Source organism: Moritella sp. F3, from assembly GCF_015082335.1.
Lineage (GTDB): Bacteria > Pseudomonadota > Gammaproteobacteria > Enterobacterales > Moritellaceae > Moritella.
In genome coordinates this window covers 115343-173013 of the sequence record NZ_BLRL01000004.1, presented here as the reverse complement: position 1 = coordinate 173013, position 57671 = coordinate 115343, and the positions used below count along the sequence as shown (strand labels likewise).

54 protein-coding genes (2 of these 54 running past the window's edge) are annotated in these 57671 nt (G+C 40.3%); 28 read left to right on the top strand and 26 right to left on the bottom strand.

Annotation, left to right across the window (positions count from 1 at the left end):
* The 7 genes from gltB to JFU56_RS09295 form a co-directional block, all read left to right on the top strand.
* On the top strand, nucleotides 1-233 hold the 3' portion of the coding sequence (gltB, locus tag JFU56_RS09325; RefSeq protein ID WP_198437019.1) for a glutamate synthase large subunit. 4231 nt of this gene lie to the left of the window's left edge; only the last 233 of its 4464 coding nucleotides appear in the window; the start codon falls outside the window, past its left edge; it ends in the stop codon at nucleotides 231-233.
* 8 nt (nucleotides 234-241) lie between these two features.
* A complete protein-coding gene (locus tag JFU56_RS09320; RefSeq protein ID WP_198437018.1) occupies nucleotides 242-1654 on the top strand; it encodes an FAD-dependent oxidoreductase in 1413 nt (470 codons plus the stop codon).
* 168 nt (nucleotides 1655-1822) lie between these two features.
* Complete coding sequence (locus JFU56_RS09315) at nucleotides 1823-3058, top strand: YdiY family protein (protein WP_198437017.1); 1236 nt, start codon at nucleotides 1823-1825, stop codon at nucleotides 3056-3058.
* A 67-nt stretch (nucleotides 3059-3125) separates the two neighbouring features.
* Nucleotides 3126-3821 (top strand): 5'-methylthioadenosine/S-adenosylhomocysteine nucleosidase, encoded by a 696-nt coding sequence (gene mtnN, locus JFU56_RS09310; RefSeq protein WP_198437016.1) that lies wholly within the window; start codon nucleotides 3126-3128, stop codon nucleotides 3819-3821.
* Nucleotides 3822-3849: 28 nt separating this feature from the next.
* Nucleotides 3850-4761: a cobalamin biosynthesis protein gene (locus tag JFU56_RS09305; RefSeq protein WP_242065926.1), complete on the top strand. Its 912-nt coding sequence runs from the start codon at nucleotides 3850-3852 to the stop codon at nucleotides 4759-4761.
* 70 nt (nucleotides 4762-4831) lie between these two features.
* Nucleotides 4832-5755, top strand: coding sequence for a cobalamin-binding protein (locus JFU56_RS09300; protein WP_198437014.1), 924 nt, complete (start codon nucleotides 4832-4834; stop codon nucleotides 5753-5755).
* A 129-nt stretch (nucleotides 5756-5884) separates the two neighbouring features.
* Nucleotides 5885-7324: a polysaccharide export protein gene (locus tag JFU56_RS09295; RefSeq protein WP_198437013.1), complete on the top strand. Its 1440-nt coding sequence runs from the start codon at nucleotides 5885-5887 to the stop codon at nucleotides 7322-7324.
* Here JFU56_RS09295 and JFU56_RS09290 read toward each other — a convergent pair.
* From JFU56_RS09290 to JFU56_RS09260, 7 genes are all read right to left on the bottom strand, one after another.
* Complete coding sequence (locus JFU56_RS09290; RefSeq protein WP_198437012.1) at nucleotides 7261-8256, bottom strand: hypothetical protein; 996 nt, start codon at nucleotides 8254-8256, stop codon at nucleotides 7261-7263. The two genes, JFU56_RS09295 and JFU56_RS09290, sit on opposite strands and share 64 nt — an antisense overlap.
* Nucleotides 8257-8726: 470 nt before the next feature.
* Nucleotides 8727-10175: a methyl-accepting chemotaxis protein gene (locus JFU56_RS09285; protein WP_198437011.1), complete on the bottom strand. Its 1449-nt coding sequence runs from the start codon at nucleotides 10173-10175 to the stop codon at nucleotides 8727-8729.
* 185 nt (nucleotides 10176-10360) lie between these two features.
* The gene (locus JFU56_RS09280) at nucleotides 10361-11938 is read right to left on the bottom strand and encodes an ABC transporter ATP-binding protein (RefSeq protein ID WP_198437010.1); all 1578 of its coding nucleotides are present in this window, start codon (nucleotides 11936-11938) and stop codon (nucleotides 10361-10363) included.
* Complete coding sequence (locus JFU56_RS09275) at nucleotides 11935-12960, bottom strand: ABC transporter permease (RefSeq protein WP_206759245.1); 1026 nt, start codon at nucleotides 12958-12960, stop codon at nucleotides 11935-11937. Before JFU56_RS09275 ends, JFU56_RS09280 begins: the two co-directional genes overlap by 4 nt.
* 26 nt (nucleotides 12961-12986) lie before the next feature.
* The gene (locus JFU56_RS09270; protein WP_198437008.1) at nucleotides 12987-14078 is read right to left on the bottom strand and encodes a microcin C ABC transporter permease YejB; all 1092 of its coding nucleotides are present in this window, start codon (nucleotides 14076-14078) and stop codon (nucleotides 12987-12989) included.
* A gap of 5 nt (nucleotides 14079-14083) precedes the next feature.
* Complete coding sequence (locus tag JFU56_RS09265; RefSeq protein ID WP_198437007.1) at nucleotides 14084-15955, bottom strand: extracellular solute-binding protein; 1872 nt, start codon at nucleotides 15953-15955, stop codon at nucleotides 14084-14086.
* Nucleotides 15956-16129: 174 nt separating this feature from the next.
* Nucleotides 16130-17992, bottom strand: coding sequence for a bifunctional diguanylate cyclase/phosphodiesterase (locus tag JFU56_RS09260; RefSeq protein WP_198437006.1), 1863 nt, complete (start codon nucleotides 17990-17992; stop codon nucleotides 16130-16132).
* Nucleotides 17993-18226: 234 nt separating this feature from the next.
* On the opposite strand from JFU56_RS09260, the gene hpf reads away from it, so the two are divergent.
* The 4 genes from hpf to JFU56_RS09240 all read left to right on the top strand — a co-directional run bounded on the left by hpf (nucleotide 18227) and on the right by JFU56_RS09240 (nucleotide 20873).
* Nucleotides 18227-18613, top strand: a complete 387-nt coding sequence (gene hpf / locus JFU56_RS09255) for a ribosome hibernation-promoting factor, HPF/YfiA family (RefSeq protein ID WP_198437005.1) — start codon at nucleotides 18227-18229, stop codon at nucleotides 18611-18613.
* A 239-nt stretch (nucleotides 18614-18852) separates the two neighbouring features.
* Nucleotides 18853-20019, top strand: coding sequence for a chorismate mutase (locus JFU56_RS09250; RefSeq protein ID WP_198437004.1), 1167 nt, complete (start codon nucleotides 18853-18855; stop codon nucleotides 20017-20019).
* 180 nt (nucleotides 20020-20199) lie between these two features.
* On the top strand, nucleotides 20200-20532 hold the full coding sequence (locus JFU56_RS09245; protein ID WP_198437003.1) for a hypothetical protein: 333 nt from the start codon (nucleotides 20200-20202) through the stop codon (nucleotides 20530-20532).
* A gap of 20 nt (nucleotides 20533-20552) precedes the next feature.
* Nucleotides 20553-20873 (top strand): hypothetical protein, encoded by a 321-nt coding sequence (locus JFU56_RS09240; protein WP_198437002.1) that lies wholly within the window; start codon nucleotides 20553-20555, stop codon nucleotides 20871-20873.
* A 115-nt stretch (nucleotides 20874-20988) separates the two neighbouring features.
* Here JFU56_RS09240 and tyrA read toward each other — a convergent pair whose 3' ends face one another.
* Both tyrA and JFU56_RS09230 read right to left on the bottom strand, forming a co-directional pair.
* Complete coding sequence (tyrA, locus tag JFU56_RS09235; RefSeq protein WP_198437001.1) at nucleotides 20989-22131, bottom strand: bifunctional chorismate mutase/prephenate dehydrogenase; 1143 nt, start codon at nucleotides 22129-22131, stop codon at nucleotides 20989-20991.
* A 78-nt stretch (nucleotides 22132-22209) separates the two neighbouring features.
* Nucleotides 22210-23277, bottom strand: coding sequence for a 3-deoxy-7-phosphoheptulonate synthase (locus tag JFU56_RS09230; protein ID WP_198437165.1), 1068 nt, complete (start codon nucleotides 23275-23277; stop codon nucleotides 22210-22212).
* A 296-nt stretch (nucleotides 23278-23573) separates the two neighbouring features.
* Between JFU56_RS09230 and tal the strand changes: the two genes are divergently transcribed.
* On the top strand, nucleotides 23574-24521 hold the full coding sequence (tal, locus tag JFU56_RS09225) for a transaldolase (protein ID WP_198437000.1): 948 nt from the start codon (nucleotides 23574-23576) through the stop codon (nucleotides 24519-24521).
* Nucleotides 24522-24671: 150 nt separating this feature from the next.
* Here the strand turns inward: tal and JFU56_RS09220 are convergent, their stop codons facing one another.
* Entirely contained in the window at nucleotides 24672-25352 is a 681-nt protein-coding gene (locus tag JFU56_RS09220) for a TIGR01621 family pseudouridine synthase (protein ID WP_198436999.1), read from the bottom strand.
* Nucleotides 25353-25483: 131 nt separating this feature from the next.
* On the opposite strand from JFU56_RS09220, the gene JFU56_RS09215 reads away from it, so the two are divergent.
* From JFU56_RS09215 to JFU56_RS09205, 3 genes are read left to right on the top strand one after another with little or no spacing between them, the layout of a single operon-like run.
* Complete coding sequence (locus JFU56_RS09215; RefSeq protein WP_198436998.1) at nucleotides 25484-25786, top strand: SelT/SelW/SelH family protein; 303 nt, start codon at nucleotides 25484-25486, stop codon at nucleotides 25784-25786.
* Nucleotides 25776-26513, top strand: a complete 738-nt coding sequence (locus tag JFU56_RS09210) for a M15 family metallopeptidase (protein WP_198436997.1) — start codon at nucleotides 25776-25778, stop codon at nucleotides 26511-26513. The genes JFU56_RS09215 and JFU56_RS09210 overlap by 11 nt, the downstream gene beginning before the upstream one ends.
* A gap of 30 nt (nucleotides 26514-26543) precedes the next feature.
* On the top strand, nucleotides 26544-26810 hold the full coding sequence (locus JFU56_RS09205; RefSeq protein WP_198436996.1) for a DUF2897 family protein: 267 nt from the start codon (nucleotides 26544-26546) through the stop codon (nucleotides 26808-26810).
* Nucleotides 26811-26986: 176 nt separating this feature from the next.
* Here JFU56_RS09205 and bamC read toward each other — a convergent pair whose 3' ends face one another.
* Both bamC and dapA read right to left on the bottom strand, forming a co-directional pair.
* Nucleotides 26987-28117, bottom strand: a complete 1131-nt coding sequence (gene bamC / locus JFU56_RS09200; RefSeq protein ID WP_198436995.1) for an outer membrane protein assembly factor BamC — start codon at nucleotides 28115-28117, stop codon at nucleotides 26987-26989.
* A 27-nt stretch (nucleotides 28118-28144) separates the two neighbouring features.
* Entirely contained in the window at nucleotides 28145-29023 is an 879-nt protein-coding gene (gene dapA, locus JFU56_RS09195; RefSeq protein ID WP_198436994.1) for a 4-hydroxy-tetrahydrodipicolinate synthase, read from the bottom strand.
* Between the two features lie 236 nt (nucleotides 29024-29259).
* On the opposite strand from dapA, the gene JFU56_RS09190 reads away from it, so the two are divergent.
* Nucleotides 29260-29799, top strand: coding sequence for an ACT domain-containing protein (locus tag JFU56_RS09190; RefSeq protein ID WP_198436993.1), 540 nt, complete (start codon nucleotides 29260-29262; stop codon nucleotides 29797-29799).
* A 381-nt stretch (nucleotides 29800-30180) separates the two neighbouring features.
* On the opposite strand, the gene JFU56_RS09185 is transcribed toward JFU56_RS09190, so the two are convergent.
* A complete protein-coding gene (locus JFU56_RS09185; RefSeq protein ID WP_198436992.1) occupies nucleotides 30181-30747 on the bottom strand; it encodes a PepSY-associated TM helix domain-containing protein in 567 nt (188 codons plus the stop codon).
* Nucleotides 30748-31291: 544 nt separating this feature from the next.
* Nucleotides 31292-31840 (bottom strand): DUF6314 family protein, encoded by a 549-nt coding sequence (locus JFU56_RS09180; RefSeq protein WP_242065925.1) that lies wholly within the window; start codon nucleotides 31838-31840, stop codon nucleotides 31292-31294.
* Nucleotides 31841-31984: 144 nt separating this feature from the next.
* Here JFU56_RS09180 and bcp point away from each other — a divergent pair, with 144 nt between their 5' ends.
* From bcp to JFU56_RS09155, 5 genes are all read left to right on the top strand, one after another.
* Complete coding sequence (bcp, locus tag JFU56_RS09175) at nucleotides 31985-32494, top strand: thioredoxin-dependent thiol peroxidase (protein ID WP_198436991.1); 510 nt, start codon at nucleotides 31985-31987, stop codon at nucleotides 32492-32494.
* A 432-nt stretch (nucleotides 32495-32926) separates the two neighbouring features.
* On the top strand, nucleotides 32927-33556 hold the full coding sequence (locus JFU56_RS09170; RefSeq protein WP_198436990.1) for an HNH endonuclease: 630 nt from the start codon (nucleotides 32927-32929) through the stop codon (nucleotides 33554-33556).
* A 48-nt stretch (nucleotides 33557-33604) separates the two neighbouring features.
* Nucleotides 33605-33754, top strand: a complete 150-nt coding sequence (locus JFU56_RS09165; protein ID WP_198436989.1) for a hypothetical protein — start codon at nucleotides 33605-33607, stop codon at nucleotides 33752-33754.
* A gap of 73 nt (nucleotides 33755-33827) precedes the next feature.
* A complete protein-coding gene (locus JFU56_RS09160; RefSeq protein ID WP_198436988.1) occupies nucleotides 33828-34646 on the top strand; it encodes an HNH endonuclease in 819 nt (272 codons plus the stop codon).
* A gap of 76 nt (nucleotides 34647-34722) precedes the next feature.
* Nucleotides 34723-35331 carry an HTH domain-containing protein gene (locus JFU56_RS09155; RefSeq protein ID WP_198436987.1) on the top strand — a complete coding sequence of 203 codons (609 nt, stop codon included), beginning with the start codon at nucleotides 34723-34725 and terminating at the stop codon, nucleotides 35329-35331.
* Nucleotides 35332-35442: 111 nt separating this feature from the next.
* Here JFU56_RS09155 and JFU56_RS09150 read toward each other — a convergent pair whose 3' ends face one another.
* Both JFU56_RS09150 and JFU56_RS09145 read right to left on the bottom strand, forming a co-directional pair.
* On the bottom strand, nucleotides 35443-36237 hold the full coding sequence (locus JFU56_RS09150; protein WP_198436986.1) for a hypothetical protein: 795 nt from the start codon (nucleotides 36235-36237) through the stop codon (nucleotides 35443-35445).
* Between the two features lie 432 nt (nucleotides 36238-36669).
* Nucleotides 36670-37521 carry a hypothetical protein gene (locus JFU56_RS09145; RefSeq protein ID WP_198436985.1) on the bottom strand — a complete coding sequence of 284 codons (852 nt, stop codon included), beginning with the start codon at nucleotides 37519-37521 and terminating at the stop codon, nucleotides 36670-36672.
* A 428-nt stretch (nucleotides 37522-37949) separates the two neighbouring features.
* On the opposite strand from JFU56_RS09145, the gene JFU56_RS09140 reads away from it, so the two are divergent.
* Together JFU56_RS09140 and JFU56_RS09135 are read left to right on the top strand one after the other, a co-directional pair.
* Entirely contained in the window at nucleotides 37950-38687 is a 738-nt protein-coding gene (locus JFU56_RS09140) for a hypothetical protein (RefSeq protein WP_198437174.1), read from the top strand.
* A 255-nt stretch (nucleotides 38688-38942) separates the two neighbouring features.
* Nucleotides 38943-39530, top strand: a complete 588-nt coding sequence (locus JFU56_RS09135; RefSeq protein WP_305798240.1) for a type II secretion system protein — start codon at nucleotides 38943-38945, stop codon at nucleotides 39528-39530.
* 2 nt (nucleotides 39531-39532) lie between these two features.
* Here JFU56_RS09135 and JFU56_RS09130 read toward each other — a convergent pair whose 3' ends face one another.
* Nucleotides 39533-39805 carry a hypothetical protein gene (locus JFU56_RS09130; RefSeq protein WP_198436984.1) on the bottom strand — a complete coding sequence of 91 codons (273 nt, stop codon included), beginning with the start codon at nucleotides 39803-39805 and terminating at the stop codon, nucleotides 39533-39535.
* Nucleotides 39806-39999: 194 nt separating this feature from the next.
* Nucleotides 40000-41436 carry a PLP-dependent aminotransferase family protein gene (locus JFU56_RS09125; protein WP_198436983.1) on the bottom strand — a complete coding sequence of 479 codons (1437 nt, stop codon included), beginning with the start codon at nucleotides 41434-41436 and terminating at the stop codon, nucleotides 40000-40002.
* Between the two features lie 205 nt (nucleotides 41437-41641).
* Here JFU56_RS09125 and phhA point away from each other — a divergent pair, with 205 nt between their 5' ends.
* Both phhA and JFU56_RS09115 read left to right on the top strand, forming a co-directional pair.
* The gene (phhA, locus tag JFU56_RS09120; protein WP_198436982.1) at nucleotides 41642-42460 is read left to right on the top strand and encodes a phenylalanine 4-monooxygenase; all 819 of its coding nucleotides are present in this window, start codon (nucleotides 41642-41644) and stop codon (nucleotides 42458-42460) included.
* 98 nt (nucleotides 42461-42558) lie between these two features.
* On the top strand, nucleotides 42559-42903 hold the full coding sequence (locus JFU56_RS09115; protein WP_198436981.1) for a 4a-hydroxytetrahydrobiopterin dehydratase: 345 nt from the start codon (nucleotides 42559-42561) through the stop codon (nucleotides 42901-42903).
* Between the two features lie 139 nt (nucleotides 42904-43042).
* On the opposite strand, the gene JFU56_RS09110 is transcribed toward JFU56_RS09115, so the two are convergent.
* The 3 genes from JFU56_RS09110 to JFU56_RS09100 all read right to left on the bottom strand — a co-directional run bounded on the left by JFU56_RS09110 (nucleotide 43043) and on the right by JFU56_RS09100 (nucleotide 45683).
* A complete protein-coding gene (locus JFU56_RS09110) occupies nucleotides 43043-44110 on the bottom strand; it encodes an AI-2E family transporter (RefSeq protein WP_198436980.1) in 1068 nt (355 codons plus the stop codon).
* Between the two features lie 38 nt (nucleotides 44111-44148).
* On the bottom strand, nucleotides 44149-44400 hold the full coding sequence (locus JFU56_RS09105) for a sulfurtransferase TusA family protein (protein WP_198436979.1): 252 nt from the start codon (nucleotides 44398-44400) through the stop codon (nucleotides 44149-44151).
* Nucleotides 44401-44696: 296 nt separating this feature from the next.
* Nucleotides 44697-45683 (bottom strand): porin, encoded by a 987-nt coding sequence (locus JFU56_RS09100; RefSeq protein ID WP_198436978.1) that lies wholly within the window; start codon nucleotides 45681-45683, stop codon nucleotides 44697-44699.
* Nucleotides 45684-45945: 262 nt separating this feature from the next.
* On the opposite strand from JFU56_RS09100, the gene JFU56_RS09095 reads away from it, so the two are divergent.
* Nucleotides 45946-46371 (top strand): DUF423 domain-containing protein, encoded by a 426-nt coding sequence (locus JFU56_RS09095; RefSeq protein ID WP_242065924.1) that lies wholly within the window; start codon nucleotides 45946-45948, stop codon nucleotides 46369-46371.
* 133 nt (nucleotides 46372-46504) lie between these two features.
* Here the strand turns inward: JFU56_RS09095 and JFU56_RS09090 are convergent, their stop codons facing one another.
* From JFU56_RS09090 to JFU56_RS09075, 4 genes are all read right to left on the bottom strand, one after another.
* Nucleotides 46505-49747: an efflux RND transporter permease subunit gene (locus tag JFU56_RS09090; protein WP_198436977.1), complete on the bottom strand. Its 3243-nt coding sequence runs from the start codon at nucleotides 49745-49747 to the stop codon at nucleotides 46505-46507.
* Nucleotides 49747-50856 carry an efflux RND transporter periplasmic adaptor subunit gene (locus JFU56_RS09085; RefSeq protein WP_198436976.1) on the bottom strand — a complete coding sequence of 370 codons (1110 nt, stop codon included), beginning with the start codon at nucleotides 50854-50856 and terminating at the stop codon, nucleotides 49747-49749. Before JFU56_RS09085 ends, JFU56_RS09090 begins: the two co-directional genes overlap by 1 nt.
* A gap of 243 nt (nucleotides 50857-51099) precedes the next feature.
* On the bottom strand, nucleotides 51100-51432 hold the full coding sequence (gene erpA / locus JFU56_RS09080; protein ID WP_036336781.1) for an iron-sulfur cluster insertion protein ErpA: 333 nt from the start codon (nucleotides 51430-51432) through the stop codon (nucleotides 51100-51102).
* 206 nt (nucleotides 51433-51638) lie between these two features.
* A complete protein-coding gene (locus JFU56_RS09075) occupies nucleotides 51639-52337 on the bottom strand; it encodes a DUF6776 family protein (protein WP_198436975.1) in 699 nt (232 codons plus the stop codon).
* A 189-nt stretch (nucleotides 52338-52526) separates the two neighbouring features.
* On the opposite strand from JFU56_RS09075, the gene hemL reads away from it, so the two are divergent.
* A complete protein-coding gene (hemL, locus tag JFU56_RS09070; RefSeq protein ID WP_198436974.1) occupies nucleotides 52527-53810 on the top strand; it encodes a glutamate-1-semialdehyde 2,1-aminomutase in 1284 nt (427 codons plus the stop codon).
* 377 nt (nucleotides 53811-54187) lie between these two features.
* Nucleotides 54188-54865, top strand: coding sequence for a TIGR04219 family outer membrane beta-barrel protein (locus JFU56_RS09065; protein WP_198436973.1), 678 nt, complete (start codon nucleotides 54188-54190; stop codon nucleotides 54863-54865).
* A 149-nt stretch (nucleotides 54866-55014) separates the two neighbouring features.
* On the opposite strand, the gene JFU56_RS09060 is transcribed toward JFU56_RS09065, so the two are convergent.
* Nucleotides 55015-57671, bottom strand: partial view of a chitodextrinase precursor gene (locus JFU56_RS09060; protein ID WP_198436972.1) — the 3' portion only. The gene runs 247 nt beyond the window's last position; only the last 2657 of its 2904 coding nucleotides appear in the window; the start codon falls outside the window, past its right edge; its stop codon occupies nucleotides 55015-55017.

The following is a 57671-nucleotide window of genomic DNA, read 5'->3' as shown; positions in this document are numbered from 1 at the left end:
AACTTGTTGAAAAGCATGCTGTAACGGATTACCCAATGCATGTTGAACATCTCCGCGGTATTATTATTGAACACCTTGCACACACATGCAGTCAGCATGCGCAAGACCTGCTTAATGTATTCGATACTGTGGTAAATAAATTCTTTATTATCAAGCCTAAATCAGCTGATATTAACGCATTACTTGGCCACAAATCACGCTCTGCTGCAGAGTTACGTGTCCAGGCTCAATAGGAGGGATCATGAGTAATAATGTATTTCAATTTGTCGATGTACAACGCATTGATCCAGTAAAAAAACCGTTAAAGATCCGTAAAGTCGACTTTATCGAGATTTATAAGCCATTTACGTCGAACCAAGCAAAAATGCAAGCGGGTCGCTGTTTAGAATGTGGTAACCCGTACTGTGAATGGAAGTGTCCAGTACACAACTACATTCCTAACTGGCTAAAACTCGTTGAAGAAGGCCGTATTATCGAAGCGGCAGAGCTTTGTCATGAAACGAACAGCTTGCCTGAAGTTTGTGGGCGAGTTTGTCCACAAGATCGCTTATGCGAAGGCTCTTGTACCCTAAATGATGACTTCGGTGCCGTCACAATTGGTAATGTCGAAAAATATATTACCGATGAAGCCTTTAAACTCGGCTGGCGTCCTGACATGTCAAAAGTAATTCGCAACGATAAAAGAGTCGCGATTATTGGCGCTGGTCCAGCAGGTCTTGCCGCTGCAGATATCTTAGTCCGTAATGGTGTTACGCCAGTAGTATACGATCGTAACCCTGAAATTGGCGGTCTGTTAACATTTGGTATTCCGGCATTTAAACTAGATAAAAGCGTGATGACCCATCGCCGTGAAGTATTCACTGAAATGGGCATTGAATTTTGCCTCAACACTGAGATTGGTAGAGATATTCAATTCAGTGACTTAGTATCAGAATACGATGCGGTATTTGTTGGTGTTGGTACGTATAAATACATCAACGGTGGCTTTAACAATGGTGCTGCGCAAGGTGTTTATGATGCCCTGCCTTACCTGATTGCGAACACCAATCATGAGCTCGGTTTTGAAAAGAGTGTTGATGAGTTTATCAATCTAAAAGGTAAAACCGTTGTTGTCCTTGGTGGTGGTGATACTGCGATGGACTGTGTACGTACCGCGATCCGTCAAGGTGCAAAAACGGTATCTTGTGCTTACCGCCGTGATGAAATCAGCATGCCAGGTTCTAAGCGTGAAGTTAAAAACGCCAAAGAAGAAGGCGTGAAATTCTTATGGAATTTACAGCCACTTGATGTCGAAGTCGTTGGCGATAAAGCCGTTGGCGTAAAAATGGTTAAAACCCATTTAGGTAAGCCTGATGCAAATGGTCGTCGTCGTGCCGAGCAAGTGATTGGTTCTGAACACGTACTCAAAGCCGATGCCGTTATTCAAGCGTTTGGTTTCCAACCAGATCCGGCACAGTGGTTATTGGATGAAGGTGTTACTACAAATAGCTGGAATGGGATTATTGCCCCAGCTGAAAGTGACTTCCCATTCCAAACAGCAAACCCTAAAATATTTGCTGGCGGTGATGCGGTTCGAGGTTCAGATCTTGTGGTAACAGCAATTGATGAAGGTCGACGTGCAGCTGAAGCTATGCTGGATTATTTAGACGTTTAAATAATTCGTGCTTCTACTATCTAACTAAAAACGCTAGCATAATTATGCTAGCGTTTTTTTTATATGTAAATTAGCGTCAGAAAAACGATAATATATTTAATTACGTGCTTTTTTTTTGTATCATGTCCGTCAATTTAACGGTCTTGATGGCCCCAATACTTGGTGATAATGAATTCGTTTAATCTCTCCATAACTGCCCTACACCGATTGGTAGTCACCAGCATAACGCTCATTTTTATCAGTGCCCTATCTAGCGCACCGAGTTTTGCTGCGCAAGAGATAATCCTAGGCGACTATATCAACACCGATACGCCTAGCCCCGAGAGTGAGCCAACCAAAGTCAGTACCAATATCGCCGAAAATAGCGATGCTGTGACGACGACAGAAAACAGCCAAGAAGTCATACTTGCAGATAGTTTAGGTGTAGACGAAGATTGGCTCTGGCTTAAATCAGGTGAATTCTTAATTGGTAACATCGAAGATTTGTATAATGATAAATTAGCTTTTGATAGCGACGACCTTGGCGATTTAAAAATTAGCTGGAGTGATATCAGCCGTATTAACAGCCGTCAGCTATTTACCGTTAGAACCATTAATGGCGAGATAATTACCGGTACGATTGCGCTTGAAGACGGTATATTAATTGTCAGTAATAACCGCCAACATGAAGTTATCCAAGACGAGCTAATGACGCTGATCGCCGGTCTCGAAACTGGTGCCAATATTTGGCAAGGTAAGATTACTTTTGGCGCTAACCTTAGCTCAGGTAATACCAATAAGCTTGAGTATAATACCAATGCAGAGCTGTCTAGACACACGACAGCATCACGTATTAAGGCGTCATATGTCGCTATTATTGGTGAAACAAATAACGTGCAAACAGATGAAAACCATCGTTTTACAACGACCTACGATGTTTACAGCGACAAAGATTTATTTTTCCGACCGCTTGATTTAAGCCTTTTCCGTGATCCACTGCAAAATGTAAACAGCCGAGTCAATGTCGGTATGGGTATCGGTTATCAATTTATTGATGATGGCGATCAAGAGCTCGAAATGAACTTAGGTCCCTCGTATCTGTACACCAGGTATGAATATACTGACACCCAATTGAATAGTAGCGACTCCAGTCTCGCGGTATCCCTGACCGTCGATTATGAACGTGAAATCCATGACCAAATTGATTTTGAATTAAGTTATAAAATAACAGCCACAGAGTCTGAACTTGGTGGTTATTTACAAAATACCAAGATGAACTTTGATATTGAATTAACCGATGTATTGGATTTTGAGATTACTTTTTTCTGGGACAGGGTCAATAACCCGTTATTAGATGTGGATGGTATGCAACTAGATAAAAATGATTTTCGACTTGCATTTGGCTTAGGCGTTTCTTTTAATTAATACGGCCATTAATTCCACTCCCAAATTGTGCTAGCATAGCATTTTTCGAAATAGATTAGAGACAACGATGAAAATAGGTATTATTGGCGCAATGGAGCAGGAAGTTGAGATCCTGCGTGAGCAACTAGACAACGTAACAACATTTACTCAAGCTGGTTGTGAGTATTATAGTGGCACGCTTGCTGGTCATGATGTTATTTTAAGTAAGTCAGGCATTGGTAAAGTAGCGGCAACAGTAGCGACAACGTTACTACTTGAACATTACAAGCCTGATTACATCATCAATACAGGCTCTGCTGGCGGTTATGATAAAGCCCTTAAAGTTGGCGATGTAGTGATCTCAAGTGAAGTACGTCATCACGATGTAGACTTAACTGTATTTGGTTACGAAATTGGTCAATGTGCACAGAAACCTGCAGCATTCATTCCTGACACTCGCCTTGTTGAAGCAGCGAAGAAAGCCATTACAGCAGACAGCGAAATCAACACTATCGAAGGTCTAATTTGTACTGGCGATAGCTTTATGTGTGATCCGAAAAAAGTAGAAGAAGCACGTGTAAACTTCCCTACAATGGCCGCAGTAGAAATGGAAGCGGCAGCAATTGCACAAACATGTCACCAGTTTGACGTGCCATTTGTAGTGATCCGCTCTCTATCTGATATCGCTGGTAAAGAATCACCAACATCATTTGAAGAATACCTGGTTGTTGCAGCGAAAAACTCTTCAGCTATGGTACTAAACATGCTTAAAGAATTAAAATAGCATGAATTTGGCCATGGATTGGACCAGTATGCAGTCAGTATTTATCTTACTGACTGCTATCATTATTGCTCGATTACCGCTCTGTTCAGCGCGCTATCACCCTACGCAACTGATAAACAACCTATTTAGTGCTATTGCAAATAAAGTCAATAACGCCCAGCGTAGCGACCAGCAACAAGTCATCGCAGGCAGCCTTGCCACGATCATCATGCTCGGCTTTATATTAGCCATCGCCGTGGTCATTGAATTTATTGTGATTGAAAGTATTCTCTTTGAATTACTATTGTTACTGTGTTTATTACAGTGGGAAAAAATCAGTTTACCTACAGTTGATTTAGGCACTCTCGAGAAACAAACCATCATCACGCAAATACAGCCACGCATATTACGTGATTTAGACCAGCTATCCTTGCTTGGCTTACATAAAGCCAGTATCGAAAGCCTGTGTTTACGTAATAGCTACCAATGGTTTGCCGTTATTTTTTGGTATAGCTGCTTAGGTATCTGGCCAGCCATCATTTATCGTGTCATTCAATTAATGGCTCATAACTGGAATTGCAAACTAACAGGTAACCATCACTTTGGTCGTCCTGCAGCGGCCATATTGCAGTTATTAGCATTACCATCTCATCTTATACTCGCATGCACATTACGCAGCTTACAGCGCGCGACAAGCCCATTATCGAATTTAACTGAACAAGCAAAGAAATGGCATCACTTTGGCAGCGGTTTTTTATTATCGAGTTTTGCTTATAGCCTCGCGATCCAACTTGGTGGTCCACGTAAATACCAAGGCGCAATGCAGCGCTTTAGTCAACTTGGTCACAATCAACCTGCACAGCGCGAGGATATTCAGCGCGCACAGCAAAAATTGACTTTGGCAATGGCGGTTTGGCTATGCTTTATCACCGCGATCTATGTGCTCATTGCAATTAAATAAGCACTAGGTGTATATAAAAATAAAACCCTAACATGCTGTTTCAACGTTTCCTTTACCACAATGAGTTCTTATGTCTGTTCACGCGCGTTTCGTTAACCTATGTACCATGTCGCTATTCATCATGGCGGTATCATCAGTACTATCATTGCCAGTACAGGCTCAACCATCAGTAGAGCAAATAAACTCCCCCAAAAACCATCTACAGGGCGATCTACAGCACTATCCACAGCGTATTATCTCGCTGTCACCGCACACTACAGAGTTGGTTTTTGCCGCTGGCGGGGGTGATAGACTTATCGGCGTCAGCGCTTATTCAGATTACCCTGATGCCGCGAAAGCATTACCTATCGTCGCAAGCTCACAGCAGATCAACATCGAAACCATACTGGCGTTAGAACCAGACATGATTATTTATTGGCAGCAAGGCAATTCAGCCGCAGACATCAAGCAACTGAAAAAATTTGGGATCCCGGTTTATGCCTCAAAAACGGGTGGATTAGATGATATCGGTATTCAAATACAGCGACTTGGTAGAATGCTTGGCACTGAATCAATTGCCGAACCTGTGAGCGAAAAATACCGTCAAGCCTTAGCCGCGCTACGCACTAAATATAAACAGAATCCGCAACAGGACTTATTCTATCAAGTCTGGCCAACCCCGTTAATGACTGTGGCTAACGATCCTTGGTTACAGCAACAATTTCAATTATGTGGCTTTAATAATGTGTTTAATGACAGTCCAGTGCCCTACCCTGTTATTAACGTAGAGCAAGTACTAGTGAAACAACCCGCCGTAATAATAGCGGGTTCAGTGAATGATGCAGAGTTAGCACAGTGGCAAACCTGGGAAAGTATTCCAGCCGTTAAGAATGGTAATATATTCAGGGTTAATCCCGATGTCTCACACCGTTTTTCACCACGTGTAGTACAAGGTATAGAAACCCTCTGTAAGATTGCTCTACAAGCTCAAAAGAACATAAATAAACACCTGTAAAGCGCTATTATCAGCGCAATGATAATGACGAGTGTAAAGCGCTTATAAGAATAAATATGGTCATAATTCAAACTGCTAGCTACCTTTAGTAGAGGTTCCTTACGCGCGTTAACTTTATGGCAATGACTTATGGCTTTATGGATTAAGCTTTATCAGCTTTGTGCTATCTTTTGGCGAAAACGTTTTTATTTACTGATCCCAATCATCACGATGCCAATCATAGGTTACTTTGTGGGGCGCAGCATTCCTGAAAGTTACCATTCGCATACCACGATATTATTACAAGAAAGCACGGTATTAAATCCATTTTTATCTGAGCTATCACTCCCCTTCAATATCCAATCTCGCTTTAAAGCGATCAATATTCTGGTTAAGCGTAAACCGGTATTACTTGAAGTCGCGAAACAAGTCGGGTTAATAGCGCCAGATGATTCAGCTTGGCAACAGCAACAGGTTATTAATAAAATTAAACGCGCTTTAAACTTGTCATTAACGGGATCAGAGCTGATCAAAATCGAAATGGAATGGCCAGAACCACAGCAGCTAAGTGTGATCTTATCCGTGGTCACTGAACAGTTTATCTTGCGCTTAACCAAGCCTAATCAAGATCTTGAATTAAGCAGTAAAGCCTTTCTTGCAGATCAGCTAAATCAGCAGCATAAAATATTACGACAGGCCGAACAGTCTCTGTTAAATTACACGAAAAAACATGTCGATATCATTCCTGAATTATTTGAAGCGAGGGAGTTCGCACTAACGGATATGAATACGAATCTAAAAAATAAAACTCAGGAATTAGCGTTATACCAAGCTAAATTCACATCACTCACCAAAAAACTCATTCTAACCAATCCTGCGGCTCAATTCCTTGATAACAAAATTACGCAACTCGAAGCACTAAAAGTCCAACAACTGCTGCATTACACCGAGCAGCACTCACAAGTAAAATTAACCAATCAACAGTTAGCTAATTTACAGCAACAAAGGCGCGAATTGCTGACTTATATCCAAACTCAGCAATCCCTCGAACAATTGCTCAGCCGTATCGCACGACTTACACAGCAAGCATTCGCGACCCAACTAACGCCTCTACTGCTGAGACAACTTAAAAATTATGAGCTTTTCAAAAATAACATCGAAAAAATAACGCAAGAACTAATAAAACTGGAAGAGCAGCATCAAAAATTCCAAAATAATCAAAGTAAATATGTCACCATTGAATTGGAATTACAGCGATTAAAACGAGATTACCTCGCTAAAAATAACTTATATTTAGACTTATTAACACGTCATGAAATGATCATAATAAGTAACGCGCTTGGCGAGCATGAATTAACAACCAACATTAAAATAGTTACCCGCCCCTTCATTCCAGAGCAAACCATTAATTTACCTATTATTAATTACATTCTACTGGGATTATTATTAGGCATAATACAAGGAGTAGCCGTCAGCTTAGCGCTCTCAACAACCCAAGATATGCTCTGGGATGAAAGTAAAATAATTCATGTCACAGGCTTAAAGGTCATCGCACGGCTCCCCTTAATACCAACGATACCTGGCCGATAAATGATTTGTAATATCGTATTACCTTTGCCAAGCGGATCTGCCGAGATCACGATATGCGGGATCGCCATGTACTCAGGACTATATCCCTCAAACGGCTGCTTATATTCGACCAACACAACAAAATTATCAAACTTAATGCGAGCATAATCTGGGTACAAGGATTGGTAGAAATCAAGTACTGTTCTCGCACTTGCGTCAACGCTATAACTAGCTAATGGTAAGCTTGCGATGCGGTTAAGATCTAAACCTTCAGGAATGAAATTCTTCAACTCAGCGCCTTGATACACAGGTAGAAAGTGATGGGGTAACAGCACCGAGAGATCTTGTTCTTGCAGTTGACGAAGCCAGTGAGGTTCACCTACGTCCACTTTTTGCACATCCATGACGACAGGTAGCTTATCCACCTTTTGCTCGATAACTTGCTGTGGATCTCTGTCTAATTTATAGAGGTTTAATAACGTCTGCTGAAATTGTTGCTTGATCACATCAAGCATAATAACTTGCGGACGTTTAGCAATAATAGCATCCATCTTTGCAGCAACAGCTTGGACATAGGCTGAATTAATAAACTGATCATAATGCTCAAGGTCATGACATTGACGGCAAAAGTTAGTCAGTAAATCTGCAGTGGTAATGGTCACCACTTCACGTTGGATATATTCAGGAAAAATAAGTAAGGCATCGAGGCTGATACCTTGATCTGAAAATAACTCCAAATAATAAGGGTCAGTGTTATGCGCAATATCGCTGCTAAGGCACAGCTGATTATTCACCACCGGCTGAGATAAAATCTCATCAAGGTAAATGATTTTATTCTGTAAATAAGCTGACTCTAGTTTTACTACGATGGCACAATTATTCGCTATCGCGACTGTCGGCCACAATGTTGATAACAACGCCGCCATCATCACGATTATTTTAAGTAACTGCATTTGATATCCTTATCTAGCAATTATGTCTATGTCATTAAATTAGTGCAAAGGCTCCGCCCTAGACACTATTAATACCTTTGTGAGGTAAGGCTTAATTTAACAGTTATTTACACGTATCGTAACGATCTATGTCACTAAGTTAACAATCATCAAAAATAAACCACCAAAAATAAGATATCAGCAGTTGCATATTAAAAGTAATGCGCTATATTTAAATCAGAAACCGAAACAGCCGACCACTTTATTGGTCAAACAGATGTAACTACATCGTATTTGGACTTTTAATGCCGGCGTGCTTGGTTATCTCACTCTAACTTCGGGTTAGCGCTTTGGAACAATACAGCATTCAGATTTACAAAAAAGCTCACTATTATAAGTGAGCTTTTTTGTGCCCGCCATATTTTTCAGCGGTACCTGACGATGTCAATATACGAACTCTAATTCAGGAGGAGAATAGGGCTCACGCCCAACTAAGCATGCTTATTTACCATCGTCATCAAACGGCTCGACATATCGCCTAGATCATGGCTCACTTGTAATAGCTCAGTGATACTTTGAGTCATCGCTTGGACATTAAGTTCGTTACTCTTCGTCACCGAGGTAACTTGTTCACTAGCAGAGAGCACACCGCTAATATTCTTATCCGTATTGACAACATTATCCGTCACACTGCTTATCTGGCCACTCATATTCGTCACGGCATCAATAATTTCAGCAAAGGTTTCAGCGTTAGTCTCAACAGCTTCATAACCATTATTTACATCAGAAGAGCTCTTTTCGATAAGTAACTTAATTTCATTGGCTGATTCTGTACTGCGTTTTGAAAGGTTACGTACTTCGTCCGCGACTACCGCAAAGCCACGGCCCATTTCACCCGCTCTTGCTGCTTCAATCGCCGCATTTAATGCTAATAAGTTTGTTTGGTTGGCAATATCGGTAATCACCATAATGGCTTTTTCAATCGCATCATTACTGGCTTTAATATCCGACATTGACGTAATTGTTGCCGTCATCGCAATAGAGCTGTTATCCGCTTGCTCTTCAGCACGCTGAGAGTCATTACTGACCGTTTGGATGATATCGCTAGACTGGCTAACTAACGTCGCCGTATTCTGCAATAGTTCATTAATATGATTGGTCGCAAAAACCTGCTCACCAACACCATCATTGATATCTTGGGCATATTTTGACATCACCGATAAGTGAGTCGTCAGATCACTCGATGTTTTCATCAACTGCGTGACCGTATCACCGACTTGATTAAATAACAGCTGTAATTCTTCACGACTTTCCACCGCCGCCTGTGACGCAGATTCCGCAGCCAATAGTGCAGCTTGATTACTGGCTATCGCTTTACTGCGTAATGTATTGTTGTAATGATTTGAAAACCAAATAGCGAGAGGAGGTAGCAATAACGCGGAATAATGCTCAACTTTGGCATCTTTTGCAGACAACATCAGTTGCGGTAGTTCATAACCACTGTAGTCCATGAAGATCATCGCAACATAAATAATCACCATCACCACAGACCAAAAAAAACCAGATCGCGCATTCATTAGTATATAAGCAAAGACGGTCATTGCTGCGATCCACATAATCGAATGTGAACTGGCACCACCGGTCTGAAACATTAAATTAGTGAGGTGGATCATGCCACCAAGTTGCATGACGTTACCGGCAATAATCGGATGCACAGCAAGCTTGATCAACACAATACTACAAATAAATCCCATAAGCATAATCATAGAACTATTGACTAACGCTGTGACGTCGAGGTTATTCCATTTTAATGCGCTATAACCACCAATAATAATACCGACCAGTGCAAAGGTAATAATACCTCTACCTTTAATTTTATCATCGTCACTTTTTTGTGCGCTTAACAGATACTGATAAAAGTCGTTTCCAAGTGATGACATCCATAATCCTTTATTTTAATAAAATCGCATAAACCTTGTGATTAGAATCTAACATGCTTCCAGTATCAACACTATAACAGTATCTCTAAAGTATTAACTCCAAGTACTAAACCAGTAAATAATTAAGCCGCACTTAATAAATAGCCCCCACTAGATAGCTTTAACTAAATCAAACTCAATAGACACTAACTAAAGCACATAGCAGCGGATAACAATGCTTGAGTATAAGGCTGCAGGGGCTGATTAAACACTGATTCTGTTTCGCCCTCTTCAACCACTTTACCTGCTTTAAGCACTAACACACGGTGGCTTACCGCTCTAACAACACTCAAGTCGTGGGTAATAAAAATATAGCTAAGCTGATGCTGTTGCTGTAGTTGGCACAATAAATCTAATATTTGCTTTTGGACGGTGCGATCCAATGCTGATGTCGGTTCATCTAAAATCAAGATCTTCGGTTTTAATACTAACGCCCGCGCGATAGCAATACGCTGGCGCTGACCACCCGAAAATTGATGTGGGTAGCGATCTAAAGAAGACGTAGGTAAAGCAACATCCACTAAAGCTTGTTGAATGGCAGTTTCAATTTCAGCATCGCTATGTTGACCTTGCACCTCTAAACCTTCACTGATGATCTGCCGTACAGACATACGCGGACTTAAGCTACCAAACGGATCTTGAAATACGATTTGTAGTGACTGACGGTATACCCGCATAGCTGTTAAATCTAGCCCCTGCAAATTAGTACCGTTATAATAAATATCACCTTCGCTATTAATTAACCGCAGTAACCCTCGTACTAAGGTGCTTTTACCTGAACCACTTTCACCGACAATCCCCAAGGTCTCCCCTTGATGTAATTGCAGTGATACCCCATCAACCGCTTTAACATGGTCATAAGTACGCTGTAGCAAGCCTTTTTTTAACGGGAACCATACCTTAAAGTCATTGACCTTTAATAACGGTTCCGAGCTTATCAACGCAGGTATGTCACGTTGTGGTTCTGCATCTAACAAGGTCTTAGTATAGTCATGCTGCGGGTCCGTAAAAATACGCTCGACGCTCCCCGATTCAACAATTTCACAGTGCTGCATAACCGCCACATCATCCGCTAAATGTCGCACAATATTAAGATCATGAGTGATCATTAGTATCGCCATACCGAGCTTAGCTTGTAATGATTTTAGCAATTCCAAAATTTGTAATTGCACCGTCACATCCAGGGCAGTGGTGGGTTCATCGGCGATTAATAAGTCCGGTTCATTGGCTAACGCCATCGCAATCATCACACGTTGACGTTGACCACCAGATAATTCATGCGGATAAGAGTTTAAGCGGTTTTCAGGTTGGGGAATTGCCACTAATGCTAACAATTCCAAACAACGAGAATGTGCTGCCTTTTTATTTAACCCCTGATGTAGGAAAAGTATTTCAGATATTTGTTTTTCAATGGTATGCAGCGGGTTTAACGACGTCATCGGTTCTTGAAATATCATACTGGCACTATTACCACGTAACGATTGCATGACGGCATGGTTTTTGCCAATCACTTCTTTATCCATTAACTTAATACAGCCTGATGGATAGTGCGCGGCCGGAAACGGCAGTAATTGTAAAATAGATAATGCGGTGACTGATTTACCCGAACCACTTTCACCAACGAGGGCGAATGTTTTACCTTTTTCAATCGAAAAAGACACATGCTTAACAACCTCATGCGGGCCAAAGCTCACCGATAAATCATTTATGTCCAATACCTTCATGACGCTCCTTTACGCGGATCAAACGCATCGCGTGCCGCCTCACCAATAAACACCAGTAATACCAAAATCACGCCCATGGACACAAACGCCGTAATACCTAACCAAGGCGCTTGCAGGTTATTTTTACCCTGCTTAATTAATTCACCTAACGACGGAGAGCCCACTTCGAGACCAAAACCAAGAAAGTCCAGCGAGGTTAACGTGGTCAATGCTCCGGTAAAAATAAATGGCATAAAGGTCATCGTCGCCACCATGGCATTAGGCAGAATATGCTTAAACATAATTGCGCGATGGGATTGACCTAAAGCTTTCGCTGCAATGACATACTCTAAATGACGTCCACGTAAAAACTCAGCGCGTACCACATCGACCAGAGCCATCCAGCTAAATAACAACATGATACCCAATAACCACCAAAAATTAGGTTGCACTAAGCTGGCTAAAATAATTAACAAAAATAGCATAGGTAAGCCTGACCATATCTCGATAAAACGTTGCCCATACAGATCGACTCGACCACCAAAATAGCCTTGCGTCGCGCCAACAATAACCCCGATGATAGAGCTAAATATCGTCAAGGTTAACGCAAACAATACCGAGATACGAAAACCATAAATAAGCCGCGCGAGCACATCACGACTTTGATCGTCCGTGCCTAATAAGTTGTTTACATCGGGTGCCGAAGGCGCTGGGACAGTTAAGTCATAATTAAAAGTATCATAACTAAACGGGATCAACGGCCACCATATATCCCCCTGCTCGAGAATAATTTCTTGGATATATTCATCACGGTAATCTGCGAGAATGTCCAGCTCACCACCGAATTCCAGTTCGCTATAATCATATAAAATGGGTAAGTAATAACTGTCGTTGTAACGCACTAACAACGGCTTATCATTGGCAATAAACTCTGCGCATAAACTAAATAAAAATAATCCGCTAAACAGCCATAACGACCAATAACCACGTTTATTATATTTAAAGGTCTGCCAACGATTTAGGTTCATCGGATTTTGTTTTATCCGCTGCCAAGTAGTGATCCAACCCATTATGATTGCGCCTCAAAATTAATCCTTGGATCAATCAACATATAGGTGACATCACTGATTAACTTAATAATCAGCCCCATTAACGTAAAGATATACAAGGTGCCAAACACCACAGGATAATCACGATTAATCACCGATTCAAAGCCTAATAAGCCTAAACCATCGAGTGAGAAGATAATTTCAATCATCAAGGAGCCAGTAAAGAAAATACTGATCAGAGCTGCCGGTAACCCAGCAATCACCAATAACATCGCATTACGAAATACATGCCCATATAACACTTGGTTTTCGCTCAATCCTTTAGCTCTAGCTGTGGTCACATATTGCTTATTAATTTCATCTAAAAAGGTATTTTTAGTCAGTAAGGTTAAAGTGGCAAAACTGCTGATCACAGACGCTAAAACAGGTAATGCCAAATGCCAAAAATAATCTTTAATTTGCTCGAAAGTCGATAATTCATCGAAGTTCGCCGACGTTAACCCACGTAATGGAAACCAATCAAAATAACTGCCTCCGGCAAACAACACGATGAGTAATAACGCGAATAAAAAATTAGGGATCGCGAAACCAATCACCACGGCACTGGAACTCCAAACATCAAACGCTGAACCATGGGAAATGGCTTTTTTAATGCCCAACGGTATCGAAATAAGATACACCAAGAGCGTCGTCCACAGCCCTAATGAAATAGAAACGGGCAACTTATCCAACACTAAATCAATAACCGAACTGTCACGAAAAAAGCTATCGCCAAAATCAAATAGCACATAGCTCTTTAGCATTTTCCAATAACGTTCACGCAAAGGTTTATCAAAGCCATATAAACGCTCTAACTCTTTAATATATTCAGGGTCAACACCTTGTGCACCGCGGTACTGCCCTGCATCACCGCTATTTAAATTCACTTTGACTTCGCCCTGACCATTACCGTCAACACGACTTGTCGCTGAAGATTCAATCCCCTGTAATTTAGCTAATGACTGCTCAACAGGGCCACCAGGCGCCGCTTGAATAATAATAAAATTAAGCGTGATGATACCCAACAAGGTCGGGATCATTAACAAACAGCGACGTAAAATATAACTCCACATGTAATTTAATTGTCCTGTCTGCTAGTACTCAATCCTCGAGTACTGCTCTGCCTGCTAGCCCCTTGCCCATTAATAGTATCAGTCTCTTGCCACCAACTATCGATGGCTAAGCCGTACTTAGGTAATTTTTCGGGACGTTGTATCTGCTGCCAATAAGCAACCCGATAACTGCTGATATGCCATTGCGGGATCACAAGGTTTTTCCATAGCAATACACGGTCAAGCGCTCTCGCGGCAGTCACTAAGTTTTCACGGTCCGTGGCATTAATCACCTCTGTCACCAGCGCATCCACCACGGGATCTTCTAAACCGATACGATTAAGTGTGCCTGGTACATTGGCAAATTCACTGCCCCACATACTCAACTGTTCATTACCCGGCGATAAACTTTGCGCTTGAATCAAGGTGTAGATATCAAAATCAAAACTATTTAAACGATTGATATACTGTGATACATCGACAATACGGATCTCAGACGCCACACCAATACGCTGTAAATTTTTACGAAATGGTTGAATAACACGTTCAAATGACGGGCTATACACCAAGAATTCCAAACTTAATTGTTTTCCATTCGCGTCGACCATCTTGCCTGATTTTAATGTCCAACCCGCTTGCTTCAATAAACGGATAGCTTGGCGCTGCTGTTTCCGTACGCGGCCATTACCTTTGGTTTTATCTAATGTATATGCTTGGGTGAATAGCGCTGGAGGTAATTGTGCTTTAAACGGCGTAAGCAGGGCTAATTCATCGCCTTCAGGAATACCCCTTGCCGCCAATTCGGAATTACTAAAGAAACTCTCTGAACGCTTATAAGCACCATAAAATAATGTTTTATTCGTCCACTCAAAATCAAACATTAACCCCAATGCTTTACGCACATTGGGATCTTTAAACTTATCTTTACGCAGATTAAACCAAAATGCCTGCATGCCTTGTGGGTTCTGATGCTGGATCTCTTCTTTGATAATGTTACCCGAGGTAAATTGCTTCCCCTGATAACCCGTCGCCCATTGTTTGGAGATATTTTCGGCTCTAAAATCAACTTCTCCGGCTTTAAATGCTTCAAAAGCAATGCTGCCATCTTTGTAATAATCAAAAATAACATGCTTGAAATTATAACGTCCACGATTGACCGGTAAGTCCTTCGCCCAGTAATTTTCATTGCGTTGATAATCAATACTACGCCCAGCATCAAATGATTTTATGGTGTATGGCCCAGAGCCAAGAGGGACATTTAACGTGGCCTTAGCAAAATCTTTACCTTGCCAATCTTTCTCTGAAAATACCGGCAACTGTGCCAAAATCAAAGCCAGTTCTTTATTCTTGTTGTCTTTAAAACTAAATTTAATAACAGATTTACTTTCGACTTCGACCTTAGTAACTTCTTTGTATTGCGCACGCAATTGCGGTACGCCTTTTTCCATCAATACATCAAAAGTGAACTTCACATCAGCTGCAGTTAACGCACTGCCATCAGAAAAACGAGCGTTGGGGTTTAAGTGAAAGCGCACCCAACTGCGATCGTCCGGTACTTCAATAAATTCAGCGACTAAAGCATATAAAGTAAACGCTTCATCACTACTTTGTTGCATCAAGGTATCAAACAGATAGCTAGTGCCATCAGCAGCAACGCCTTTAACGATATAAGCATTAAAATTATCAAAGCTACCCATTGCTGCTCGGCGTAAAGATCCTGCACGAGAGGCATTTAAATTAACATAATTAAAATGAGTAAAATGGGGCCCATAGACAGGTTCGCCATGCATAGAAATTGCACGTCGTAGTGGTTCACTCGTGTTCGGTGCCGCGAAGACTGGTTGCGTAAATAACAATGAACTGAGAGATAGTAATGCGATTCGGAGCAGTTTATTCATGGCGAGGTTCCTTTAGCCGATGAAGAACGTGATTTAATGAGTTACTAAAATGATAGCATTTAACTCTTGTTTCACTCTTATTTAACACCCTTTAACAAGGATATAGATACTAAAGTGACAAAAATGTTCAGTAAATTTCGAAATTTATAACCTTAGGGTTATAACCAACGCCAACTATCCTTGCAGACGTTTGATGTAGAGAGCGAGGTGTTCTGCCGACAACGGTTTACTTGCATAAAACCCTTGATAAAAACTGCATTCCTGACGCTGTAAAAACTCCAACTGCTGGCGACTTTCAACACCTTCAGCGGTCACATTAAAGCCCATGTGTTTTGCCATCGCCAAAACAGCTTCAACAATCGCCATATCAGAGACATTAAGCGGAATGTTCTGAATAAACGAGCGATCTATTTTTAATTCATTGGCCGGTAAACGTTTTAAATAACTCAGCGATGAATAACCCGCGCCAAAGTCATCAATAGCAAAACTAACACCGACATTCTTTAAATCTGTCATTGTACGAATTGCTTCTTCGGCATGCTCAATCACGACAGACTCTGTGATCTCTAAGTTCAATTGCATCGGGTCCATGCCTGTTTCATCTAATACCATGAGTATTGAATCAACAAAGTTTTGATCATGAAACTGACGGGTACTCACATTGACCGATAATTGCGGTACATCAATCCCTTGCGATCGCCACTCGACAAATTGACGGCATGCGGCTTGTAACACCCAAATACCAATATCAATAATCAGATCGGTCTCTTCAGCAATGGGAATAAATTCTGCTGGTGAAATCAGTTTTTTACCGTCTAAATGCCAACGAACTAATGCTTCAACGCCAATGATCTCACCACTTTGCACCATGTGCTGAGGTTGGTAATGCAAAAATAACTCATTCTTAGCAATCGCACTTTTCAGACAATTATAAATATGTAAGCGTTTATCGGCTTTACGCTGCATGGTGATATCAAAAAATGATACTTTTTTACGACCATTTGATTTAGCTTGATACATGGCGGTATCAGCTTGCTGCAATAAATCATCAGCTTGCTGACCCTTACTTGGAAACAAAGTTACACCAATACTTGCGCCAATATACAAAGATTGGCCCTTGTATAAATACGGTTCAGAAATACGGTCAATTAATTGCTCAGCCAGTAAATTAGCATGTTGCTCTGCATGCATTGGGTTTTCCGACAAACCGGGCAATAAGATCACAAATTCATCGCCACCAAGGCGCGCTATAAAGTCTTCAGCCCTTGGGATCTCTTTTAAGCGTTCAGCAACCTCAACCAAGATGCCATCACCGACCGCATGCCCCAAAGAATCGTTAATCGCTTTAAAAAAATCCAGGTCGATAAACAACAACGCACCAACCACATCATTATTTTTCGCTAACAGGTACTCCGCTTCAATGGTTTGATTTAACAAACGGCGATTAGCCAGTCCGGTTAACGAATCAAAAAATGCTAAACGATGAAATTCATCTTGCGATTGGCTCGCGCTAAGCATAGAAAGGCCATAACGTAACTCATTATCCATCAAGCGAAAATTACGCTGAATTAACGCCGCAATAGCTCGACAAAAAGATAAAGTATGAGGTGCTGGTACATCACTTTCGATGATGCCATTAAAATACATCACGCCAATACAAATATTATTATTGAACAGTGGTACGACCAAGTTAAGCGTCTTTAAAAAGTCGTCTTTAGCAATAATCCGTACAACATCATGATCTGAATGTAGCTGTGATAATTCCGACACATCAAAATTATTGTTTTGATGTGTCTGGGTAAGATGTTGTGGTAATAGCGAAGTAAGTTCAGCGAACGTGTCGCCAAAAATATGGATCTCAACACTTTTAAGCGTTAATGATTTTATTGTGGCCTTGACGACATCGTCAATAAAGCCAACAAATTCATCACTACCGCACCAATCAATGACCGTTAATTGTAATAACACCTGGTTAAGGCCTGCTGCTTCAACAACAGATTCGGCATGTGGACTGGTTATATTACATTTATCAGACATATTATTGGGTTCAGTAATTATTTAAATTTATCGACTACGGGACTAGGCATAATGCCTAAGCAACCGCTATAAAACAACGCATTTAAGATAAACACCTATAAATGATTAGCTGATCACACTTTTTGGGCATTTTAAATACCAAGTTTAAAAACGTGATGCAGATCACTTTTTTTTAGCCTAAAAGTCGTATTCTGAAGTTGTACCAAATCAGGTCATTACCCCAAGGAGATGTCTATGACATTTGAAATAACCAGTAAAGAAATCAAAGTTACGGCTCCTATGCACGAAAAACTTGCGATGAAATATGCGAAGCTAGAACGCTTTAATATTCCAATGATTAACCCGCACGTAACGATCAGTAAAGACAAGAATAACATTAAAAAAATTGAGGCTAGCATTCATCTTCCTCAAGGCCAACTACTCGCAGTTTCTGAAGGAGAAGATCTTTACGCTGCAATTACGATTTTAGGCCAAAAGCTAGAGCGTCAATTAAATAAATACAGCGAAAAACACTCAGCGCATAAAAGCGGTAAAGAGCAGTGTCGTGCAGGTGTCATCAGCGGTGAAGAACTACCTGTTGAAAAGATTTCTGACGACGAGTTAGAACTCGCAGAATATTAATAAACAATACTAATCAAAAATATTAGTAGAAAGACCTAATAATTTCTGCATCTCCACTGATTAGAGGTGCAACAAATAAGCGCAGCATAGGACTGCGCTTTTTTATTTCCGCAGTTTGCCTCAGACACCTTGACTTTGCCTCGCTAGATAAATAAATTAAACAATCAATTATAAATAAATGTGCACCATTAGGCATATATATACCCTAACTTAGAAAGTACGCACAAGGATCCTATTGCATGGCAGACCTCAACGATATTAGAACTCGTATTACGACACTTGATAGCAACTTATTAGCATTACTATCCGAACGCAGAGAATTAGCCATCGAAGTGGCAAAGAGCAAGCAATCGACGAGTAAACCAGTACGTGACCAAGACCGTGAACAGCAATTATTAGTGCGTTTAATTAACCAAGGTCGTGAACTTGGCCTTGATAGCAACTACATCATGAACATTTATCACACAGTGCTTGAAGACTCAGTATTATTACAGCAAGCATTTTTACAACAAATCAAAAACCCTAACGCGGCGGTATCAGTTGCGCGAGTGGCATTCTTAGGTGATAAAGGTTCTTACTCTAACCTTGCATGTAAGAAATATTTTGCACGTCAAGACGACAGCTTAGTGGAATTAGGTTTCCCGACTTTCCAGAAAATCATCTCTGCAGTTGAAAAAGGCCAAGCTGATTACGGTATGCTACCAATCGAAAATACATCTTCGGGTAGTATTAATGATGTTTACGACTTATTACAGCACACAAGTTTATCGATTGTTGGTGAGCTAACTCAACCAATTGAGCATAGTTTAATCACCACTTGTGATACTGACTTATCGAAAATTAAAACGATCTACGCGCATCCACAACCATTTGCACAGTGTTCACTGTTTTTAAGTGCCCACCCACACATTAAAATTGAATTTGTGGATAGCTCATCAGCTGCAATGGCGAAAGTAAAAGAGTTAAACAACGATACAGTCGCAGCTATTGGTAGCATCACAGGTGGTGAATTGTACGGTCTGGTTCCAATTCGTACAGGCTTAGCAAATCAAACAGAAAACTACAGCCGCTTTATTGTCGTTGCACGTAAGCCTGTTGATGTTGCCGTACAAATTCCAGCTAAAACGACGTTTACAATGTCGACAGGTCAACAAGCTGGTTGTCTAGTAGAAGCATTATTAGTATTACGCGAACAAGGCGTAAACATGACTAAATTAGAATCACGCCCTATTCAAGGTAATCCTTGGGAAGAGATGTTCTATATTGATGTGGCGGCTAACTTACAATCAGAAAACATGCAGACGGTGATTAAACAACTAACACGCATAACCAACCAACTGAAAGTATTAGGTTGTTACCCAAGTGAAGACGTGGCTGCAACGGACGTACCAGAAGATTTGCTATAAACACTGACTATAACATTACAATAATTTAAGTCGGATCCGATGTTGACTCAACATCGGATTTTTTATATCTATCAGCATTGCCACTTACTTTATTTACTTTATAAACCTTATTAACTTAAAACTACATACTTTAATTTTGGTGATACATTTATATCATATTTCACTAAAAGAGCTGAATGTATGCAGTTATTTAGCAGTATTACTTATGATAGCAACAACCATTTACGTAAGTTTTTTTCTAAGCATGCGCAATTCAAAACCACAATAGAACAAGATATTGAAGAAAGGCTCCCCACTTTACTAAACACCAATAGCTACAAAATTAAATTTGCTCACAAGCTAACGCATCAAGGCAACAAAATAGAAGAGTATAAGATTGTTCTGACTCCACAATTAAGTTGTCGTGTGGCATTTGTCCATCACAATAACGTGATTAAAATTATTTATATCAGCGATAACATCACCAAAAAAATATATTGCAGCTTATTAGAAAAAACAGATCTAGTTGATTAATAATCGAGGGATATAATGAAATGAAACGAATTGATTTTAAGACACTATTAAAAGAAATAGATCGTTATCTGAAATATTTACATGCCGATGAATCCGTTATCTTTAAAACCTATAAACGAGACAGATACATCCTGATTCGAGCAACAGTAAATAATACATTTGAAGTCATCGAGCATGGGTTTAATAATCAAACTTATCAAGGCAGCTACGCTGAAGTAAAAAAATTATTACACGCGTCAGTACAAGTAGAATTCCCTCGAAGTAACATGGCTTGGATGCAGTATTATAAAAATACGGTGAAAAATAAATCGAATGAAGGGCGGCAGAAATCGCTTTTCTAAAAAAGACAGTTAATACTATCTGTGACAATTACAAAAATAAAAATACCTACCAACTTTTGATTGGTAGGTATGCCATCATCTCGATACCAAAGTTCTTAACTTTCAACACTGAGGTTTAGCTTTCAACACCAAAGAATTGGCGATTATCATTAGCTTGTAGCAACAAGTTGCGGCTTTCTTGCAAGAACTGCGTTGAATAGTCACCAAACCAATCAGATACCGTTTCAAACGAACGGATAAAACCATCTTTATCCTTACGCTCTAACATGTCAGCGGCTTGCATAAAGCGTTCTGCATAACGACGGATCATGGCAATATTATTGTCTGACGCTAAAATAATATCTGCATACAAGGTTGGATCCTGTGCAAAAAGACGCCCGACCATCGCTAATTCTAAGCGATAAATCGGAGAGCTCAGATCCAGTAACTGCTGAATATCTGGGTTCTCTTCCGCGAGATGCGCCCCATAAACAAACGTCGTAAAGTGACGTAATGCTTGGATCAGCGTCATCGCTTCATCATGTTGCTTAGCGTCAACGTCATATATACGCGCGCCCCAGATCTGCATTTGCTCTAACAACCATTGGTATTGATCTTTACCACGGCCATCACAGCAAACTATAACCTGCTTAGCTAAATTCCCTACATCAGGACCAAACATTGGATGTAAACCAACAACAGGACCTTGATGGGCGTTAAGCATCGCTTGCAACGGTTTACTCTTAATACTGGTAATATCGGCCAATACACAATCTTTTGGTAAACGGCTTAACTTAGCAATAATAGTTTCGGTTAGATTAATCGGTACAGAGACAACCACCAGCCCAGCATTAGCAAATAACGCATCCGCCTTATCCCAGTCGCCCTGCTCAAGAATATCAACCTGATAACCAGACAAACGGAACATGCGTACAAACAACATACCCAATTTACCCGCACCACCGATCACCACAACACGACCCAATTCCGGTTTCACGGTTTTGAAACCGGAATCTTTTTCAGACGCATACGACTCGCGCATGACACGGCGTAATACATCTTCAATCAGGTCACCAGGAACGCCTTTGCTTTCGGCTTCCTCGCGTCGTTTTTCTAACATCGCAGTTTCACGTTCAGGGACATAAATAGGTAAGCCATGCTCACTTTTTATCTCTCCGACTTCCGCCACTAATGCGATGCGCTGTGCGAGTAAGTCAACCAACTGCTGGTCAACATCATCGATTTTATCTCTTAATTTACCTAACGGATCCAGTTTCACTGACCATTCACCTTATAACGTCCTTGATAGACTATATTACCCAGTCCAACCTAAGGACTGTGTATTACAACCTAAAACCTATGTTCTTTTAGTTAGACAACCGCTTAATTCAATGGCTGTTTCACGTAATAATGTATCAGTCGTTGCCCAATCGATACATGCATCAGTCACAGACACACCATAAGCCATATCCGCAATCGGTTGTTCTGACGACTGATTACCACCATTAAGGTGACTTTCAATCATCACGCCGATAATTGAGTTATTACCCTCCTGGATCTGGTGAATAACATTTTTCGCGACTAATGGCTGTAGTTCATGGTTTTTATTTGAATTAGCGTGGCTACAATCAACCATCAAGCTTGGACGTAAGCCCGCTTTAACCATGTCTTTCTCTGCTAATGCTACCGCAACTGAATCGTAGTTAGGTTGCTTACCGCCACGTAAAATAACGTGACCGTCTGGATTACCTTGAGTTTGCAGTAATGCCACCTGACCTTCTTGGTTAATACCCATGAAGCGATGTGAATGCGACGCAGATTTCATAGCATTGATTGCCGTTGATAGGCTACCGTCAGTACCATTTTTAAAGCCTACAGGCATAGACAAGCCAGATGCCATCTCACGGTGAGTTTGAGACTCTGTAGTACGTGCGCCAATTGCAGACCACGCAAATAACTCAGCAAGGTATTGTGGGCTAATTGGATCCAGGGCTTCCGTTGCTGTTGGTATTTCCATTTCAGCAAGGGTGATTAATAATTTACGTGCATTGATTAAACCCGTTTCAACATCAAATGAACCATCCATATGCGGGTCATTAATTGCGCCTTTCCAGCCAACTGTTGTACGTGGTTTTTCAAAGTACACACGCATCACGATATAAAGGCTATCACCTAGTTCGTCATGCAGTGATTTTAATTTGTGGGCATATTCTAACGCCGCTTTGTCATCATGAATTGAGCAAGGACCGCACACGACTAACAAGCGCTTATCTGTACCAGCGATAATATTAGCAATCGTTTCACGTGCAGAGTGTATATAACCAAGTGCATGCTCTGAAATAGGTAATTTTGATTTTAATTCGGCAGGTGTCATCAATACTTGTTCAGAACAAATATGTACATTATTTAAGGTATCTTTTTCCATTACGTTGCTCATATATCCTATTTATTATATATAAACAACATACCGCAGCAGAATGTGATTGCAAGTACTATTTTATCACTCAAGTTTGTCCAAAAAACGTGATGAAAGCCTACATACTTTCGAATGAAACATATGCTAAGATATGATCCAGAAATTACCGCATTTCAATAAAACTCAGATTCAAACCTGTCTGGTTTGAAACAGTCTAGTTTATAGTATTGACATTATAATCAATATTAATGATAGTGACGGTAAGCCCTTACACCGATCAATAATATAATTGTGGAAATAAAATAATGAGTAATCAGTTAGAACAGCTAAGTAAATTAACCACTATTGTTGCAGATACAGGCGATGTGGATGCAATTAAATTATACCAGCCTCAAGATGCGACGACGAATCCATCACTTATCCTAAAGGCAGCTGCATTACCGACTTATCAACCATTAGTAGCACAAGCAATTGCTTACGCTAAAGAAAATGCAGCACCAGAAGCACAAGTTGCACTAGCATGTGACAAACTGGCTGTATTAATTGGTAAAGAGATCTTAACGACAATTCCAGGTCGCATCTCTACTGAAGTTGACGCCCGTCTTTCTTACAACACTGAAGCAAGTGTTAAACAAGCATTACTACTAATCGAACTTTATAAAGAAGTGGGTATTGAGAAAGAAAACATTCTGATCAAACTGGCTTCTACTTGGGAAGGTATCCGCGCAGCAGAACAGCTTGAAGCAATGGGCATCAACTGTAACCTAACGCTTTTATTCTCTTTCGCTCAAGCGCAAGCATGTGCAGAAGCAGGTGTATACCTGATCTCTCCTTTCGTTGGCCGTATCATGGATTGGCATAAAGCGAAAACAGGCGAAACTTATGAAGGCGCTAACGATCCAGGCGTTATCTCGGTAAGCACTATCTACAACTACTACAAAGCATCGGGTTATAACACTGTTGTAATGGGCGCAAGCTTCCGTAACACTGGTGAAATTCTAGCGCTTGCTGGTTGTGACCGTCTAACGATTGCACCTCAGCTATTAGAAGAACTACAAAACTCTTCAGAGCCTGTTGTACAAACGTTATTCTCAGAAGCTGACGCTGTTGCACCAAAAGCGAAACTAACTGAAGCTGCATTCCGTTGGGATCACAGCCAAGATCCAATGGCTGTTGAAAAACTAGCTGAAGGTATCCGTAACTTCGCTATCGACCAAAATAAACTAGAAGCGATGATTGCTGACTTATTCTAAGCTGAATAAAGCAATACTTTTGTTCTGATTGAATAAAAAGTATCGTCGTTAACAAAAACGCCCAACGCATTACTCGAGAGAGTCCTACGTTGGGCGTTTTTTATCCATTATTTAACCACGCTACCTCGCTGTAACTTGGTTATATAACAATTATACTTTTGGCCAAGCCAAAGTCTCAGGCTGTGCATAAGCAACTAATGCTTCTTTACATGCAGCAGTCTCAAACTCTTTACCGCTTAACTCGTCAGCCACAAAGCTAAAGTCTTCGCCATCTAACGTAAACTGTAGGCAATATGCGTGTAAGTAAGCACGATCATATTTCCAAGCATCTGCACTTTGATACAGCGGATCACCACAGATAGGGCTACCTAGGCTGTTTAGTGCTACGCGTAACTGGTGTGTCTTACCTGTGTGTGGTTTTAATACCACTAGACGCTTGCCATCACCGATACTTTGCGTGAAGAACTGCGTAACAGCAGGGTTAGTTAACGTTTTTGTTAAACGCCACATGCTGCGACGTGAACGTTCCATATCGCCTTTTACTAAACCTTGTTTTTTCTTTGGCTTGCTATCGATAACACCCAAGTAATATTTTTGGATCTCGTGCAATTCAAATAACTTCGCTAATTTAGCAGCCGCTTCTGATGATTTAGCTAATAACAACAATCCTGATGTCACTTTGTCTAAACGGTGTACTGGAAAAACTAATCTGCCAATATCCTTTCTGACAATAGAACAAATACCATCAACGCCGTCTTCATCATGAAAACCAATGCCCGCTGCCTTGTTGATAACCAAGAAATCATTATTTTGAAATAGAATGCTATACATTTAAAAAACCGATGCTGAAAATGAGGCCGAAGTGTACCCTAAATAAGCGACAAAATCATATACCCAAGTCAATAATAACGCTAGGATAAGTAATCGTACGTTAGAATAAGTCATAAAAAGAGGACCTTGACGTGTCAGAGATCAAAGCTGAAATTGATATTTACTATTGCAGACAGTGTAACTGGATGTTGCGCTCAACCTGGCTAACGCAAGAACTCCTGCATACCTTTGCTGAAGATATCAGTAAAATCAGTCTGCACCCAGACACAGGTGGCCGCTTTGAGATCCATTGCAACCAACAACTGATTTGGGAACGCAAACAAGACGGCGGCTTTCCAGAAGCCAAAGTATTAAAGCAACGCGTCCGTGACATCATCGCCCCAGCGCGCGATCTTGGCCACTGCGATCGCACGGTATCACCTGATGCTAGCTAACACATTACTCACAACCGACGCGTTAACAGGGCAAGCACAAAGCCATGTAACAGCCCTACCAATGTCCTCAGTGATGTCCTCAGCGATTGCATCACTTGCGCATAAACCGCAGCATCTGATTCATCAACAAACATTACCCGCATTTCAACAGCTGCAAACACGTGCTAAACAAGCAGGGTTTAATCTTGATGTGGTGTCATGTTTTCGCTCTTTTGAACAACAGCTACTTATTTGGAATAATAAGTTTAATGGCCTCAGACCAATTTTGGATCATGACAGCCAGCCGCTAGATACCGCTATACTTAGTGAAGAGCAAAAGGTATTCGCCATATTACGCTGGTCAATGCTACCCGGTGCTAGCCGCCATCATTGGGGCACGGAAATTGATGTCTGTGATTACAGCGCATTACCAGCAGGTTATCAGTTACAACTGATCCCACAAGAGTATGATGAAGGGGGTTATTTAGCCGCACTATCCACTTGGTTAGATAATAATATTGCCGATTGTGGTTTTTATCGGCCTTACCGTCAAGACCTTGGTGGTGTATCACGTGAACCTTGGCACTTAAGTTATCTACCAATGGCAACGCAGGCTCAACAGGCGCACACGCTGGCCGTCATCACTGATACTATCCGCAATGCCGACATTCAAGGTAAAGCGACTATTTTGGCCAACATAGAACAAATTTACAGGCAGTATATCTGCAACGTGGCAGCAGCCGATTAACGAAAACATTAACGATTAACAGGAGTATTTATGGTTTGGCTTATTATTCTAGTCGCATTAGGCTTTATTCTAGGGTCTATAATGACATTGAAATACACCGCAAACATGAAAATGAAAGCACCTAAAGAAATTGAAAACCAATACAATAAGGCATTTAATCTAGATGCAGGTGAGCACGCTAAAGCACTAGCGGATGATGACAACGAACAGCAAGAATATAGCAATGAATACAAGAACGAATATGACAAGAACCCAATGCCTGATGACGTTAAAAAAGACCAAGAGCAAAATAAATAGGTAGCGAGTCAGCCCTATAAAATGGCTATCGATGAAAGCCAACAGCTATAACGTACAGCCTATAAAAGTACTGTCTATAAAGTAACGTTCTATAAAAATAAAAAGGCCTATGTATCACTACATAGGCCTTTTTCATATGCTTCACACCGTTGGTGTATCACATCGTTATCTCAATGTTACTTTTCAGCTTCAGCTTTCTCTGCACGTAATGCAGTAGCAGCGTCTTTCAAACTAATAAACAACTCACTCATCATTTCTGCTGATAGAGGTTGTTTATCTTCACCAAAGAAGGCAATTGAAGTATTGCCGTTAATTTCACCAACTTGGATACGATAATCATCTTCAGCTAGCGTCACTGGTGTTACTTTATTCTCAGTCCAGTATTCATCAGATTGTTCATCAAAACTCACTAACATAGTCGCAGCCAGTTTATCTTCGTCTTCAACCGTAATGCCGACTTTATCGAATACCATAGGCATTAACTTCCACGCATCATCAAACGGAATATTTAACGTGATGACAGGATGTTTCTGATCAACAAAATCAATCTTCAGTTTCGACGCTTTTTGTTCAGCCGTTTCTTTGTTGTTACCTTCGATACGGTCAATTTCGTAATAAATATTAAGTAGGTTTAGCATTTGCACAGCAAAACGACGGCTATCGCCTTTACTTAAATCATTATCAACTTTAGTACCGTCTAGACGTTCTTCATGGTCGATCAAATCAACTTGTAGGCCGACAGTACGTTTACTTGCAACCGTTAATAACGTGAATTTATAACGTTGTTTTAATTCGTAGTCTGATACTTCTTTAAATTCCTCGAAAGTATCATTGTTGATTAGCCAATCCGTTTCTAGCGTATGATTAACTTCATCTAATTGCGCAATAGCCACTTTTTTATCGGCTAAGAAATTAGCTAACAAAGACCACACCTGCGCAGAAATATCATCTTGTGAACTACGGCTGTTAAACCAAACCGTCACGTTCTCGCTACCTTCTTCAACACGAACTAAAGGCGATAACGCTAAAATTTGTACTGGTGAACGCACATCAACAGCAGCGCCGACAGGGTAATCTTCAGTCCCTTCGACTAATTCAGGTACGTCATAACGTTTTGTGTATAACGGTGTATCAAGTCCTTCTGCAATCACCAATTCTGGTTTGACTGTTTGATTCAAATATTCAAAGTCTTGATTTGCCTGACGTCTTGTATCTGTTCCTGAACAAGCACTGACTAAAATAGCGCACGCTAATACGCTATAGCGTTTCACGTTAGTCAAGCGGTGACCTGTTGATGACATAGTCATAGTATTAATATTCCCTAATTCAAAAATTTATGCATCCACTGCAAGTGCGAGTGCCGCACTCACTTGAGCATGATATTGCTGATCTAATGCAATTAATGGTAACCGTAAATTCGCCGTTGCAGTTAAAGATAACTGTTTGCATGCCCACTTTACTGGGATTGGGTTTGCTTCGACAAATAAATCTTGGTGTAAACGCATTAATTTGTTATTGATTTCAGTCGCCTCTTGACGCTGACCTGCTAATGCAAATGCGCACATACGGCTCATTGCATCGGCGGCGACATTACTGGTAACAGAAATAACCCCATTACCACCTTGCAACATAAACTCACAGCCTGTTGCATCATCACCACTATATAATAAAAAATCATCCGGTAGGAAGGGTTTAAGTCGAGTTAAACGCGTTAAATCACCGGTAGCATCTTTGATGCCTATGATAGCATTAAGTTCCGCTAATCTAACTACGATCTCATCGCTAATGTCACAACCTGTACGACTGGGGACATTATACAAAATCTGAGGTAAATCACAGGCTTCTGTAATGGCTTTATAATGCTGATATAAGCCTTCTTGCGTTGGTTTATTATAATAAGGCGTAACACACAGTCCGGCAGCGACACCTAACTTGTGTAATTCTTGACTCATTTGAATCGCGTGACGAGTACTGTTTGATCCTGTCCCCGCGATAATCGCGATACGACCTTGTGCCATTTCCAACACTTTTTTGATGACGTCAACATGCTCATCTTGATTGAAGGTACAAGATTCACCAGTGGTGCCTAATACCGCTAATGCAGTGGTATTACTCTGGATATGATATTCAACTAAACCTTGTAAAGAGCAAAGATCGACGTCTCCGTTGTCGAGCATAGGAGTGATAAGTGCGACGATATTACCTGTTAACATATTGGCCTTGTTATTACTGACTTATAAAACACGTGGCATAGTAATAGTAGGAGTCTGTTGTCGCAAGCATATTCTGGCTATATACCTACCAACATCAATATGCTGGTTGATAAGCTGGCGGATTGTTGCATCTTGAAGTTGCTTGGGTATATGATGCTCTATTGTTTGTTTACTTTAATTTACACGGAATAGTTTACTTACTTTAATTGACCCGGAATAAAAGGACCTGGAACAAAATGACGCAGAATTTAGTTATCACCGCCCTGGGCAGTAACAGCCCAGGTATCGTTCACAAGCTTATTGGTCACGTCAGTAACTGCGGTTGTAATATCGTAGATAGTAAACTGGCTATTTTTGGTAATGAATTTACCTTGATCATGCTGTTGTCTGGCGAATGGAATGCGATGATCCAACTCGAATCTAGCTTGCCATTAAAAAGTCAAGAACTCGACTTAATCACGATGATGAAACGTACCGAACGTCATGAGCCTATCAGTTATGATCATACCATTGAAGTGGAAATAACAATTCCTGATGCAACCGGTATTATCGAGAAATTCACGCTATTCTTTACCAACAATAATCTTAATTTAGCCGGCCTACGTTCAGAAATTATCGTTGACGCGGGCAGCCCCGATATACTCAAAGCAAATTTCACCTTAAACACCACATTTGATTGTGACTTAGCTATCTTAGAATCAGAGCTTTGCGGACTTTGCACCATTCTGCATGCTGACTATCAATTCATGGTTGATAACAAAGTGCTAACGGCCTAACCTTATATAGCCTCAAGCATCGCGGTTAAAACCATGATTAAACCGCGATGAGCTCTCCTGTCCCACTGCTTAATTTCTGCTAATCACACCACTAAATATTATATATTCACGATTCTACTATACTCAAAACTGATCAGTGATATCGCTTGTAACAATGCCCAAAATATAACGCCACATTCAATCACTTTTCAAACATAGCCAAATACAGAGTCCATTACCCGATTCTGATATTGGCTTCCACCTGTCAGTATTGAAGAAGGACTTAACATGTCGAATATATTCGGCTATCATCTGTGATACCTTAGGCTTAAATTTAGCCTAAGGCATCCACATTAACTGCAATACTAACCACGCGCAATCTGCACACTTACTGATGATTACCTATGGATTAAGCGATTGAGATAATGAATCACCAGCTTCTCTTAATTCGGTTTTCTTACGATTCTGACGTCTTAATATATAAGGCATTAAGAACATGTAAATCCCCGTGATCCACAACATAAGTAAAATGACTGAAGCCGGTAAAAATAGCCATAATTTAGCATGTTCATGAAAGAACGAACCATCATGCAATGATTCAATCAGATCTGAACGACGATAGGCGACTTGCAAGATCTTACCAGTGGCATTATCAATTTGAACTTCGACTTTGTTTTTAGCTCTGACTTTCACAATACCTTTCGAAGGCCTAACATCCATACGGCTGACATTTTTCCAGCTCTGGATCTCAGCTTCGGGCACAGTGCTAGCAATGTCGAGTATCTGTTGGAATGATAGTTGCGGGATTTTAGTTTCACCTTTCATACTCGCAGGTTGCACCCAAGTAACTTCTTTTTTTACTTGCAGTAATAATCCACTAATAAGAACAACGATTATCGGTAGTGCTATGATCGCAGCCCCCCAATAATGGCTTTTACGGTTGACTCGTTTCCAATTTACTTTTTTCATACAACTACCTTGTTACCTAGTCTAGATTCTAAATAACGCGAGTGTAGTGATAATGATTTCCATTTGCAATCAAGCTGAAGTATGATTTTTTTTCAAATTAACCCGACATAAAGTCGTATATTTCAAATTACTATATAATGATAAATAAAAGTACCATTTATAGAGTAAATAATTTGCACATTCACCACTATAAACAGTGAGTGTAAGATTTGTCATCTTTTCACTTTATCTACCCAAAACGCAACTTTTTATACCGCTATACCCTTCAATACCCGATTTATCACTCGCGCAACTCAAGGTATTTAAATAGTGTTGACCTGAATTCACGGTATTTTTATGACCAGTGGCCCCTATAAATACAAAACTTACCAATAATAACGAAAATAACATCTGTTTTTGTTCTAACATAAGCTAGTCCTCATATCCGTATGTCGTTAATTTAATATTGTACATATCGATAGAAAACAAAGCCTAAAAGATAAAAAAGTGGCCACAACAAACAATGCATAATAATACATAAAATATATCAACTTTTACGTGTTAATTATGTCCAATATATATAATCCAATACTTCACATTTTTTGGGTCCTTGAATACGCCATTGCATTTCAAGACTCTCTGAATTTAGTACAAACGAAGCATCGTAATTGTCTGCTGCACATTGATGTGACTGCCGCGTGACTAATTTCCCTTGCTCATTTTCGATAATATCAAACAAGAATACCGGTTTATCCCAGCCAAAGCGTAAGTGCGTTAAGCGAATATAGTCGCCCTGGAACTGCCATAAATATTGATTATGCATAGGGACTTTACGATCGACAGATACGTGATAATCACCACGTTCAATCGTTTCAACAATCACGCCAAATTCAGGATCGACAGATTCATCCGTGACGCTGCCACGACGTTTAATTAAGCCCTGCCCTTCACCTTGCCAACCTGTCACAGATTCATTGTCGCTATTCACTTTAAAACTAAATCTGTTTAACCGGTTAAGCAGAAACCATAATTGCGTTAATGTTTGCACTGTCATCTCCTTCGCTACGATTAAAATCGCAGCAACATAGTCGTTATCACTATTTTGTTCAGGCATTATGCCGCGTTACATCAATTCGTCATATGTATAAAAAGTCGGTTATAAAAAGCCCCTTGTCGACAGACAAAAACTCCCGCACAATAGCTACATACGATTTATTCATCATTTATTAGACATCTATTAACAGTTAGGACGATATCCATGCAAACTTTAAAATCTGGTGATAAAGCACCATCGTTTACCCTGCTCAACCAACATAATGAAAGCGTTTCGCTTGATTCATTCGCTGGTAAAAAAGTCTTAGCTTATTTCTACCCAAAAGCAATGACTCCGGGTTGTACGACACAAGCACAACAGCTACGTGATAATATCACAGCGTTAGCTGAGCTAAATGTAGAAGTACTTGGCCTTAGCCCAGATGAAGTTGTTCGCCTAACTAAGTTTGCTGACCGTGATGAATTAAATTTTAGCCTACTTTCAGACCCAGATCATGCTGTCGCAGATGCTTTCGGTATCTGGGGCCTTAAAAAATTCATGGGTAAGGAATATGATGGTATCCACCGCCTTTCTTTCTTAATCGACGAGCAAGGTGTAATTGAGCACGTATTTACTTCTGCATCGCTAAAAGCTGTGCCACTAGAAGGCGAATACAGCAAGTTTAAGACTAAAGACCACCACCAAGTAGTATTGGATTATTTAGCCGCTAAATAATCGTGTCTTATGAATTTAAGAACAAAACAAGCCAACATGACTGTTGGCTTTTTTGATCTTATGAAAGAGTTATTAGGGTCAGGGGGAGTTGAAGCCCAAATCGATACTGTATGTAATTACAGTGTTATTTTTTTGTAATCGGTAGCCCTATCCATATGCACCCAATACGACCCATCCTATGCCGCCAAAGTGCCGCCTTTTGAAATAATAAATTATGATTCTATAAGATATTATTTGTTTCTAGCATTAAGTCTCAGTTTGTCAGGTAAAAGTCCTGAACTTCTTCCATGAAAACTTAAAATCGAATAAAATCAGTTGTATACAAGTATTTTTTAATTGTTGACTAGAGAGTATGTATTTGGGACGTCGAAATGTCCTACTACGAAAACGTTAGTCAAACTGGGAACCTACAATGAAAATTAGAGAGGCAAAATGTCAATATCGAATGAGTTAATCCTTAGCCTTTTGAAAGGTAACCCGAATAAAAAATATGATCGTAATTCAATTCTTAATGAACTGATATTGAATTACCCTGAAGCTTATCAACAGAAAAAGGATAGTCACAACAATCCTAAAAGAACTGTTGATGAACAGATAAAAAACCAAGCCTATCGATTTGTTCTAGAAAACGAAAGTGAGTACAAAGAGCTAACAATCAATAGAAATTGTAAGCCAATACAGTTCCATTGGGATTCCGAGAATACAAGTATTTTGACCTTACAAGATATGAATAACGAGCTGGTAAATTTAGCCGCTTTATCGTTGAAAGGGTGTGATGAAAAAAGACGTGAAAGGCTAAGAAAAGCTGATAAAAAACCTAGAAAGCTGACGGTAACTGTAACGGTTTATGATAGAAACCCTGATGTTGTTGCTGAGGTATTACTCCGAGCAGAAGGTGTATGTGAGTGTTGTGATTCAAATGCTCCATTTTTACGGAAATCAAATAAGAGCCACTATTTGGAGGTTCATCATATTACACCTCTATCAGAGTGTGGCGAAGATTCTGTGGAGAACTCAGAAGCATTATGTCCTAACTGTCATCGTGAAAAACATTTTGGATAAACCTGAAAACATATAAAACGAATTGCTATCAAGTATGAAGGAAGAATTATGAGAACATTTAAAGGTCGAATTCAATTCCCCAATGGGGTATCACAAGACGTAGTGGTACAAGCTGATAATCAATACAAAGCTACGATTTTAGTTAAAGCGCAATATCAGGGCGCTCGGATTAGTCGTTCTTTAACTGAAGTTAAGTGACCGTATAGTGGTCTTGTTAATTAGGGATACTATCGGAGTTTTTTGATTTCTAAATAAAATAGTGAGTTATTGTATGAAGAAGTGCTGGGTTATATATGTTGGAGAGAAGGCTGAAGGCAACTTTAATATAGGTTTTGAAAAAGGCATTTGGGGACATAAACGTATCTTCAATGGAGTTGGAATAAAAAATATCCAAAAAGGAGATATAGTTTTTTTTGTCCAACACTTACAAAAATTGAAAGGTGCTATCGGCAATAACGAAAAAAATGGATTTCCGAGAGTTCCTGCTGAAGAACTGTTTGGGGTAATTAAGTCTCTTTCTAAATGTGAAGTCACAAGCAATTATTATGAAAGTACTGATGAAGTCTGGAGTGATGACATTTATCCACATCGATATGATTTCAAAGTATTAGAGCAACATAAAAATATAAATTTTGGTTTAGAATTTTTTGAACGTTGTTTTGTTGAATCGGTTCGTAGTTCTCTTCTTAAGAAAGGCTCTCCAATCGAAGCAAATATGCTAGATGATTCCAATATATTTAATCAAACTGAAATTGCTGATATGGAGGTTGAAGAAGGGCAGCTTGTATATAAAACACACTTACGAAGAGAAAGAAATTCTGACATCGTTATCCGAAAAAAAGAGCTAGCGTTAGATTTATATGGGTCATTATCTTGCGAGGTTTGTCATTTCAATTTTACTGATGTATATGGTATTAGAGGAAAAGATTATATCGAATGCCATCATAAAAATCCGCTTTCAGATACTAAGGTGGGAGTTAAAACTAAGCTAGATGATTTAGCTCTTTTGTGTGCAAATTGTCATAGAGTTATTCATCGTTATAAGCCATGGATAACCATAGATAAATTGCGTAGTTTAATTTCCGCGTGAACTACATCTTTGGTATGACATTTTGAAAGGTGTTATTTGGAATGTGTAGTATGGGGTTTAATATTAAGGTGACATCGTGACTTTTAGGGAAGCCATTTTATTAGTAATGCAAGAGTTACAGAAGCCTGTTCATTACAAGCATTTAACTAAAACTATTCTAACTAGGGGGTTGTGTACTACCGCAGGAAAAACCCCTGAGTTGACAATAAATGCGATTATAACAAAATCAATAAATAAAGAAGGCGTATCATCACCCTTTTTAAAAGTAGAAGCAGGTACATATAAGTTAAAGAATGCTCTCGGTTTCATTGAATTACACCCTGACGAAGTTGAGCCTTCTTTTCACAAAGAAGGGATGGTAAAACAAGTGCTTGTTAATGTTTATGAGCGTAACTCAAATGCAAGGGATGACAGTATTCTGCACCATGGTATTCAGTGCTATGTATGCTCGTTTGATTTTGCTGATTTCTATGGATCTGAATTAGGGAAAGGATTTATTCATGTGCATCATGTGTATGACATCTCATTAATAAACGATGAGTATCAGGTTGACCCTATAAAAGATTTGATACCATTATGTCCGAATTGTCATGCTATGGTACATAGGCATAGACCTGCAATGCACCCTGATAAGCTTAAAAAGGAAGTATTCAAAAATAAGAAAGAAGCTAAAAGCAGTTTATAATAAATTTAAAAATGTGGTTGCGATATGGGAGTCGCAACACTGCAGGTAGCTTAACTTTGATACCAGCTTATCTAATAATTTATAGTTGTTGGTGGTCGATTAATGCGTGATCTATATTTCACTGTGATCTATGGCTAAGAGGGTTGCTTCAATTAATTTTTTCAACATGAACTCTCCTAAGGTTGAATAATCTAGGTCTTCCTCACGAAGCATTTTATGGATCTCGGTATGTAGAACATTTATCTCTTCAAGTTTATAAATATCATATAGGCATTTGATATAAGCTAATAAACTCTTATTTGTAAAGTCAAAGAAATAGCTAGAAAATGTTACATGAGTGAACTGGCGTTTGGTTCGTCCAGAAATCAGTTTAGAAAGTTGCTCTTTATTCAAAGAGGTTCGGGCTAGGAAGTCACACAATATATGTCGGTGTTTTACCTTAGAATTCAGGGTAAGTTTATTATTCAAATGGTAAACTAGTTCTGTCGCATCATCTTCTTTTTGAGCTCCATTCAAAGCATTAACTGTGAAAATGAGTGGCGAAGTATCATCATTATCAAAGTTCGTAAAAGTAAATTCATGTAATTCGGATAAGCTTAAATCTAAAATACTAGAAGCTAATTCTTCAGACCATTCTTTTGTAATACTTTCATCAAGCATTACTTTTGGGAAGGTAATTAGTAATGAGTTAATTATACGATTATTACCTAGTAATAATGCCAATTGACATAGTGGGAGTATATCTTTCCACTTTCTTATCAGCTTAGGTCTCTTCTCTAAAGTAAGCTCAACAATTTCGTGTAAATCTAACGAGATTAGTTTGGCTAGCGACTTCTTGTTACAAAGTAACGAAACATCGCCAGCATTATCGTAGAATTGTTGAAACTCGAGCTTGGAGTTAAACATAATGGCACCCTTAAATTTTCACACTCTACTATAAACGATCTAAGCTAACAAGGAGCTTAGGACCCCTCAAAGGCTTTGTATTCTGAGCTTAAAGTTTAAACTTAGCGTTACTTGGTAAATAGATGTTCTAGGCTTATTTTTGCTGAAACATTGATTCCCCAATTTAGTGCAAAATTATCTCATCATTTTTAGTCTGTTATAGCTAAGTTAGCATCTGTAAATAAGCTTTAGAGTGGGGATCTTATGTGAGTATGCTTTTGGTTATGCGTGTTACATAAAATATGTTAAATAGAGCCTAAATAGGTAAAGTTTAGTTGGGCTTAGCGTCTAATATGCCGAATGGATATTGAGTTAATTAGTTCGCTATATTTACATAGCGAACTACAGGTTTATTGATATGTCACCTCATATACGCTTAATAAAATATGATTATCATAATGCACAATTATTTTTTACACGTGTATAAGCTTCCGTTAGTCCATTGTTATATGCAGTGACTTCAACAAATTTTCTATTGGCATGACTGTAAGCTTGTAGTTTGATGGCATCATCTTCCAGTAGAATACGGTCTATATATTTATCTACTTTTAACGATACCCCTGTATGACCTACAGATTCAGATTGATATGTTTTTCCTTTCAAATATGGAGCGTATACAGTTACAGTAATATCTTCACCAGTTGCAGCGTAAGTTTCACGGTTCAAAAATGAAACATAAACATCTCCTTTGAAACAATTCATACGTAAACCGTAATTATGAGTTTTTGCTGCATCGTGCTTATTTGTAAGAGATGATGTGTAATCTCTTACTGGTATGGCTGTTGGACTTTTTCCACCTGTAGTTTTCCAATAAGTCTCTGAAAAACCATTGCTTGCTATAATATCCCCATGATAACGAACGCCTCTAGTTACCTTAACCACATCATTATTAATATTTTTGTTGATATGTTTCTTCATTCCGATGACACCAACATCTTGTAGGCTGTACTTCTTATCAAACAGCATCTGCCCATCAAGTGAATAAATGTCGCCTAGATAAATGTAAGTACTTCCGTAAAGTTTAGCTTCTACATTTTTAAATATAATGATTTCACCATCTTGTAGTTCGCTACGAATCTTTTTATACGAAGCTTCTTTCCATACTTTATGTTCCGTCCCTTCTAGTTCTTGACTTAGGTTTGGTGGGGCTATAATTTTCTTTTCAATAGGTGGATAGGTATTTGTTGATTGGCAGCCAGAAAGTAAAGTAATTAGTATGGCTGGAGTCAGTAATTTAATTAGCACGATATGCCTCTGAGTTGTTTAATTGCTTACAGATTCTAGCACCTAACTGGTAGTCGTCATAACATATGGTAAATTATTGAAACCAAATTAAGTATTATTTTAAACTTAGTTTTTTTAGTGTTTATTTTAAAATAAGCAGTTGTATTTTATGTTGTTAAACATAAGTACTATAATACGCAAAACAAAACTGTCCCCGATTAAAATGTCATGTTAGCTCCGTATTTCTTACAGTATTATCCCTTTAATTCCCCATATATCACCAAGATGATTTTGCATCATTTTGGTGAATGTCCATTTCAGCCTAAATATAATCTCGAACCTTTATTTTCTTAATTAATGACACTGCAGAATTTGGTCTGTCATAATAAGCCCTGATAATAACAAGGCACTCCTCCCAACTTTATTGTGCCTGAAAGAGACTTTTAAAAATGAAATTCAACGCTAAAACCAACTTCATACTTGCCATCATCGCCTTCATATTCACCCTATCGACACAGGCTCAAGCTGGCGAACTCCTGTATGCAAAAGGCTTCACACCATCCCAGAAAGCCCAAGTAAAAACATGCTACAAACAAGATAAAACCTTCCCTCAACAAGTCCGTAAACTTACCGCCAAGGCCGATATAGCCATCAGAAGTATGCATAAGCAGCGTGACGGATATATGTTTATGACCACAACCAAAGTTCACGGAAAATGGAGTAATCATACCCCGCTTAAATGTGACCTCCGCAGCGATGCAAAGAAAAAATACGACCGCGAATTAACACTAAACCAAGAAAAAAAGCGAGCGCTGAAAATCCAACAAGAACAGAAAATAAAGCAGGATACAGCCAAGAGGAAAGCTCAGGAAACGAGTAAATCAGCCGATAACAAAGCGCAAATAGACAAACAATACAGAGAAGAACAGGCGCAGAAAGCCAAGAGAATTGCATATCGAAAAGCAGATATAAACAAACAAGCCGTTAAATGCAAAGACGAGTTACTCAGCACATTAACGATCCCCAAGGACCCATCATATAAAACCACCGGCAATATGCAGGTTTCTATCAACCATATCAATGTCACTGTAGACGTCGCTAAATATAGCGCAGGCCTGAAACGTTCGACTAAAAAGCATGTTAAACAATGTAAGGTAAAGCCAACTGTATATCCACGTAATATCTGAGGTATGTAAGCAGTTAAGCACCAAGATGATTTGGCACTATCTTGGTGAATGGCTATTTCAACAAAAGTATAATCTACATCGCTAGAACATTAGCTCGCAAAAGGCTGTTAACGCTAACAAGAAACTAACTACAATACAGATATATATCATACTTTATATTTACAGGTGAATTGCATTATTTATAAACAATCAGTCACATTTACCTTGTCGTCCATGCGAAATGAAATAAGATAAATCCTATCAATAAGATAATTAATGTTGGGATTTATGCCGAGAAATACACATACAAATAACAGCTATACAAAAAACAGCTATACAAAAAACAGCGGCTTTACCCTAATTGAATTAGTCATCGTGATTGTAGTTCTTGGCATATTAGCAGCGACAGCTGTACCTAAATTTATCAATCTAAGAACAGATGCAAAAGCTAAGAATTTAGAATCTATCCACGGTTCAATGCGAAGTGCGTTACAACTTGTATATTCTAGAGCAGTGCTCAAAGGTGAAAATATAGGTGCCGGTACCATTAATATTAACGGTACCTCAGTCCCTTTATATAACGGTTATCCTTCTGTACGCGGGCGAGATAGTTTTATTGCTATCAATGCGCAAGTCAAAGCGTGGCTTGATATTGATTCAACAGATAGAAATACAGCAAACAAAGATCGTAATTCAGCGCCTTTTTTTACCGATAAATCCACAGCCCAGAATCATATTTACATTTTCTTTACCGAGAATTATGACCAAAAAAGTGGCCGTTTTAAATGCCGAGTTCGCTACGAAAATCCCGTAACCACAACACCACTTCCCCCTGTTATAACAGTGCTAACTGATGAGTGTTAACGTTAATCAACTAGTCCATTGCGTTTTAAGCCGCGTCGTACATTTTTACACAATTTACCAACACGGTTTAATTCATCAAAAGTCGGCGCAGTGCCTTGCTTGACTTGGTCTTCCCAATAACAAAGTTCAGAGTCGACTAATTCTAATAATTTCTTCGGACAACCTTCACAAGAATCACCACAAATACTCGATTCAGGTTCGTAGAACGGAAATACGCCACGTACTTCTGTAATAAGGTTAGTCATAGCGATAGATAGATTCGGTTTTTGACTCATGGCTTTTACTCACAACAAGACCAACTAAGCACGACAGAAACGCGTAACTTGAGAATGGAATGACTTTGGAGGTAAGATTATAACGCCCCACCTCCTCATAAAAATTGATATTGGTCATTTATAACTGTGATATGCATCACATTCAGTATTACCCCCTGCTGCCCACCTATTTAGTCAACGAGCTAATCAACCAGCTATTTTACCAGCAGTTCACTCGCGATAGCGGCTAATGTTTTAATACTGCCCTGCATATCAATTTTAGGGTCGCAAGCACAGTTAATACGGATACAGTGATCAAATTTATTCGTCGCACTGCTTAACTGCCCAGGAATAATACCAATGCCCATGTCAATCGCCTTAAGATGCAGTTCATGACCATCAATATCTTGGGGGAGTACCACCCACAAAATGCAGCCACCTTGCGGATTCGAGACTTGGGTACCGTCAGGGAAATGTTGACGTATTAACGATTGGATCTGATACACCTGTTTGGCGATCTTAGCCGTTAATTGCCGTACATGGCGGTCATACTTACCGCTATTATAAAATTGCGCCACGACAATCTGTGAAAACTGTGGTGCGCTAATATTAGTAAACGTCTTAAAATAAGACACTTCTTTGTAATAAGCGCCCGGAGCGATCCACCCCACCCGTAATCCCGAGGCAATGGTTTTTGATACCGACGAGCAATACAGTACCATGCCTTTTTTATCGAATGCCTTACACGGTTTTAAACGCGACCCATCAAAGGATAAATCCCCTAACAAATCATCTTCAATCAACGGAATATCTTTAGTTGATAACAACTCCACCAGCAGTTTACGATTCGTTTCCGGCATACATGAACCCAGTGGATTACTGTAACTCGGCACCACTAACACCGCTGATATTTGCCACTTCTCTAACGCTAATTCCAGCGCTTCAAGGCTCATACCGGTAACAGGGTGACATGGTATTTCTAGCGCTTTATAACCTAATGATTCAATTAGCTGCAACGAACCAACAAAACCTGGCGACTCCAACGCTATCGTAGCGCCCGGTTTAGCAACAGCACGTAAACATACCGACAAGGCCTCTAAACAGCCATTAGTGACAATGACATCACTCGCTGATACCTGACAGCCAAATTCATTCATGCGCTTGGCCAGCACATCGCGTAATAATGTATTACCAGCCGAAAACTGCACTTCAACAATATCCGCCATGTGATGTTTGATCACTTGGTTGGATATCTTTTGTAACGCGGGCGTCGGCATAAACTCACTCGACGGATACGAGGTGCCCATGTTGATCACATTAGGCTCACTACAATGATGAAATATCTGACTGGCGAGTTCATGGATCTTCACCGACTTGGGTTTCATGGTCATACTCATGCCCATACTAGGCAGTTCAATCACCGCGTCAGTGCTATTATTAAAGCAGACGTAATAACCTGATTTAGGCCGAGCCTCAATCAGTCCAACAATCTCAAGTTCTTCAAGCGCCCTTTGTATCGTGGCAATACTCATTTTCCGCTTTACAGATAAAGCGCGTAGCGACGGTAGTTTATCACCCGGCAAATACACGCCTTGATTAATTAAGTCGCGTAAATCGTCGGCGACTTGCTGATATAACAATACTTTAGTCATTGGTGTTAGCTACTTTTATCATTTGATTTTTAAGCATGAATAATCGATATGGCATAAACCAGTACAGTTTATCAAATTACTCACCAGTACAGTGACAGATTAACACATCTGTACTGGTTTATTTATCAGTTTCCTGAATCTGTACTGCATATTTAATTAAGGTTAATCTAATATCAATTGAATAACACAGCACTAGGAAGTAATTATGAACTCATCTTTAGCTATTGAAGCGAAAACAAAATATGTTTCACGCCAACCAGATAAACACGGCTACATCAATTATAGCGATGAGGAACACTGCACTTGGGCTACGTTATATAACCGTCAAACCGAGATCATTAAAGGCCGGGCCTGTGACGAGTTTATTGCCGGTATTGATCTGCTTAAAATGAGCGCAGACCAAATCCCACAGCTGCCAGATATTAACCGAAAACTAAAAAAATTAACTGGCTGGCAAGTAGAGAACGTGCCAGCTTTAATTGGCTTTGAACGCTTTTTTGAATTATTGGCGAATAAACGTTTTCCAGCAGCGACTTTTATCCGCACCAAAGCAGACATAGATTACATTCAAGAACCGGATATTTTTCATGAACTGTTTGGCCATTGCCCACTACTCACCAATCAAGCTTACGCTGATTTTTCTCAGCATTACGGTGAGCTAGGATTAAAAGCCGACAAAGCCGACCGCCCGATGCTGGCTCGCTTGTACTGGTTTACCATTGAGTTTGGCTTAATGCAGAGTCAGCAAGGTTTAAAAATTTTTGGTGGTGGTATTCTGTCGTCAAAAGAAGAAACTTGCTACAGCCTAGAAAGCGATATTCCCAATCGCCAACCACTGCAAGTCATCGAGGCATTTCGAACCCATTACCGTATTGATGAACTGCAAAAGAATTATTTTGTTATTAACCAACTAGCAGATTTACAGCAATTAATTAAGCTCGATTTAATCACTTTGATCAAAGAAGCTAAAATATTAGGCATGAAACCGTCAGCCTATGTTCCGAAAGAAGATAAGGCTTGTTAACATCTAGCGAGACCAAAGCAGAGCTTCATTAAACGACTTAAGACGAATTGAAATATATCATTTAAAACACTCTTTAAAACATAAGACGAGAACAAATCATGACTGAATTAAACCAACAAAGTTGCCAAGCTTGTCGCGCCGATGCACCACAAGTGAGTGATGCAGAGCTAGCTGTATTAGTTAATCAAATCCCTGATTGGGCGGTAGAAGTGCGTGACAATATCATGCAATTAGAGCGTGAGTTTAAGTTTAAAAATTTCAAACAAGCTATCGCCTTTACTAATCGTGTAGCGGTAATGGCAGAAGTGGAAGGCCATCATCCGGCACTATTAACTGAATGGGGCAAAGTGACGATCACTTGGTGGTCACACAGCATTAAAGGTCTGCATAAGAATGATTTTGTTTGCGCAGCAAAGACAGATACATTACTGGCTGCTGAATAAATACATATATTTATATAACTAGATAATAAAAAACAGCCCGTGACCAAAATAAAATTCAGGTTCACCGGCTGTTCATCGTTTGGCTATTCTTGTTTAGACTGTGCAGCCTGTTCTTGTAGTCCAGTCCAGTCTAGCCTAATTAACCTTCAACCGGGATCGCGCCACGCTTTGGCCAAGCATTAAATACCGCTTTCACCAAGGTTGCTAATGGGATAGCAAAGAACACCCCCCAGAATCCCCACATACCACCAAACACTAATACCGACATAATAATCGCGACCGGATGTAGGTTCACAGCTTCCGAGAACAACAACGGCACTAATAAGTTACCATCCAGCGCTTGCACGATACCGTACGCTATCATCATATAAGTAAATTCAGGTGTTAGACCCCACTGGAACAAACCAACAAGCATCACAGGTACTGTTACCGCAGCTGCGCCGATATAAGGAATCAATACCGAGAAACCCACCAATACCGCAAGCAGTGCTGCGTATTGTAAATCAGTAAAGAAAAACACTAACCAAGTACAAAAGCCAACAATGATAATTTCAAATACTTTACCGCGAATATAATTGGCAATTTGACCATTCATTTCAGTCCACACTTCCATCGCCAGACGACGATTTTGCGGCAAAATACTCACTAAGGCTTTTACCAGGATCTGCTTATCTTTGAGCATGAAGAACACTAATAACGGCACTAAAATCGAATAAATCAAGATCGCAGCTAAATCAAATAATGATGCAAACGAAGCGCTTACTATCATCTCACCCGACTTAACAACATGATCTTGCACTGCCAACGAGGCTGTTTTAATTAGCTCAGCATTAAATATGTCTGGATTTTCTTGTGGCAGCATCAACAAGAATTCTTGACCTTGCTTGAGCATAGTTGGCATTGCTTTAACCAGCGTCACCCCCTGATGCCATACCGTTGGTACTAAGCCCAGCGTCAACATCACCATCGAGGTGACAAAGAGCAGTAAAATAATGACCGTTGCCCAGGTTCTCGACATCCCCAAACGCATTAATTGTATTAACGGCCAATCCAATAAATAAGCTAATACTACCGCCACTAAAAAAGGCGTAATTAAACTACCAGCAAAATAAATAACCGAAAAGCCAAATACTAACAGTAAGAATAGAGTGACTGCGTGCGGGTCAGAAAAACGTTCTTGATACCAACGGGATACGACAGAGATCATAAATTGTAATTGCCTTAAGATTGTATTATTTATAAGTGTTAAGTACTGAGCTGCGTCAGTGATAAGTGCTGGGTTAGTTTGGTGATCTGAATACGTAATATCAACGCATTACTTTCTAACTCAACAACTGTGTGACCGAGACTGATCAAAAATTTAGGTATATCTTGACGAGAACCAGGGTCGGTCAGTAATACGATAATTTCAGTACCGAGCTCAGCTTGCTTTAACCAGAGTTTTACTTTGATCAGCGGTAAAGGGCAAGTGTAGGCGCTTAGGTCTAATTGCTGCATTGTATTTACCTGCTTTTTAAAGCTAGAGAATATTGCCAAAGGTGAAGCTTATAGGCTCAAATATAATGCCCAACAAGAAATTTCGAGCCATTATCAACTGTTTTCAATTGATACACAACAAGCTTACGGTTTGAATATGAAGTAGATACAACAAGGAGTAAATAGAGGGGAGCATTGACAATACCATTATGCATAGAAAAACGGTTAACCCGAAGATTAACCGCCTTGTTTATATCTGCAATGACTGCAGTAAATCCTGCTATGGCATTCTAGGTGCGATAGTAGGATTTAATTCTTTAGAAACTGTAACGCGCAGCGAGGTGGAAGTCATCATCTTTACCATCAACACCATTAATACGGTATTCAGCTACTGTACGTAGGCTCTTGTTAAAGTCATAACGTACACCGAACACTAGGTCATCAACAGAATCTGTTTTAGTTGATGATACAGTCTCTTCGATTTCTTGGAAGTTATATAATACTTGTGCACGAAGTTGCTTCGTGATCTTGTACTCAACCGCTAATTCATAAGCTGTGTGGTCTTTACCTTTAGCTTCAAATTCAGAGCCTTGTGCATATGTTGCAGCTACATTTACTGGACCCTTTTTGTAGCTTGCACCCACTAAGAAAATTGATGCATCGTAATCATCAGTTGGTGAACTCGCATTAAAGCCTGCCGCGAGTGTTAGTCCAAAATCAAGTTCATACGTTGTAGCTAAACCGTATGCAGCATTTTGTTTACCGTCTATCTCGTCTTGTTCATTCTGAGCTTCCTCAAAACGGTATGTCGCATCTAATTGTAATCCACCAAATTTATTGCTGTATTTTAATAAACTGTTATCTCGCCCTGTACCCTGATGATCTGAGCCGACACCAGTGTTACCACCGTATGCATTGGTGTAAGCTATATCAGTAATATCAGATACCAATGACACGGCACCGTATTGACGACCAAAGCTGAATGCACCAACTTCACTATCAAGGCCTACATACGCTAAACGGGTCTTCGTTGTAGGGTCTTTTTCGCTATCTTTAAGGTCGTACTGAACTTCATAACGACCAAAGGCCGATAATGACTCAGAGATATCTGATTTTAATTTAGCGCCGATACGGATATAAGAGTCATTACCATATTCATCGCTATCTTCACTGCCAAAGTTATGACCAACATATGCACGGCCATATATATCAACAGATTGACCATCGTCTTTATAAACTTCAACAGCGCCAACCGTTGATGCGAATAAACTTGGTAATACCAGTGCAAGTAGTGATTTTTTCATTTTAGGTTCCATTCCATTAGCTAAATATAAAAAGATAAAATATAAGTTGTAAGTAATTGAATCGTTAAGCAGTTGTCATTTAACAGTGAATAACTGAGTAACTGCTTTAATTGGAATGAATACTAAAGGTGTAATATGACAAAGATGTGTGATTAACATGAACAAAAAATGTAAGATAAATGACAGCTTTATTACATAAAGTAAAAATAATAATTAAGTATTACAACAAACTAAGTCTTTCTATATATGAAGGTAACAGACAATGCAGAATGGTAATAACATCACAAATAACGTAGGAAATAGCAGTACCACCAAGATAAAATTTTTCCTGGTCACCTGTGCAATATTAATGTTTGGCAATATTCTTATCGGTACATTGGGGGCGCATTTATGGCATTCACAACTGGTACTTCATAACGGCATCGCTAACTTTGCCACCGCACGAGATTATTTGTTTATTCATACCTTGAGCATGCTATTTTTGGTGCTGTTAGATAATAAGTTTCCAGAAGGCCGTTTTAATTGGGTTGCCGGATTACAATTAATCAGCATTATGCTGTTCAGTGGCAGTTTGATTTTGTATGCATTAACGGGTGAGAAATGGTTAAGTAACATCACCCCGTCGGGCGGTAGTGGTTTAATGCTGTCGTGGCTATTACTGGTGTGGCGCGCTTGCAAAATGAAATAGCTTTACTTTAATACTCAGTAAATCAACAGATAAAAAACAGGTGCTAAATTAGCACCTGTTTTTTATCTAACTATCAACTATTAACTATTAACTATTAACTATTTAACAGAGCCATTAGTTATCTAACAAATCATTAGTTCGTTAATCGGCTTGCGGTTAATGTTGCTGAGTCTTGCTTTTCTGAAGAATAAGCGACGTGTTGCTCGTCATCAAAGCTATCATTAAAACGACCATCATCATTCGCGGTCACGTCACTCACATTAACAGCGGGTTTGTGTTTATTTAAACGTCGACTTAAGCGATCGCCCAATACCAACATACATGGCGTTAATACCAACGTCAGCACCGTCGCAAAGGTTAACCCCCCCGCCACAGCAGTTGCCAATTGTGACCACCATTGTGTTGATGGTGCGCCAAACGTGGTAGTGCGATTCACAATATCGACATTCATCTGCAATACCATTGGCATCAAGCCTAAGATAGTAGTTATCGTCGTCAGCATCACTGGGCGTAAACGCTGCGCACCAGTACGTAATACAGCCTCAACAGCAGTCAGCCCTTCACGTTTAAGGACATTGTACGTATCAATCAACACAATATTATTATTCACCACAATACCGGCTAACGAGATCACACCAATACCAGACATCACGATACCAAACGGTTCTTGTACCACCATTAAACCGAGGAATACCCCAACGGTAGAAAAAATCACTGCGGTTAAAATTAAGAACGCTTGATAGAAAGAGTTAAACTGCGTCACCAAAATAATCGCCATCACTGCTAATGCAATTAACAAGGCATTTTTCAGAAAGTCAGCCGACTCTTTTTGGTTTTCGTTTTGTCCACGTAAACGTATTGTCACACGCGGATCAAGGTCGAGACCTTTCATCAACACCATTAATTTTGGCAGCTGCTCATTTAAGTTATAACCCGGTAATAAATCCGCTTCAATTTTCAGTGCTTGGCGACCATCCACTTTACGCACAGAGTCTTTTTTCTGCTCTGGCGTTAAAGTTGAAAATACACTTAATGGCACTTGCCCTGCCGCCGTTTTCAAACGTAAATCTTCTAAGCGGTTAATATGACGGTATTGCTCAGAAAAGCGCACTCGAATATCCATTTCGTCATCAACATCATCAGCGCGATAACCACCAAGACGTAAGCCCGTGGTAACAAACTGCACGTTATTACCCACTAACAATGCATCGGCACCATAACGAGCAGCAACCGCACGATCAATTTTGATCTGCCATTCAATACCCGGTTTTGCGCCATTATCACTGACGTTAGTAAAGATGCCTTGCGTCGCCACAAAATCTTTAATTTTCGCCAATGTCGGCTCTAACAACTCTGGATAACGTGAACTTAATTCCAGCTGTAAATCTTTCCCCTGCGGTGGACCACTTTCATCTTTACGCGCTTCAATTTCAATACCCGCTAAGGTCGACGTTTTCATTAAAATATCAGCGATGATCGCATCGGCTTTACGGCGCTGTTGCCAGTCAACTAAGTTAACGCGCAACGATCCTATCTGTTCCCCTTTTTGATCGCTTTTACCTGTGCGAGCATAAAGTGTTTCAATCTCGGGCATACCCAGTAATTTAGCTTCGACTTGCTGCATTAATGCGTCTTGCTCATAGATGGAGAGATCACCTTGCGAGCGCACGATAATATTAAAACCCGGTGGTTCTACATTCGGGAAGAACTCAGACCCTTTGCCGTAAACGCCATACGCTTTAATCACCAAAATAGAGAAAAGTACCGCCCCGCCTAAACACCACCACGGCTTTTTAATCGCGCCGTTCAGTAATTTAATATACCAACCCGTCATGCCAGGCATCTGGGTAACATCTCCGTGTTCAGCCACTTCAGTCTGTTTTTTTTCTAACGGTGAGAGGTTACGACGACGACCAAATATACCACCGAGTGTTGGTACAAAAATGAGCGCCATGACTAACGATGCACTTAATGTGGTGATTAGGGTTAACGGCAAGAACTTCATGAACTCGCCCATCATGCCAGGCCAGAACAATAACGGTGCAAAAGCCGCTAATGTGGTCGCTGTCGAAGCGATAATAGGCCAAGCCATACGTTTCGCAGCAAGGCCGTAAGCTTCTTTATTACTGCGACCTTCATTCATTTCACGATCGGCAAACTCGGTCACGACAATCGCGCCATCCACCAGCATACCCACCGCCATGATCAAGGCAAATAGCACCACGGTATTAATGGTATAACCCCACATTGCCAGCATTAAAATACCAGCAAGAAAAGAGCCCGGTATAGCAATACCAACCAGTAACGCGCTGCGCGCGCCCAAGCTACCGATGATCACGATCACGACGAGTAATACCGCTGACAACACGTTGTTTTGTAAATCACTGAGCATATCTTTGACGTCTTCAGAACTGTCGGCGGTAAAATCAACTTTGATCACACCTTGCCAAAATACACTCTCTTGATTAACTAAGGTTTTTACTTTCTCGACTGTTTCAATAATGTTTTCACCGGGACGTTTTTTCACTTCCAGCGAAACAGCCGCTTGACCATCAATACGCGCAAACGACACGGGATCTTTGTATGAGCGACGCACTTCAGCAACATCACCAAACGTGATCACCCGTGTACCATCCACTTTCACTGGTAAATCGAGTACGTCTTTTAACGAATCAAATACCGACGGTACTTTAACGGGAAAACGACCTTGACCACTGTCTAACGTACCCGCAGCAACCAATAAGTTATTTCTTGAGATAAGGTTATAAATATCATTCTGATCGAGGTTATAGCTTTCCATTAATAATGGGTCAACTAAGATCTCAATCATGTCTTCGCGATCACCACCGACACTGACTTCCAGTACTTCGGTAAGTGATTCAATTTTTTGTTTTAATTCACGTGAAACACTAATAAGTGCACGCTCTGAGACATCACCGGATAAAATCACCGTCAGTGCAGGTTTTTGCGTGGCCATGCTGATCTCTTTGACCACAGGCTCTTCAGAATCATCTGGTAATTGCGCTTTGGCTAAACTGACTTTCTCACGCACGCTGGCTAAAGCAATATTACTGTCAATTCCCGCATGGAATTCTAGCTTAATGGATGCATGCCCTTCACTGGCGGTGGAGGTCATTTCTTTCAGGCCATCAATACCGCGGAGCTCTTGTTCTAGCGGCCGTAATAATGCGCGTTCGCCATCTTCAGGGGAAATACCATGGTGATTAACTGATACGTAAATAAACGGGATTGGCACATCCGGTTCGGCTTCTTTGGGAATATTAAGATAAGTCACGCTACCTGAAATTAAAATAAGCAGCAGTAACATTATAACGGTGCGACTATGGTTTAACGCAGCAGTAATAATACCGTTCATTATTGCACCCTCGTTAGCACTGCATCCACTTTATCACCCGCACGTACAAAGCCTTGACCAACGGTAATAACAGTCGGTTTTTTACCTAAGCCTGTTAACCAAGAACCTTGCGCATCCGCTTTCAGAATATCAATCGGCGTGAAGACAACATGTTCATCAACCACTGTTTTAACACCAATCACGCCCTCTTCATCCAAGGCTAATGTTGATGGTGATAGCTTCACTGCCCATTCTTGACGCAATGGTAATGACAGTTCTGCGCTGCCACCCGCGGATAAGCTTAAATCGTCATTATCGATAGACACTTCAATGCGGAAAGTATTCGTTGCTGCGTTGGCAACACGTGAAATGTAGCGCACTTTACCTTCAATCTCTTTACCACTGACTAAGCGCACTTTCGCAACTTGGTTTAATTGCACACTATTAACATCAAGCTCTGTGACGTCAGCTTTGATAATCAATGGGTTAATGTCGGCGATCGTCGCAATCGGATTACCTTTAGCAAGGTAGTCACCCACTTCGATATGGCGTTCATTCAAAATACCTGAGATAGGCGCAATAATGATGGTTTTTTCTAACTGTAATTTGATAGTGAACACATTAGTCGATGCATCACTTAATGCCGTAGCAGCTTCCGCTAAACGGGCTTTACCTTGAAAACCCTGATCCGCTAATTTTTTAGCGCCTTGATATTCAATTTCACGTTGTTTATATAATGTTTTCGCCCGCAGTAATAATTGCGGCAAATCATTTTGTTCCATCTTGGCAATAACATCGCCTTTTTTAACGAGGCTACCACGCTTGGCGAGTACTTCTTCAACACGGCCAGCAATCTCAGCGCCAAGGTTCGTTTCACGATCGGCAGCCGTGCGGCCATAAAGCGAAATGGAACGGGCAATCAACTGTGCATCAAATTGCTGAGTACGCACTTGGGGAATTGGTTTCTCAACCGCAGTATTGGCATTATTAGTCGCAACAGCGTTATCTAGCTGCGCGCTATCTTGCGCAGAACCAGAGCCACTTGCCATCCATACTGCAAATGCAATGGCGATAACTGATGCTTGAAATAAGGGTTTTTTAATTATAGCCAGCGCGGTAAAGTTACTCATCATCATTCCTTTGAACTAATTGAGCAACTATGATGCAACATATTTTGCGAGATAGGAATGGTTACCATCTAAAAATAAGACGATCGGTCACAAACATTAAAAAATAAGCTATAAGTATTAATATTTTTATAACGAGGGGATTATAACGGGAAATACGCGCACTTAACGGACGCTAAGTGCGAATCAATAACTCAAATTCAACCGACGTTGCGATTGAAAAATTGAGTTATTCGAACGATAACGCTAGATCGAAAAGCTTGAACCACAACCACAAGTTGTTGTTGCGTTAGGGTTATTTACTAAGAAACGTGAACCTTCTAAGCCATCGATATAATCAACAGTACCGTCAACTAAATATTGTAGGCTCATTGAATCAACAACCATAGTGACACCGTTCTTTTCAATCACTGTGTCACCAAAGTTAATTTTCTCATCAAAAGTAAAACCATAAGAGAAACCAGAACAACCACCGCCAGTTACATACACGCGTAATTTAAGCGCTAGATTTTCTTCTTCTGTGATCAACTCTTTCACTCGTGCTGCAGCATTATCACTAAAATAAATAGGTAATGCCATATCATCTGCACTTGCTTCCACAGCAACAGGTGTAACAGCTTGTTCAACAATCTCGTTATTGTCAGCCTGAGTTGCACCAACGTCTGTAAATAGTTCCATATCTGATCTCACTTAAACTCGATTTATACATTCAATTATCTAATACCTGACTAATTCAGTCAACTATCGTTTGTCGGCTCTTTATCACGGATGTCTATAATCGGCGCTTATGACCCCGAGATCGTATCACTGCTTTGCAATACAGCGCTCCAATCAAAGTTTTGTTTTAAATTAAGACCTGAATTCCAACGATTGCCCTTTACCTTCCCTACAAAGGCAACACGCTCTGGCACAAAACCCAGCGGTAATTTAATTGAGGCTTCTATCGTTTGAAAGTAACGGAATGAAAATGTTAGCTTTTGCTCTTTTTCATCAACCAATTCACTCCAACGATATTCTGCAGGTTCGCCTTCTTCACTGCCATAAAACACCAAGTCTGCACTGGCTTTAATATGGCGTTTTTTCTTTTGTACTTGCATCAGTACAACTTGCATAAAGTAATAATCTTCACTGACTTCGGGAATAAACGTCAGACTTTCTAATTGCACCCCGTTAATAACGTCTTCAGGCGCCATTATACGCTGATAAAAAATGAGTTCACGTTTTAGCTCGGCATTTTCATTAAACAAAATACGTTGTTGTTCAGTTAACTGGTCTACGAGGATCTGTGAGGTTTGCAACTCGACTTCAACTTGAGCTTTGACCTTACTGGTTTCTGCAAAGGCGGTATCAAGTCGTGCAATTTCATCATCTTTCATGGTGATTTTTGCTGCTGACTCCATGCCTTTCAGGTAAGAAAAGCCATAACCTAATAATATAGCGAGCGCCAATAATACGATGTAACGCGGTTTAATAAACTTAAACATGGTGGCCTTTTCGTGAGGATGGATAAAAATAAAGCGCTATTTTAACGATTCTTCCGATGAAAACAAAGACAAGTTAAATGTAAGTCGCTAAAAATGTAAAAAATCTACGTTTAAAGCAATGAACAGGTATAATGAGCGCCTGAAATTTTCTCCATAATTAGTCCCAGACAGTAGATAAAAGGATTGCAGATGTCAAAATCAAGCCAACTTTTCACGCAAGCTCAAGCAATTATTCCTGGTGGCGTTAACTCACCAGTACGTGCATTCAATGGCGTTGGTGGTAGCCCACTCTTTATTCAACGTGCCGAAGGCGCTCGTATCTACGATGTAGACGGCAACGCCTATATTGATTATGTTGGTTCTTGGGGCCCAATGATCTTGGGTCATAACCACCCTGCTATCAAATCAGCGGTACTGGCTGCAGTTGAAAATGGTTTAAGCTTTGGCGCGCCGACAGAAATCGAAGTGATCATGGCGCAAAAAGTACAATCTATGGTGCCATCAATGGAGCAGATCCGTATGGTTAGCTCTGGTACAGAAGCAACCATGAGTGCGATCCGTCTAGCACGTGGTTACACTCATCGTGACAAGATCTTAAAATTTGAAGGTTGTTACCACGGCCATGCAGACTCGTTATTAGTTAAAGCAGGTTCAGGCGCACTGACATTAGGCCAACCTAGCTCTCCAGGTATCCCAGCTGATTTTGCTAAACACACATTAACAGCAACGTTTAATGACCTAGCATCCGTTGAAGCGTTATTTTCTGAGTACCCAGAAGATATTTCTTGCATCATCGTAGAACCAGTTGCAGGCAACATGAACTGCATTCCGCCACAAGACGGTTTCCTACAAGGTCTACGTGCAATTTGTGATAAATACAATGCAGTACTTATCTTTGATGAAGTCATGACAGGTTTCCGCGTTGCGACTGGCTGTGCACAAGCACACTATCAAGTTAAGCCAGACCTAACAACATTAGGTAAGGTAATTGGCGGCGGCATGCCAGTAGGCGCGTTTGGCGGTAAACTTGAAATCATGCAACACATTGCGCCAACAGGCCCTGTATACCAAGCGGGTACGTTATCGGGTAACCCAATTGCAATGGCGGCTGGTCTAGCGGCACTTAACGAAATTGACAAGCCAGAAGTAGCGGCGCAATTAAGTGCTAGCACGAAGCAATTAGCTGAAGGCCTTAAAGCGGCAGCTGCACGTCAAAATATCCCACTAGCGATAAACTATGTTGGCGGTATGTTTGGCTTCTTCTTTACAGACCAAGCTGAGATCACTGGTTTTGAAGGCGTATTCAAATGTGACGCAGAACGCTTTAAGCAGTTCTTCCACCTTATGTTAGCTGAAGGTGTTTATCTTGCACCGTCTGCATTTGAAGCTGGTTTCTTATCTACAGCACATAGCAGTGCAGATATTGAAGCAACAATTGCAGCGGCTGAACGTTGTTTTGCTAAACTAGCGTAACAAGCTCACCGTAAAAAGTATGATGAAAGTACCATTTTCATTATTTAATTAAGCCCTATTTCAGGGCTTTTTTGTGCCTTTTTTTTACCTCGTAAAAGTACTAGTTAAAAATAAGTTCAACTACTTTGGTTAAAATTACATAAATAGCGTATTAAACATGATTATTTAACTGCAAAATGTATAATAGCCGACAAAAATAACCGTGTATCACACGGTTTTATAAAATTAATATTAACGCTAAACTTTTTTCCACACTGGCCGAAAGTATTAACAGTGAGTTGATAGCATTAGGATTTAATGAATAAATGTCTAATACTAATTAACTAAGGACGCTTACTGTTGCGCGACATAATTACATAGATGAACATGGACTCATTATGAAAAAACAACTACTTGCACTAACTCTTCTTACCGGTCTTTCAAACAACGTAATGGCTGACGCTATTGGTACCTACTTTGGTGCCGACGTATGGCAATCAGGCGTTGATGGCACAATGAGCTACAAAGGCGATGACCTTGCTACTGGTGGTTATGAAGATACTTACAACTACCGTATGTATGTGAAAGTGGAACACCCGATTCCATTAATCCCAAATGCAGCATTAAGCTTTTCAAATGTAGATGTTGAAGGCTCTTCAGCAAACGAAAATGTTAATTTAAAAACAGTTGATTTCACGCTTTATTATGAATTCCTAGACAATGACATCGTATCGCTTGATGCGGGTGTTACTTGGCGTCAACTGAACGGTACATTTGAAGATGGCTCTACTGATGTGTCATTCTCAGGTCCATTACCGATGGGTTATGCTTACGGTGAAGTAGGCCTGCCAATGTTCCCACTTAAAGCATTCGCAATGGTAAATGCTATTGGTATCACTGGCGATGTATATGGCGATGCTGAAATTGGTCTAGCGTTCATGCTAAACCCAGGTTATGTATTAGATTGGTCTATCCGCGCGGGTTACCGAATTCAACAACTTGACTTTAAAGTTGATGACGTAAAAGCTGATGCAACAATTGACGGTGTATTCGTTGGTCTAGAAGGTCACTTCTAACCTAGAAGGTCTCCTCTAAGTAGCACGAACAACACAGTAACAATGAATGAATAACTAATAACGGTGAGCGATCTCTAACTAGACCAAATCAAGTTAGAGCGCTCACCGTTATTATTATTGGTCAATATAAAACATAGATGGCATTCGCTTTAACTCGCGTTAACCCCCATTGCCTTGAGTGCTTTTTTGAAGTTATCAGCGCGATCTTTTAAACCATCAACAGGATCTAATACACCATCAGGCTTCAGACATTTATCATCTGGGCAACCACGGTTGACGATACCTGAAGTGTCATTAATAAACTTATCACCGACTAGGCCACCATCAACATAAGCTTTCAGCTCTGTGAAGTAATTCCAGTCCGCATAAGGGCCACCAACATCATTATAACCTTGCACTTCATTCATCCAGAAAAAGATACCTGCAATCCATTTAAGCTCACCGTGCTCGGTTGAACTACAAATTAATTCTGGTTCAGAGCAAAGGTCAAGATCTGCATATAATGGGTTTTCTGGTGCGGCATCAACCTTAGTACCTTGGATCACTTTACCAATATTATCGGCGTCTACATGGCTTCGTCCAATAAAGTGATTTAGTTTACCAAAGTTCAAACGACCAGTTGTTTGAATAACACCACGCCCCCACCAACCACAGCCTTCAACGGATTTCCCTGCAATACCATTCCACACAAAACCACCCGCTTTTTGGCCTGAGTATGTTTCGCATTTATTACGGTCATAAACCTGTTTATTCTCCTCAATTGGACCCGCTTCGGCGGTATTACACCAAGAGCTCGTTTCCCAGTAGCCAGCACTACCGTTCACTAGCAGACCTTTTTCTTCCAATACCGCATCAGGCGCAGCAAACAGAGGTCCCGGAGCACCATACCAAGTTGCATTCGTTAATGCAGACACTTCCATTTTACTATTACGGGGGCAAGAGTATGGATTATCGTTACCTAAAGCATCTTCACCATAGCTGGCGTAGTCTTGCTGTAATTGGCCACAAGAAGCAGTCATTGGATAATCAATAGGCTCACCAGTATTGATTGACCAGTTGTTTTCGTCGCATACGTTGTATTTGATTGTCTCTTTCATGCTCTGTGCAAGGAAAGCAGCAATCGCTACTTTTGCATATAAGGTATTGGTTGCATCATCGACTGCTGGATCCATTAGCCAGAATTTCACGTCAGCAACACCCACATTATGCATTGGACTCAGTGCAGCTAAGAAATCAGCCCACTTATAAACGGTTGAGGGGATGTAAGAACCATTTGCTTGAAGAGAAAGAAATACTTCATTATCCATTTGATTTTCAGCGGCGGCTAAATCTTGATTTAACTGTGCAATAGTGGTTATTTGACTCGAACTCTCATCGCCAGTACCTGAAAAATAAAGTGGTACCTTAGCTTTGCTTTGATAGTTAACCACCTTATCTTGCAGCCAGTTACTACCCGTCACGCTGACAGATGATTCGCCACCCCATTGAATTGCAAATACATTGCTATATGCCGCATGGCGCAGACGGCTAGTACCCCAATCATAATCTTTAGCAGGTTGTAGGACAGAACCAGCGCTACTTGACCCATATACGGTCGCATCTAATACTTGGCTTGTTACATCCAAGCGAATGTTGTCGACAGAGTTGGCAATGCCTTTGTCACCCATAAAGTAACTACCCGCAGCAGACACTTGAGTGAGGGGCGTGGTATCGGCTTTACTCGGCAAGTGACCACCAGGAATTTGCCATAACATTGCGGGTTTATCTAAGAAATCAGTCACTTGTTTTACGTAAGTTAAATAGGTATCCCATTGTTTCGCACCATAGACCTCATTGCTAAGACCTGCTGCAGAGAATGCATCATCTTCGGCTTTATCAAATGCTAAAAAGTCCGGTTGCAGCACATTTGTTTTATATGCTTGAATTGACAAAATAAATGCAGTTGCATCATTTGAAGCTTTACTCCAAACCGCTCCCAAACCCGAGTGAGTAGCGTGTACATCAGCACTGTCAATACGCGGAGCAACCCAACCAAATGCGATATCTGGACTAAAACGTTTCATGATAAAGTTTTGTGATTGCACCCAACCAATAATATTGTTATCAATTAAGCTATCCACTTCTGTTTGCAAGGCCGTTAAGTCATAAAGTTGGCTAAGTGCGCTGCTAACACCGTCGACATCTATCACTTGATAAGCGGTTTCTTTACTAATTGCTTCTTTTAATGCTTTTTTAACTTCAATCACAGTCCAAGCATTTTGCTTACCATAGGTAGTTGTAAACTCAGGTGATTGCCAGCTTTCTAATAAACCTGCATTTAATACAACAGAAGCAGGGTTAGCATGAGAAACATCTTTGCTTTGTTGCATTGTTGCGCTTGCGCGGATCATGTTTTGGAAATGGATAACTAAATTTTCGTAGTGAACAATGTCATCAGCAGCAACAGCATCATTGGCATCGACTGTAGTAAGCGCAATTGTAGGTAATACTGCATTTGTGCTACCAATTTCGATATCTCGCGCTTGTTTAATAAGATGAGTGATAACCGTTGGCTCTATAAGCACGCCACGGCTGCTTGCTTGCGCTGCAAAGATTGAATCAACTTGTGTAGCCGCTAGCTGGGTATTCATCGCAGAAGTCGTATCAGAGATCGTCCCCATTGCTAATGTGCTTGGCCAGCCTTTTACTTTCAGTGACACAGGGTTAGCACGTTTTGGCATCACCAATGCTACCGCCGGCGTAGGGTTAGGATCAACGCCGGGATCTGTACCGGGGTCTGTGCCTTCACAACTTCCCTGCTTTTGCC

Bases quoted from the DNA above. Each gene is read 5' to 3' on its own strand.
- JFU56_RS09315 (WP_198437017.1), top strand. From the start codon at position 1,823: ATGAATTCGTTTAATCTCTCCATAACTGCCCTACACCGATTGGTAGTC.
- JFU56_RS09115 (WP_198436981.1), top strand. From the start codon at position 42,559: ATGACTGAATTAAACCAACAAAGTTGCCAAGCTTGTCGCGCCGATGCA.
- JFU56_RS09090 (WP_198436977.1), bottom strand. From the start codon at position 49,747: ATGAACGGTATTATTACTGCTGCGTTAAACCATAGTCGCACCGTTATA.
- JFU56_RS09280 (WP_198437010.1), bottom strand. From the start codon at position 11,938: ATGAAGGTATTGGACATAAATGATTTATCGGTGAGCTTTGGCCCGCAT.
- JFU56_RS09210 (WP_198436997.1), top strand. From the start codon at position 25,776: ATGCTAGCTAACACATTACTCACAACCGACGCGTTAACAGGGCAAGCA.
- JFU56_RS09250 (WP_198437004.1), top strand. From the start codon at position 18,853: ATGGCAGACCTCAACGATATTAGAACTCGTATTACGACACTTGATAGC.
- JFU56_RS09075 (WP_198436975.1), bottom strand. From the start codon at position 52,337: ATGTTTAAGTTTATTAAACCGCGTTACATCGTATTATTGGCGCTCGCT.
- JFU56_RS09295 (WP_198437013.1), top strand. From the start codon at position 5,885: ATGGCTTTATGGATTAAGCTTTATCAGCTTTGTGCTATCTTTTGGCGA.
- JFU56_RS09220 (WP_198436999.1), bottom strand. From the start codon at position 25,352: ATGTATAGCATTCTATTTCAAAATAATGATTTCTTGGTTATCAACAAG.
- JFU56_RS09140 (WP_198437174.1), top strand. From the start codon at position 37,950: ATGAAATTCAACGCTAAAACCAACTTCATACTTGCCATCATCGCCTTC.
- JFU56_RS09230 (WP_198437165.1), bottom strand. From the start codon at position 23,277: ATGGAAAAAGATACCTTAAATAATGTACATATTTGTTCTGAACAAGTA.
- JFU56_RS09285 (WP_198437011.1), bottom strand. From the start codon at position 10,175: ATGTCATCACTTGGAAACGACTTTTATCAGTATCTGTTAAGCGCACAA.
- JFU56_RS09290 (WP_198437012.1), bottom strand. From the start codon at position 8,256: ATGCAGTTACTTAAAATAATCGTGATGATGGCGGCGTTGTTATCAACA.
- bamC (WP_198436995.1), bottom strand. From the start codon at position 28,117: ATGACTATGTCATCAACAGGTCACCGCTTGACTAACGTGAAACGCTAT.
- JFU56_RS09260 (WP_198437006.1), bottom strand. From the start codon at position 17,992: ATGTCTGATAAATGTAATATAACCAGTCCACATGCCGAATCTGTTGTT.
- JFU56_RS09150 (WP_198436986.1), bottom strand. From the start codon at position 36,237: ATGTTTAACTCCAAGCTCGAGTTTCAACAATTCTACGATAATGCTGGC.
- JFU56_RS09105 (WP_198436979.1), bottom strand. From the start codon at position 44,400: ATGCAGCAATTAGACCTAAGCGCCTACACTTGCCCTTTACCGCTGATC.
- mtnN (WP_198437016.1), top strand. From the start codon at position 3,126: ATGAAAATAGGTATTATTGGCGCAATGGAGCAGGAAGTTGAGATCCTG.
- hpf (WP_198437005.1), top strand. From the start codon at position 18,227: ATGACATTTGAAATAACCAGTAAAGAAATCAAAGTTACGGCTCCTATG.
- JFU56_RS09190 (WP_198436993.1), top strand. From the start codon at position 29,260: ATGACGCAGAATTTAGTTATCACCGCCCTGGGCAGTAACAGCCCAGGT.
- JFU56_RS09065 (WP_198436973.1), top strand. From the start codon at position 54,188: ATGAAAAAACAACTACTTGCACTAACTCTTCTTACCGGTCTTTCAAAC.
- JFU56_RS09265 (WP_198437007.1), bottom strand. From the start codon at position 15,955: ATGAATAAACTGCTCCGAATCGCATTACTATCTCTCAGTTCATTGTTA.
- JFU56_RS09180 (WP_242065925.1), bottom strand. From the start codon at position 31,840: ATGCCTGAACAAAATAGTGATAACGACTATGTTGCTGCGATTTTAATC.
- JFU56_RS09165 (WP_198436989.1), top strand. From the start codon at position 33,605: ATGAGAACATTTAAAGGTCGAATTCAATTCCCCAATGGGGTATCACAA.
- JFU56_RS09100 (WP_198436978.1), bottom strand. From the start codon at position 45,683: ATGAAAAAATCACTACTTGCACTGGTATTACCAAGTTTATTCGCATCA.
- JFU56_RS09095 (WP_242065924.1), top strand. From the start codon at position 45,946: ATGCAGAATGGTAATAACATCACAAATAACGTAGGAAATAGCAGTACC.
- bcp (WP_198436991.1), top strand. From the start codon at position 31,985: ATGCAAACTTTAAAATCTGGTGATAAAGCACCATCGTTTACCCTGCTC.
- JFU56_RS09130 (WP_198436984.1), bottom strand. From the start codon at position 39,805: ATGAGTCAAAAACCGAATCTATCTATCGCTATGACTAACCTTATTACA.
- JFU56_RS09135 (WP_305798240.1), top strand. From the start codon at position 38,943: ATGTTGGGATTTATGCCGAGAAATACACATACAAATAACAGCTATACA.
- JFU56_RS09110 (WP_198436980.1), bottom strand. From the start codon at position 44,110: ATGATCTCTGTCGTATCCCGTTGGTATCAAGAACGTTTTTCTGACCCG.
- erpA (WP_036336781.1), bottom strand. From the start codon at position 51,432: ATGGCATTACCTATTTATTTTAGTGATAATGCTGCAGCACGAGTGAAA.
- hemL (WP_198436974.1), top strand. From the start codon at position 52,527: ATGTCAAAATCAAGCCAACTTTTCACGCAAGCTCAAGCAATTATTCCT.
- JFU56_RS09185 (WP_198436992.1), bottom strand. From the start codon at position 30,747: ATGAAAAAAGTAAATTGGAAACGAGTCAACCGTAAAAGCCATTATTGG.
- JFU56_RS09240 (WP_198437002.1), top strand. From the start codon at position 20,553: ATGAAACGAATTGATTTTAAGACACTATTAAAAGAAATAGATCGTTAT.
- JFU56_RS09170 (WP_198436990.1), top strand. From the start codon at position 32,927: ATGTCAATATCGAATGAGTTAATCCTTAGCCTTTTGAAAGGTAACCCG.
- JFU56_RS09320 (WP_198437018.1), top strand. From the start codon at position 242: ATGAGTAATAATGTATTTCAATTTGTCGATGTACAACGCATTGATCCA.
- dapA (WP_198436994.1), bottom strand. From the start codon at position 29,023: ATGTTAACAGGTAATATCGTCGCACTTATCACTCCTATGCTCGACAAC.
- tal (WP_198437000.1), top strand. From the start codon at position 23,574: ATGAGTAATCAGTTAGAACAGCTAAGTAAATTAACCACTATTGTTGCA.
- phhA (WP_198436982.1), top strand. From the start codon at position 41,642: ATGAACTCATCTTTAGCTATTGAAGCGAAAACAAAATATGTTTCACGC.
- JFU56_RS09085 (WP_198436976.1), bottom strand. From the start codon at position 50,856: ATGAGTAACTTTACCGCGCTGGCTATAATTAAAAAACCCTTATTTCAA.
- JFU56_RS09160 (WP_198436988.1), top strand. From the start codon at position 33,828: ATGAAGAAGTGCTGGGTTATATATGTTGGAGAGAAGGCTGAAGGCAAC.
- JFU56_RS09305 (WP_242065926.1), top strand. From the start codon at position 3,850: ATGCAGTCAGTATTTATCTTACTGACTGCTATCATTATTGCTCGATTA.
- JFU56_RS09270 (WP_198437008.1), bottom strand. From the start codon at position 14,078: ATGTGGAGTTATATTTTACGTCGCTGTTTGTTAATGATCCCGACCTTG.
- JFU56_RS09205 (WP_198436996.1), top strand. From the start codon at position 26,544: ATGGTTTGGCTTATTATTCTAGTCGCATTAGGCTTTATTCTAGGGTCT.
- JFU56_RS09125 (WP_198436983.1), bottom strand. From the start codon at position 41,436: ATGACTAAAGTATTGTTATATCAGCAAGTCGCCGACGATTTACGCGAC.
- JFU56_RS09245 (WP_198437003.1), top strand. From the start codon at position 20,200: ATGCAGTTATTTAGCAGTATTACTTATGATAGCAACAACCATTTACGT.
- JFU56_RS09300 (WP_198437014.1), top strand. From the start codon at position 4,832: ATGTCTGTTCACGCGCGTTTCGTTAACCTATGTACCATGTCGCTATTC.